Genomic DNA, 42281 nt, shown 5'->3' with positions numbered 1-42281 from the left:
TATGAGTAAAGTGGAAAATTAAGGTCTAAATGCTGATCATTATTTGAGCGCTTTCAGGTTGAGCTGGTTTTAGGAGAGCTAACCGGGCTATTCTCGGTCAGCCTCCTAGAGAATAAGAGAAATAGAGAATAAGAGAAATACTTACAAGACATATGTCCGATCTGACGACCGCACGACCACCAGGACGGGGGAAGTGCCATCAAGTGCCGGGAGCACGACTGGCGCGACTGTGGAAAAAGCCAAATCGGGTGAGCCTGGTTTCTCGGAATCCTTCGAGCAGTGGTGGAGTCAGTACCCAAAACGGGAAGGCGACAAGGGCAACAAAACCAAAACCTTTGGCCACTACAAAACCCGACTCCGGGAAGGGGATACCCCTGAATCCCTGTTGACCAACCTCCTGAAATACGCCCGTTACTGCGATGAGACCCAGACGACGGGAACCCAGTACGTGAAGACCACCACGGCCTACCTGAACAACCCCGACAACGTGACCAACCAGTGGACGGTGAACCATGCAGCACGGCAAAGACATTCTGGAAAACTCAGCCTGGTTGAGCAAGTCGAGCAGGCCAACGCCCATATCCTCCACCCCGGAGAATCACCAGCCTTCGCAGGGCAGGAAGCCTTCGGCGGAGGGAATATCTACGACGCTGAGCCAGAAGGATCTGGTGAAACTGTTTTCGACCATGACGGGACTGTTCGGGCAGAAGTGGACGAGTGCATACGGTCTGGCTGACCGCAACGGCGAATGGCTGAAAACCCTGAATGGTTTACACCCTGCTCAACTTGAAATCGGGCTAAATCGGGTTCGATTGGCCGGTAGCGAATGGCCTCCTGCAGCACCGGAATTTCGAAAGCTGTGCCTGCCAAAACCGGAAGAGTTGGGATTGCCAGCTCTGGCCAAAGCCTGGCAGGAAGCTAATGACGGGGCCGGTTCACCCAATCACCATCCATGGTCGCATAGGGCGGTTTATCTGGCAGGTCGGGTGGCAGGCTGGCATGAGTTACGAACAGCGGGAACGCCCCAGGAGTGTCGGGATGTGAAAGTGAAATTTGCCAATGCCTATCAGGCGCTGACCACCCGAGTGTTAAACGGCGAACCGTTGGAAGATCAGCTTGCCATCGAACACCAGTTTGATCCGGCTATCCACTCGAATCAGCGGGTCAGGGAGAGCATGGCTGAACAGGGTATTGACCCGTTGGACGGGCAGAGTGCCAGGGCAAGGTTGCGAGGGATGTTTGGATGAAAGGACTCAGGGACGGCGTCTGGCTGGCGGTGGTCTGGGTTGTGCTGGTGATGATGATTTGCTGGCACTTTGCGGAGGCGATCTGATGGCAGAGCTGGCGTTGCAGAAGGTGGCCTCAAACATGCTGGTACCGGTATCCGACGATGATCAGGTGTTTGTTCAGAAACTGAAAGTCGGGCAGGTGATTCGGGCTGAGTTTCGTAAACGACGGAATCGGCATTTCCACCGTAAGTTCTTTGCTCTGCTGCAGCTGGGGTTTGACCATTTTGAGCCAGAACCTTGTCGTATGTCTGGAACGGATCAGTGGTTTACGCCGGAGAAAAACTTCGATGAGTTTCGCCGGTGGGTCACCGTTAAATCCGGGTTTTATGACGTGATTGGCTATCCCGATGGTGGTGTTCGGGTTCGTGCCCAAAGCCTGAAGTTTGCTCACATGAGCCAAGAGTCGTTTGAGCAGTTGTACTCCACAGCAGTGGACGTGCTACTCCAGTTCGTACTGCATTCGTCAAGAGGTTGGAGTCGGCAACGGGTGGATGAACTGGTGGAAAGGATTATCAACTTTGCGTAGGGAGAAACAATCCATCGAATATCTATTGTTCTATTCAGAAGTTGAAGCGGCATTGCCTGACATTTACCAGAGTGCGGTGCTTGAAGACTTTGTTGAGCTTGCCCCATGGGTTGGTAGGCGTATTGAGACTGCATTGAGTTAGGAGAAAGCCATGTACTTAGCCCTTGAACCAGCGTTGATGCGGATATTCGGTACACCGGAACTGATGATGAAAACAGCGAGCTGGCAGCAAGAGATCAACGCTGATATCGCAAGACAGCGCTTGCACCTGAGTATCGTAGCACCCGGGATGAACGACTGGGTGACGACGGGATTCGCAAAGGGAGTCTGCGGGAAAAGATGCAGCCAGAACTCTTCGCCATTCTGACCATTCGCTATGACGATGATCAAGCCAATCGTTCACAGGCATGGTTACAGGTCAATCATCTGGTCAGGCACGATGAAAGGATACCCAAAGCTATCCGTAAGAATCTGGTGCTATTGCGCCTTTACCTGATGGCATCACTCCAGATTCCACAGCTTAAGAATAAGCGGGGTAAAATCACGATAACTGGTAAAAGCCGGACGACACTCTTTCGTTGGGATAAAGCATGTCAGCAGGTAGCAAGCCAATGGAGTAGAGAGGCAGAAGATCAGGCGTGTGAGCTACTTCTGCAGGAGGGGGCGCTGGTTTACTGAAGCTAGTCTCCCAACGTTTATGATGAACGGCTTAACGCTATTGGTCGGCAGCCATTATTCCAAGGGAGAGTTGCATCGATCATTTCCAGTATGGTGAGGTATCTAGCTCATCAGCAAGATAGTCTCTGATATCTTGAATCTCTGAACTGTCAAAGATCTCTAATGACTCCAGCATTTTCATGATTTCGCTGGATTCCTTATGATCAAATATTGATGGTTTGTAACCATGATCTTCCAGCCTGTTTTTAATGTCTTTGAAAAGTAAATCTTGATCTTCGCGTAAGTCAAAATCTTCATCCGAAACTTCGTTCTTATTAGTTCTTGCGGCTTTAAGGTCTTCATCCTTGTAAGAACTGTTAAGATCTATAAGATTAATTTCTAGCTTTGGCCTTGCTGAAAATAACTCAATATTTCTGGATTGGATTCTTTTTATTGTACGAAAACGTTTTAACATTTCAGGAGAATGATTTTTCGTTTTAGATTTTATTACTGAATACTCACCATCGGTGACAGTTCTACCCCTGAAAAATCCGACAAGCGCTTTTATAAGGCCGCCCCCTTCATTTCTAATAAATCGGGCTGCATCGAGTCCTCTTAACTGAAATGCCCCTTCGGAGTAATTTATTGACATATTAAACATCCATTTATGATATGAGTTCAGGCTTTTACCATGGGTGTAATTAAAAGTGTTCCCGATGTGGTGAAAATTCAAATTTCATCAGCTGTTACCCCGCATGAATACTCGGTATCAAAAATAGAAAATTCACAAAATTACAGACTGTTGAACACTTTTAATTACACCATTTTACCATCGCATTATGTAAGTCACTTTTAAATTGGACTTTAGTCATCTACGTGTAGTGGAAGGTCATATGAAACCGAATATCTCTATTTTAGGGGCTAGTCACTATACAAAATGGAGTGACATAGTCTTACCTCTTCGGCGGCACTGGGGCGGTTTAGGGGTGTCTGTTGCACTTATTGCTTGAATCCAGCAGTGACTCAGGGTTTATGATGAACGGTATAACGCTATCGATCGGGAGCTATTCATTATTCAGAACTGAGAACTACAGTTAAACATGCAATTACTCCTATGTTGCAATGAATATTCAACGGTCTTCGTGGCCGTTATTTTTTTGGTGCTTTTGGACGCTTGCAGAAAAATGAAACAAAAGATAGGATGTTTTTCTATGATGGAATAAAACTCGATTAAACGATTTCCATCGCAAGTATCCCTTCAAAAAGCCCGGCTCTGATGTCGGGCTTTTTAGTTTCTACCATTCCCAAACTGAACCACTAAAAAAAGGGCGTTCATGTTTCACTTTTCCGCTTCATCCAAACGGCATTTGTCGACTTGTGATGAGCGGCTTCAGCGTGTCTTCAATAACGTGATTCAGCACTACGACTGCACGATTATTTGCGGTCATCGTAATGAAGCGGAACAGATATTGGCGTTTGAAAGTGGCAAGTCAGAATTGCAATGGCCGGACAGTAACCACAATGAATTGCCAAGCAAGGCGGTGGATGTGATGGCTTATCCCATTAACTGGTTTGATGATCAGCGATCTGCACACTTCGCTGGGTATGTATTGGGTGTGGCGGAGGGGATGGGCATCAAACTGCGCTGGGGCGGTGACTGGGATCGGGATGGTGAGCTGAAGGATCACCGGTTCAAAGACTATCCACACTTCGAGCTGATGGATGATTAATCTGAACCCGATGGCAGGAATTGCCAAGGAGCTGATGGGCGGCCTTGATGGTTTGTTTACCTCCGATGATGAACGGGCCAAAGCTGAATTGTCACTGAATCATCAACTGCAGCAGCCGCATATCCTACAAGCACTGGCTAACATCGAAGAAGCCAAACACCCATCGACGTTTGTTTCCGGTTGGCGGCCTGCGCTCGGCTGGTTATGTGTTCTCATTCTGGCCTGGTCGTGGATTGTTCGTGATGTGGTCATCATTGGACTGATGTTTGTTGATAAGTCTGAAGTGGTTCAACAGTTACCCACAGCAGATACCAGCACGGTGATTACCCTCCTGCTGTGTTTGCTGGGATTAGGCGGTGCCCGAACTCTGGAAAAACTGAAGGGCGTTGCAAGGAGATAGCCATGGCTGATGAAGATCGCTTTAACCGCATCGAACAGAAGCTGGATGGTATTACTGAGATCCTGCAGACCCTGGCCAAGCACGACGAACGGATGGTTAATCTGGCCGTTCGGGAAAAACGCAGTGAAGAGCGGCTGGACAATATCGAAAAGGCCGTACTGAAAAACTCCACCATCAGCAGTGTTATTCAGTGGACTGCTGCCACCACCACAGCAGGCATTATCGCCTACGCCATCAAACAGTTTTTCTAATCATGGCCAATCACAGCAAATACAAACCGGAGATGTGCGACCAGGTGAAGGAGTTGATGGGCACCGGTTTGAGTCGTAAGGCAACAGCCACAGAAATGGGGATCAGCTATAACACGTTCCTGTCGTACATTGATAAGCATGAAGAATTTTCTGAAGCAGTTGCCCAGGCAGATGTGCTGGCAGAAGTGTTCTGGGAAGAAAAATACATGCAGGGAGCATTGGGTATTAACAAGGATGTTTCCCCCGCCATGCTGATTATGTATATGAAAAACCGTTACCACTGGCGGGATCGGCAAGAACAGACCGTGGTTTCTGAAAAAATACAGACACTGGACGAATGGCTGGAAGAACAGGACGGGTAAAGCAGGCTTCCAAACGGGAACAGCTGCTGACGGAGTTTCAGTTCTATGCCCGCAGGTGCCTGAAGATTCGCACCAAAGCCGCCAAAGTCATCCCCTTTGAATTAAACAAAGCCCAACTTTATCTGGACAGCCGGATCGAAGATCAACGACAGCGGACTGGCAAAGTCAGAATTGTTGTGTTGAAAGGACGACAACAGGGCTGCTCCACCTATACTGAGGGACGCTTTTATTGGCTGGTGAGCAATCGCAAGGGGTTACGGGCTTATATCCTGACCCACGAAGCGGATGCCACTGCTAATTTGTTCGACATGGTTCAGCGGTATCACGAAAATCAGCCACCGTTTACCCAGAGGGAACTGAAGAATAAAAGCTCCAAACTCTTGGAGTTCTACCACGATTCCGGGTATCGGGTGGGCACCGCTGGCAATAAAGGAGCAGGTCGTTCATCCACAGCGCAACTGTTTCACGGGTCGGAAGTGGCGTTCTGGCCCAATGCGGATGAGCACCTGGCCGGTGTATTACAGGCAGTACCTAATGAAAAAAATACTGAGGTCATTCTGGAGAGCACAGCTAACGGCGTTGGTGGTGTGTTTTATGATTATGTTATGGACGCTGATGCTGGGCGCGGTGATTTTGAACTGGTGTTTATACCTTGGTTCTGGCAGGACGAGTACCGTACGGAAGTCTCCGCCGACTTCACGACAGACGCTGAAGAACAGTACCTGAAGCAGCAGTATGGATTAAACGACGAACAGATCCAGTGGCGTCGCCAGAAAATCTACGAGCTGAAATCCGAAGACAAATTCAAACAGGAATACCCCTGCAATATTCAGGAGGCGTTCCTGTTTTCTGGTCGCCCTGTTTTTGATCCAAAGCATACGGAAGCGGCTAAGCAGGAATGTTATTCATCCAAGTGGCAGTGTGAGTTAACGCCCAATAGTTTGAATCGCAAGAAACCCGGATTACTTCACATCTGGTACCCACCGGAAAGCAGTCAGCAATACGTTATTGGTTGCGATGTTGCCGAAGGACTGGCTCCGATAAACGACAAACACAAGCATGGCGATTATTCATCCATCGACGTATTGGATCGTTCCGGTTATCAGGTGGCGCACTGGTCGGGTCATGTGGCACCGGATGACCTGGGCAAGATGCTCAATCACCTCGGTCGTTACTACAACAATGCCCTGGTCGGTGTGGAAAGAAACAACCACGGTTTGACCACCATCACCAAACTGAAAGATCTGAAGTATCCCAATCTCTATATGGAAACCACTGTGGATCAGCGCACCCAGAAACGCACCAAGCGGATTGGCTGGCTGACCACCACCAAATCAAAACCGTTAATGATCGATCATCTGGCGGCATTGCTCAGGGATGGCGATGCGGGTATCTGCAACGTAGAGACGGTAAAGGAATGCCAGACCTACGTAATAGAAGACAACGGTTCTACGAATGCCCAGGAAGGTTGCTTTGATGATCGGGTCGTCAGTTATGCCATTGCTCAACAGATGGTGCTGAAGTTACCAAGGAATAGTCCCTGAATAACTTCCCGATTTCAGCAGGTACAGGGCATGGCGACATAGTTCCATTTTGGCAAGAATTTATCGAACTGAATGGCCATGTTCTTTTTGAAGTCAGTGGCATATTTACGCCCGGTTTCGAACACTTTGTCGATAATTCTTACAACCACTTTCAGCCCTTTGGTCGTTTCTGTTTTTTCTATGTAGTGCTTTGCCATATCAACGGATTCCAGAGGAACACCTTTGCAGGCACGGGTGATATGCGGGAATACGCGATGCTCAATAGGGTTGTATTTCGAACAATACGACGGGTAATGAGCGATACGAATTCTCAAGTTCAGCCTGTTTGAAAGTGCCTGCAAATCCTCTTTGAAAAGATACGACGAAGCACTGTTACTGCCACCTCCATCACACAACATCAGCAGGTCGCCAACATTGTTATAGTCCACTTGACCTTGTTCTCGCCACCACAATTCGATGCTTTCGCAAGCAAACTCACTAGTATCGCAACTGGTATTCAGGYGTACTGATGCTTCGTTTTTCCGCACATCATAGATGCCGTGAGGGGTGACTTTTCCGTCACTACTGCTGGGGAAATCATGATCATTCACGATAGTTGGCTCTATCGCATCAGTCACGCCATCACGATAGAATTTACMCAGCAGTTCTTTCTTTTTCGTGTCGATGCTTATCACTGGACATCCGGCATCCAAGTATTCTTGTTTCAGTCTGGCAATATTTTCAAACTGGGCGTTGCGATCGGCGTGCTGCCCCATTGTTCGCTTTTTTTGCGGCTTGCGTCGTCGGTAACCATGATCATGAAGCAGTCGAGAAACGATATTCTTATTGGCTGGAGTTCCCAAATCGGAGAGCTTGCGAGCAATCTGCCGACGAGACAGGTTCGTCCATTTTACGTCGTGCCGCATCGGGTCCCCAGCAGTATGGTTACGGAGTATGGTGAGAAAGTTTTCAGTCAGCTGGGGACTTTTCTCAATCAGCGGTGTGCGTCCGCCCCTTTTTTTCGCTGATGATCAGCGKTCAGATGTTCTGATTCCAGCTCAGCGATACCTCGACGAATCGTTTTCGGGTCACAAGCCAGTAACTGAGAAATGAATTCGATGCCACCATGCCCAAGCTTTATCGCTTCAATCGCAGCATAGCGACGACGATCCCTCTCGTTGAGTGACTGATAAAACCGAACCATTTGAACCTCTACTGTCGTCGAATAACTGCCCAAGATGACCTCCTGCACTCATGCGGAGCAATTATCGACGATTCCTGATCTCTTGAAAATAGGGAAGTTAATTGGGGACTATTCCCAAGGCGAAAGATCAATATCAATGAGCTGAAATATCGCTCGCCAGGGAAGTCGGCTTACTGATGGAACGAACTCTTATTCTTATCACCCAGAAAATCGTGGGTAACGGGCCAGCCATTATGGCGGCTCATCGTCTTGAGTGGCAGCGTCGCAGGGGCAAGAAGGTCAGATAATGGACAACGGACTGGTTCAGATTGCCACCCCTGATCAAGTGACGCAGGCAGAGCTGGATGAAGCGCAAGACAATGAACGTCGGGAACAGGCGGTACGTGATGCCTTCGCTTCGGATCTCTACAGTCGCTGGCAGGGTTACCGTGAAGCTCGAAGAGAAGTCCAGGAGGAATGGCTGGAAGCGTTGCGGGCAGTGAAAGGTGAATACGGTCCCGAACAAGAAAAAGTGATGGAAGAACAGCAAGCCTTGAGCCGGGTGTTTATCAAAATCACGGCCACCAAAGTGAATGCCGCTTATTCCCGACTGGTGGATCTGCTGTTTCAGAATGTGGATAGTTTCTGGGATATTGTCCCCAGCCCCATGGCAGATATTCCTGCGTCCATTAAACGACAGATTCGGATGATGGCTATTCGGGAGCTGTTGCCCTACCGACTTGACCCACAAACCCGCAACCAACTCATTCAGGAACGCAATGATGAGATGGAGCGCGCGCTATTAGCGGAGGCGTTGGAACGGGCCAATGAAGCGGCCATGAAAATGAAGCGGCTGATCAAAGATTACATGATCAGTGCCAACGCTCTGACCGAAATCAAAAAGATGGTTCGGGAGCAGGTCACGCTGGGTACTGGCTGCATTAAAGTAGCAACTTTGAATATTCGTAACCATGAAAAGTGGGAAAGCGAAGGCGACGAATGGAAACTCAAAGAACAGCAAAGCATCGAGCCGGATATTGAATGGGCCAGTGTTTTCGACTTATTTCCCGATCCCTATTCCCACGACCCGGGCAAGCCAAATGATCTATTCCGCCGCCATGTGCTCACCAAGCATGAACTCAGAGAACTGGCAGGCAGTCCGGGTTTTGAGACAGACACCATTCACGCCATTCTGATGGAATCTCCCCAGGGTAATCATACTCCCGAGGATTACGAGCGGGAGCTGCGAAACATAAACGACAATGATGAACAATTCGTAAGGCCAAACCGGTTTGATGTCCTCGAATACTGGGGGCCGGTGGATGGTCACCAGTTAATGGAATACGGCGTTACGGATATTGATGAACAGGTGGAGTATCAGGCCAATATCTGGATCTGCGATGGTCGTATGATTATGGCCAGACTCAACCCGCTGAAGCCTGAAGCGATTCCCTACAAGTTTGTTCCTTATGAAAGTGTGCTGCATCGGTTCTGGGGGATCGGCATTCCCTACATGATGAACGATTCACAGGATGTCATGAACTCCACTGGTAGAGCTCTACTGGATAATGCGGCGCTTACTGCGGGGCCTATGTTTCAAATGGATGTGAGTAAACTGCCGGAGGGGATGAGTCTGGAAGATGCCAAGAAGATCTATCCCTATCGACTCTGGTTCTACGATGGTGAAGCCGGTGATGGCCCGATGATTGATGCCATTAATATCCAGAGTAATCAGGGTGACCTGTCGGGCATTTTTGAAATGTTCAGGCGCTTTGCGGATGAAGAAACTTCTCTCCCCAGTTACACCCATGGAGAGCAAACCCAGAACATCAATAAAACCGCCAGCGGTATGAGCATGCTGATGACGGCGGCCAATGTCGCCCTGAAAAGCGTGGTGAAAAATATAGACGACTACGCAACGGTGCCTTTGATCGACAGCCTGTTTAATTTTGCCATGCGCTGGAGTGATAACGATGACGCCAAACGCGGCGATCTGGATGTGGTGGCCATGGGCAGTGCTGCACTGGTGGCCAAAGAGTTGCAATCCGAGCGGATGATGAATGCTTTGAATGTCAGCATGAATCCGGTGCTTGGCCCCATGACCAACCACCGCTACCTCTATGACGAATACCTGAAATCACTGGATATCGACTCCGACAAAGCAATACGACCCGAAGAGGAAATGTATGCCCAATCCACTGCACCTGACCAGCCAGGAGGCGGAAGCGATCCTGCGGCTGGAGGCCAGTCCGGATTACCAGACGCTGGTAGAGCATCTGCAGCGCCGTCGAACGGAACTGCTGGAGAAAATGGTCAACGTCCGGGATTCAACGGAATTGCGCACCCTGCAGGGTAGGGCACAGGAACTGGAAGAAGTGATAGGACTCAGAAACAGGGTAGCCATTAAAAAGAAGCTATCACGCCAGTAGAGTTTAGAATGAACTTGTTGACAGTTAAGCTGTCCAACTAAAATTGCTATGCTTCGACAGAATTGTGAACTTGTATCCGACATCGACTAATCCAGCTAATGTGATTCCTGTTATTCAACAGAATGAAGTGGAAGGAGCCGGCGGGCTATCATCTGATGACTCAGATGAAAAGCAGATTCCACCTAATTATCATCCTGTGGAATGTGTAAATAAGTCTCTGAGTGAATTCCGAATCACGTCTTTGGATTCCTCTGAAAAACGGCAGATGGTAAATCAGTCATTATCGGAGGCCTGCGAAAACGGGGAGTATGAGAAGGTCAGGAATTACCTAAACCAAAATGCTAACCCAAATCATGCATTTCACAATATGACTCCTATGATCTGGGCGGCTCATCATGGCAATGTGCGTATGGTTAAACTCCTCCTTCAGTTCAATGCGGATCCGAATGTAATCAATGCGAATGGGCTATCGCCACTGCATAAAGCAATTGATTGTGGGCATTATGAGGTAGCCGAATTACTTCTTGACCATAAAGCGGATCCAAACATAGGGGGGACTCTTTTTTCTACCCTTACTTTCCCAAATAAAAATTATCGGTCTATATTTTATCGGCTTATTGAGAACGGGGCTGATGTTAATTCATCTCAAAATAATTCAAGTATGCCATTGCTCTACAGTGCATTAGGTGATGAACAACTTCGCTCTACTTTATTGAGTAACCAGTATGATGTTAATCAAGTCGATCGAGGTGGTTCTACATCTCTGCACTGGGCATGTATGAGTGAATCTGTCGATGCCATTCGATGGCTTTTAGAGCAGGGTGCTGATGTTAATCTTAGAAATGACTCCAATCTTGCTCCTCTGGATTATGCTCTGGCGACAGTGCGGTATGAGGTAGTGGAGTGTTTGCTTTCAGCTGGAACGCCTGTGAATACTGGTATGTATGGTGACGGTTCGGCGCTCCGGAAAGTCATTCATGATGTTATTAAAGAAACAGTACCTCAACCTGGTGATCGTACAGACAAGGTTCGTGAAACACTCATCCATATAGCAAAGCTGCTAATGCTGTTCGGTGCGAACACTGATTCTGTTCCAGAAGAGGATATGCAGCGGTTTATGAAAAAAATAGGTTTGCCACGACACCCCTTATTTTCGCTTAAAACCTTGGTCTTTAGACAAATTCTGGCGCAGGTGCATGGTAAGCCTGCCGGAGAAATTGAACGAATGATATATCCAAAAATATTAAAAGATGTGATTAAAGATCACAAAAGTGAAGAGTACTGGAAATGTTGAGGGCTGCCTCAACGACATAACATGATGTCAATTGAACCGCCAGTTTGGCGGTTTTTTTATGCCAGTCAATTTTAGGGGTAGTGCCTGGTGACTACCTGATGGAAGTGGACAAGCGAGCGAGCCCCATAATCTCAGGTCAATAAAGTTGGACAAGCCAGAACCCTCAGCGGTTCAAAGTGCCCCACAGGGAGAGAGAAAATGGCAATTGATGCCGACCAGTTGGATCAGGACACGGATGCCGAACTGGCAGCCTTAATGGGTATGGAATCGGAAGCCCCTGCGTCTTTTGACGGGCAGGACAAGCAGACCGACCCGAACCCGCCCGCCGATGAGTTACCCCCGCCACCTGCACCGGAGCCGGATGCTGCTGATGAACAGTCAGAGCCGCCTGCACCAGTATCTCATAAAGAGCCCGGTGAAGACTGGCAGGACAAGTACACCAAAGCGGAAGAGTCTCGCAAAAATGCCCATGCACTGATGACTCAGTCGACGCAGAAAGCGGCTGATCTGGAGCGCGGTAATCAGGAGCTCCAGCAACAGATTGCTTTACTAAAGGCCAAGGTGGATTTGCTTGGCCAGCAGCCTGCCGGTCAGCCGGATCAATCCAATAGTCAACCAGCGCCGTCTGATCAGTTTCAGGATCTCCGTCAGGATTATCAGGAACTGAGTCCGGTGTTCAACAAGCTGGATGAGTCGACGCAGCTGAACCGACAGTTGGAGCAGCGGTTGGCAGCGATTGAGCAGGCAAGGCAGGAGCAGGAAGCGGAGCGAGCTAAAGAGGCGTTCTGGGCAAAAGTGAAAAGCTTGCATCCCGATGTGGAGCAGGTCTCGGCCAGTGAAGACTTTCAGGGATGGTTTGCACGACAAGGTGTAGATGTTCAGGAGTTAAGCCGTGTCAGCCCATTGGGAGCTGCCCAGGTGATGACACTCTATAAGGACGCCGCCGGGCTGAGCCATCCAGCCAAAAGCCCAGCGCCAAAACCCACCCCTGATCCCGCACAAAAAATGCAGCAGGCAAAACAACTGAGCGAGCCGCCGGTGCGGTCCCGTTCAACCCCAACCACACAGGGTCGCCAACCCGCCATGACACTGGAACAGATTGCGGCCATGCCGCAGAAAGAGTTCGATGCTAAACCAAAACTCATTTGAAACATACGGTTCTAAATGAGCAGATAAATTGATCCAAAGCATGAAACGAAAAACGATTCAAGACGTATAATTACAGATCATTTTTTGCCATAACTATTCGATTCATGCTTAAAGTCCTACACGATAAATGGAATCAATCCCCAGAATGCCTCTATCAATCTGGATTATCAGAACCTCACCATAGGACGCGCGAACGCTTTATGGCCCTTTATCAAGTCTGTTGTGAGCAATCCGCTTCACAGGTGGCCTTCAGCACCAAACGCGCAACACACACCTTGTGGAAATGGATCAAAGCTTATAATGAATTCGGCCCAAAAGCTCTCCAGTATAAGCGTACAGGCGGGCACCCCCCTTTTGTCTAACCGTTACCTCAATCATCACTCAAGCCATCCACCGCTCGGCTGAAGCCGCTGCAAATGCTGAAAAGTCGTCACTCCCTCGCTGGACTCTTAAAAGGTTAGTAAACTGGTGCAAGGTGAAATGGAGCTTTACTTGCTCCCAGGAAACTATTCGCCGTGTTTTGAAAAGGAATAATATCTCCTGGAAAAAGGCGAAGAAGCTCCTGAATCGTGCCGATCCTGAAAAAAGAGCAGACTATCTGAAGCAGCTTGAGCCGTTACTTCAGCAGGCAACCAGGCAAGAAAAACTGATCGTTTATATTGACGAAGCGCACATTCATCAGGATACGGATATCGGTAGTGGGTGGTCAGCTAAAGGCGGTAGACTCTTTGTGTCTTCTTGCTCTCCAGGGCTATCCAAAGTCACGTTTTACGGGATTTATTACTACAACGAGGGCCAGGTTAGGATTTGGCCATACCCCAAAGGCAATTCACAACATACTGTGAATGTTCTGGAGCGTATTCGACAGGAGAATCTTGAACGACAAATTACTGTTATTTGGGATGGTGCGTCCTATCATCGGTCATTTGACGTCTGCGAGGCTGCAAAAAATCTAAAAATAGAGCTAGTCTGGCTACCTCCGTACAGTCCTGATTTTATGCCAGTTGAGGCTCTTTGGCGTTGGTTGAGAGAGGAGGTAACTTATCATTATTGTCATAGCACCCAAGATGAACTGGTGAAGAATGTCAAAGCCTTCTGCGTGCAGATTAACCAAAAACCAGTCGAGTTAGCCGACAGACTCCATACCAAGACGTCTCTTGACGAGGAGGAAGAGGTGCTCAGAAAACCGGTTAAGCCAAAACCAAAATAAAACCGATGGTTTCAAGTGAGTTTTGGTTTAGCATTATTTCGTCTTCTCGATTTACCCCGCCAACCTTCCTGTATCCTGTATACTGATTAATCTTCATAACTATAAAAATAAATAAATGCTCTATATCTCTAACAGTCATGGCAAAGGTCGCGGCGTTTATACAGATAGCCGCATTGAAAGAGAAACGATCATCGAACGCACTCCTATTCTGGAAATACCACAAGAAGAAGTTGAAGTACTTCAGCTAACCATGTTGAACAACTATTACTTTGCCTGGGGATTTGATCAACAACAGGCAGCCCTCGCTCTCGGGCTGGGCTCAATATATAACCATTCATACACACCCAATGCCGTTTATATTCCGCGGGAAGATGAGCAGCTGATTGAATTCGTCGCTATCCGAAAAATACTGGCTACGAAGAAATCACTATAAACTACAATGGTTCTCCTAATGACCAGACCCCTTTATGGGGATCGAACGAAATCCCCTGGCTGAAATAGCCTGTGAAAGCACTCTGTAATAAACAAAAATATCTATCGCCAGAAAATTAAATCTCAGGATAGAATATGCATCCCTTGTTCACATCTGGAGCCCTACGTGGTTACGCTTGTTGCGTATGTAGTTATCGCTATCGCGGTATCTTTTATCTGTTCGGTATTTGAAGCCGTTCTTCTCAGTATTTCACCCGCCTATGTGGTCAGCCTTGAGCAAAAAAACAGCAAATGGGCCAGCTTGGTTCGTGAGCTTCACGACCATATTGATCGCCCTCTGGCCGCTATCCTGACCCTGAATACCATTGCTCACACCATTGGTGCTGCCAGTGCTGGTGCGCAGGTCGCCAAAGTATTCGGTGATGCATACATTGGTGTTTTCTCTGGCGTGCTGACTCTGCTGATTCTGGTGCTGTCTGAAATTATTCCAAAAACCATTGGTGCTTCCTGGTGGCAAACACTGGTTCCGGTCATGGCCGTTGGTGTTCGTTTTATGGTTAGACTGCTGCTGCCTATTATCTGGCTGACAGAAATTATAACCAGCAAACTGTCGCCTAAAGACAAAACCAACCCTTACCTGCGTGATGAAATTCACGCCATGGCAGACCTCGGTTTGCAATTAGGTGCACTGCAAGGTGTTGAATCTGAATTGATGAAGAACATGCTCAAGTTTCGTGATCTGCAAATTGTCGAAATCATGACGCCACGTTCCGTACTTTTTTCATTGCCAGAGTCAACGACGACCGAAGGCTATATGCAAGCATTCTCGGATTCCAGCTTCTCCCGTATCCCGGTGTACGGTGAAGACCCTGATGACATCAATGGCTTTGTTATCCGTAACGATATCTTGATGGCTCATCTGCGAGAAGGTGGCAATACCAACCTGCAAAGCCTCAAGCGCCCAATCATTGCGGTCTTGGAGAAAGAACCATTACCAAAATTAATGGCGACCTTTCTGGAGCAACGCAGTCACATCGCCATGGTGGTCACTGAATACGGTGATATACGCGGTATTGTCACTCTGGAAGATATGATCGAAACCCTGCTGGGTCGTGAGATTGTCGATGAAAGTGATCAGGTAGTGGATATGCAGCAAGCTGCAAAAACTAAATGGGCTCACCGCCTGACAGCCACCGCTTCCTAATTATCTCTTCAAATGTGGGATGGCTCTTTCGAGCCATCCTGCAATCTCCTGCGTCTTCCCACCTCCCCCAATCTGTAATTAACCACTCGTTATAAGCGACAAATGTTTACAATAAATTGTAATAAGAATAATTCTCATTATAATTCTCTTCCAGATTAACAATGCACAATAAAAATCATGGAGCTCAACCAGGATGAAGCCAAACTTTTCGCTTTCCACCATCGGTACATTGATGGTCGCATCTGCCCTATTGACGGGCTGTAACCAGTCTGAAGAAACCGTCAGTGTTGCACCAGAAACTCAGGAAACCATTGTCGTCGAAGCGGCCAGAGAAGCCGCGAGCACGTCAATTTCTGCTAATGATGTGGTTGCCCATTATGCAGACGTGGCACTCGCTACCTTTGAAGATGCGCTGATCACCGCAAAAAGCCTAAAAAAAGCCAGTCATAATCTGGTTGAAAACCCAACCGAAGAAAATCTTGAGCTGGCAAAGGCAGCATGGAAAGCGGCACGTGTCCCTTATCAGCAGAGTGAAGTATTCCGTTTTGGTAATGCCATTGTTGATGATTGGGAAGGTCAGTTGAATGCATGGCCTCTGGATGAAGGTCTGATCGACTACGTTCAGCCTTCAAGCTACGACTTTGAAATGGGTAACGATGGCGCTCTGGCCAATATCGTCAACAACACTGAACTAAACGTCAGCGGTGAACTACTGAACCTTGAAACACTGACACCAGAACTGCTGGCAAACCTGAATGAGCTCGGCGGCAGTGAAGCCAACGTAGCTACCGGTTACCACGCCGTTGAATTTCTGCTCTGGGGCCAGGATCTGAATGGTACCGGCAGTGGTGCTGGCAATCGTCCGGCTACCGATTTTGCTAAAGGCGAAGCCTGCACCGGTGGTAACTGTGAGCGTCGTGGCCAATACCTGATCACCGCTATGGACTTGCTGATTGCTGACCTTGAATACATGGTTGGCCAGTGGCAGCCAGAAGTCGGCGACAACTATCGTGCAGAATTACTGGCAGACTCTACCGACCAAGGCTTTCGCAAAATGCTGTTTGGCATGGGCAGTTTGTCCCTCGGCGAACTGGCCGGTGAGCGTATGAAGGTCGCTCTCGAAGCCAACTCCAGTGAAGATGAGCACGATTGCTTCAGCGACAACACGCACTATTCTCACTTTTATAACAACAAAGGCATTCGCAACGTATATACCGGTGAATATCAGCGTGTGAATGGCGACGTGCTTTCCGGGCCAAGCCTTGCGGATTTGGTTGCTGCCAAAGATGAAGCGCAAGCCGCCACTATTCTGAACAGCTTTGATCAGAGTGAAAGCGCCCTGCAATCTCTGGTGGATTCTGCCGAGAAAGACGGCATTTTCTTCGATCAGCTGATTGCTGCCGGTGACGAAAAAGGCAATGCGCTGGTACAATCTGCAATTACGACACTGGTCGTACAAACCAGTGCCATTGAAGAAGCAGCCGGCCTTGTTGGCATTAAGCAACTGAACCCGGATACTGCGGATCATCAGTTCTAAGGGAAACTACAAGTAAAAACTAACGTTGCTAGTGCAGCCAAGCGTTATAAGACATACATCCCCGTTCATCCTGAGCGGAGTCGAAGGATCAAAGCACCACACTTCGACTCCGCTCAGTGCGAACGGTATGGGTATTAACGCTTCCTTGCACTAGCGCCAAGGAACTTTTCAGTCTCGTTACTATGCTCCTGAGGCTGTCGTGAACCCCGTAGGTCGGTAATTCTGTAAGAATTGCCGACATCGCTCAGGACTGTAGGTGCTGATCGTCGGCAACCCTTTGGGTTACCGACCTACGAATCTCCCATGCCTTGCGGCACCCTCAAAGCATGGGAACGAAATAACTGCCTTGCCCCTAAATACAAGAAGTAGAAAAATGGATCTTCGAACCTTACGGTTCGCCTTTATAGCCCCGGCCGCTCTTATAGTAGTGGCGTCGGGGCTTTTAGGCTGCAATAAAACCGAAAAAATAGCCTACGAAGTTGGCGAAGAACGTCCTGGTGGCGAGTCTTCGGTGAACGCCAAAGGTCGCAATGCCTTCTCGCTTCCTTCCGGCAATATGGCCATCACCCGTCGTCTTGATTTCAGCGTCGGCAATAGCTTTTTCCGTAACCCTTGGGTTGCAGCACCAGCCAGCACTGATGCTCGAGATGGGCTTGGGCCACTTTTCAACACCAACGGTTGCCAGAACTGTCATATCAAAGATGGCCGAGGTCATGCACCGAATGATGGTGAATTGAACCGCGTATCCATGCTGGTTCGCCTGAGCATTCCAACACCGGAAGGTAAGACGTTACGTCCAGATCAGAGCGTTATGCCACACCCTATTTATGGTGGGCAGTTACAGGATTTCACGTTACCGGGCGGTATTGCTGAAGGTCGTGTTCGTGTGAATTACACCTATCATGACGTGCAGTTCTCTGATGGTGAAACCGTAGCACTGAGAAAGCCGGTCATTACGATTGAAGACCCGGGCTATGGGCCACTGTCATCCGATGAATACGGTGACATTATGATGTCTGCCCGCATTGCACCACCGATGATAGGACTTGGTTTACTGGAAGCCATTTCAGAAAACGACATTCTCGCCAATGCAGATGTTGATGATGAAAACGACGATGGTATATCCGGTAAACCCAATCAGGTATGGGATGTAGAGCAGAAGAAAACGACACTGGGTCGCTTTGGCTGGAAAGCAGGCCAACCAACGTTGAAACAACAAAATGCCGGCGCATTTAATGGCGATATGGGCTTAACCACCCGCCTCTTTATGGAAGAAAACTGTACGCCTGATCAGACTCGCTGCCACGAATTAATGTCCGGTGAGCATCCGGAAGTCTCTGATAACATCCTTGATAAAGTCACGTTCTATACCCGCAACCTTGCCGTGCCGGTTCGTCCGGATGCTAAAGACGCTACCGTTCTTAAAGGCAAGCAACTGTTTTACGACGCAGGTTGTGCATCTTGTCATACACCTTCTTTCACGGTGAGTGCTGATGCGGATGTGGAGCAGGCAAACCAGAAAATCTGGCCCTACACCGACATGTTGCTTCACGATATGGGAGAAGGCCTTGCAGACCATCGACCAGAATACCTTGCCGATGGCCGTGAATGGCGCACGCCTCCGCTTTGGGGAATTGGGCATACCCATGAAGTGGATGAAACAGCAGGCTTTTTACACGATGGCCGGGCTCGAACCTTGATGGAAGCTATTCTCTGGCACGATGGCGAAGCTGCCAGCGCCAAAGAGCAGGTTCTGGCGATGGACGCCGGTGATCGCACCGCCATCATTCGTTTTGTTGAGTCCTTATGAAGAGATCACTTTCTCTCTTGCTTCTTTCTCTTGGTTTGATGGGTTGTAACCCATCAGACTCAGTGATGACAGAGCCAACACGCTCTCCCATCACTCTATTGATTGAAGAACAAATTCAGCCGGCCTGGCAGCAGTTAGTCGCTGAGTCAACGGCTTACAACCAGCTGACCACTGACTTCTGCAAGCCTGACATTACAAACGACATTGGTTTATTACAGGCACAGTGGAAGAAAACCATGTTGCGCTGGCAAACCGCAGAAACCCTTAGCCAGCTGATGCTGGAAGAGAATATGGAAGGCTGGCGCTTTCAATTCTGGCCCGATAAAAAGAACCTGACGGGAAGAAAGGTCGAAGCCAGAGTTGCAGCAGAAAGTCCGATTCCCATTCTGTCGGACAGCGTTATTCTGCAAGGATTGTCCGCTGCCGAATATCTGTTGTTTGATCAACAGGTGTTAGAAGCACTTAATCAGAAACCTTCTGCTTACTGTCAATTTCTCGTAGAAAACTCAGAAGCGATACTGGCCAACGGCATGGAGCTGCAACAGCATTGGCAACCAGATGGTTCTTTCTTCACCAAAGCGGTTGCGCTAGAAAGTGCCACTAAAAATCCGCTTGGATTGGATGGTTGGGTGCTTAACACGCTGGATTCTCAAACGGCTCGCTTGAAGAAAGAACTTTCTCTGCCTTTTAGCGAAAAGCGAACCAACCTCTATCTCGCAGAATCCTGGCGCAGCGGTCAGTCTCTGGAACATATTCGACAGGTGATTGCTACTTTTCACGCCATGGCGGCGTTGGCATCGCAACAATCTGGTACCCCCCATCCTGAAAAATGGCTGGAAATCAGCAATCGCCTGACTTCGTTAAGCCAATCAGTTAATGCACTTCCCCATCGCTTTTCCGAAGTGATTGAGCAGGATAGAATTGAAGATCTGAAGCAGTTCAAAATCCAAGTAGACAACCTGCATGCTTCGGTTGTGGCTGTTTCCAAAGATCTTCACGTACCCCTCGGGTTTAACTCCAGCGATGGTGATTAATGTATCGTCGTACATTTATAATAAGTACTATAAAAAGTGCAGCCGTACTGGCAGGCATCAGTCTGATTGGCACGGGCTGCTCACCACAGAGTGACCGCAGGGTATTGGTCAGCGCTGCCAGAGACACTCAGGGAAAATTCAGCATTCGCTTGAATGATCCACTGTCTGATCATTCAACGATAATACCGGTTCCAAGCCGCCTTCATGATGCCTGCCATCGACCGGGTTATTCAGAAATCGTCGCCTTTGAGCGCCGCCCGGGTTATCAGTTTCATGTCGTCGATCTTCGCGAAGAGAAGTTAGCATCAACGGTGCCGGTAGCTAATCAACGACACCTTTATGGCCACGGTGTTTTTAGCCACGACGGGCGGTTTCTCTATACCACTGAGAATGACACCACGACATTAAATGGTGTTATTGGTATCTACGATGCTGAACAACATTATCAAAGAGTCGGTGAATGGCCACTATTACTTCCCGGGCCTCACGAGCTGAAGTTGATGCCTGATGGTGAGACTCTGATCATCGCTGTTGGCGGTATTCAAACCCACCCGGACACCGGCAGAACCACACTGAACCCTCAAACACTTCAGCCTGCTCTGGTTTATCTGGATAGACGCTCTGGAAAGGTGATCAATCAACAGCACTTTATTGATCCACGACTGAGTATCAGACACCTTGATGTCGCCCCCGATGGATTGGTTGCCATTGGTATGCAATATCAGGGGACGAATGATGAAGCGCTGCCATTGGTGGCGACTCACCGGGTTGGGCAACCCATCAGGGCAGTTGAAGCGCTTCCGGAACAATGGATGGCGCTGAACGGATATATTGCCAGTGTAGAGGTATTACCGGATATGGATACCTTAGCAGTCACTTCTCCTCGCGGTAATCGTATCGCTTTTATCCAACAATCTACCGGGCGTCTTCAGACGTTTATCTACCAACGGGATTGTGCGGGTATCGCTGCTATCAGTAAAAGCCAACTGGCCGTCAGCGATGGTCAAGGTCAGGTACAGATTCTGGAATGTTTTGAAGGAAGGGCAACAACAATAAAGAAGGTAATTCACTCCCAATGCCAGTGGGATAATCATATGCTGATGGTATAACAACAGCTCCCGCAACGCAGGAGCTGTTAATAAACAGTTATGCTGGTTGAGCGCTAGCAGCTCTTTTACCAGCGGCTCTCAAGAACCATACCAGAGAAGCAATTGCCGCAACGACACCCACCGGATAAGCAATGCTGGTAGACAGGCTTAAACCTTCTGGTGCCATCATAATATAAGTAGTACACACTGCAGTCATAAAGGTTGCTGGTAGAGAAGCCAACCAATGACTTTTACTTTCATGAACCATGTACATGGCAGAAGCCCACAACACGATAGTTGCCAGCGCCTGATTAGAAAATGCAAAGTAGCGCCAGATGATATTGAAGTCGATAAAGGTCAGGGCAAAGCCAATAGCGAATACTGGCACCGCGAGCATCAAACGATTCTTAGTACTGGTTTGACTGATATTCAGAGCGTCTGCAAAAATCAAACGCACACTGCGGAAAGCAGTATCACCAGAAGTGATTGGGCAGGCAATAACACCCAGAATCGCCAGCATACCGCCAATAGACCCCATCAGGCCTACAGATACTTCATTCACCACAAGACCAGCACCGCCTTTTGCCAGCACTTCGTTCAAGCCTTCCAGCCCATTCGGGAAGAACGACATAGCAGCTGCCGCCCAGATCAGAGCAACCACACCTTCAGCAACCATTGCACCGAAGAATACACGACGACCATACGCTTCTGTTGGCAAACAACGAGACATCATAGGAGATTGTGTTGCATGGAAACCACTGATAGCACCGCAGGCAATGGTAATAAACAACATTGGCCAGATTGGCAGATCTTTCGGATGAGACAGAGAATCTGTCAGTTCAGGAATAGGAAGACCTTTCACCAGCATCATGCCGCCAACACCGACCGCCATAATCAGCAGGGTTAAACCGAACAGCGGGTAGATTTTAGAAATCAGTTTATCCACTGGCAAAACGGTAGCGATGAAGTAATAAGCCAGAATGATCGCCAGCCAGAAGTTGGTGTTGGCAAAAACGCCTTCCATGCCCAAGTTGGCGAGCAGCCCTGCAGGCCCCATCATAAAGACAACACCCACCAGAATCAGCAGGATAACCGAGAAAGCACGCATGATTTTGCGTGAACCTTCGCCCAGATAATGACCCACAATCTCCGGAATCGATTGACCATTGTGACGAACAGACAGCATGCCGGAAAAATAGTCGTGTACCGCGCCACCCAATATGCAACCAAAAGCAATCCACAGAAATGCAGCTGGACCATAAAGCGCACCCATGATGGCGCCAAAGATTGGGCCAAGGCCAGCAATGTTCAAAAACTGAATCAGGAAAATTTTATGCCATGGGAGGGGAACGAAATCGACACCGTCTTTTGATGTGTGAGCCGGCGTCTCACGATTGGGGTCTGCTCCGAAATGGCGGTCTACCCATTTTCCGTAGACCAGATAGCCTACGATCAGAATTGCTAATGCGCTAAGAAAGCTGTACACGTAAATTACCTCGCTCAAGACGAGCCAGATTTAATTGTTATCTACTGCTCATAAAATCAACAGTAGTACTGGACGCGCGCAATATAGCAATTTACTGACTTATTATTTTGATTTGAAACAAGGAAAACGGTGTTGGCTGTGAATTTTACCCACAGCACTTCTTGAATTTTTTCCCGCTGCCGCAAAGGCAAGGATCATTTCTGCCAACCTTATCGCCATTACGAACCAGTGGTTCTTTTGATGGTGTCATGGGCGGTTTGAACAGCGCCTGCTTTTGACCAATAGGTCTTTTACTTTTCACCGGTTTTTTGGCGGGCCAAGGTCGGTTAACGTGTTGGATCTCACCAGAACGGGTGGTCACAGAAGCGGCTACCTGCGATTGAGCAGCCTTTTCCGGAGTACTCATGAAGGCAGCCCAATTTTCCAGCTCGGATACACAGTCATCAATATAAGTAATGTTCTTATACGACGGTGCTTTGATTTCACCGGGGTGAGCCTGCAGCATGATTTTTATGCCGTTTTCATCTAGCATGGTTTCAACCATTAAACCTTCCTGATGAACACTCAACACATCTGCTTCCAATTCCACCAAACCCGCTACCGTTGTATTGAAAACCAACCCATCCCAGACTGCATTCTGTTTTCTTTCCAGCTTGCCTTGATACAGTGACTGGAAGTAGTCCATCAATGCGACATCAGTGATCTGTCCATAGGCAGCATGAATCACCAATGCGCCCAGAGCTGCATTTCGAACTTGAGGGTGAGCTTTATCATTCTCTATTAATGGCTGCAGTGTCTCAAAAGCATCAACTTCGGCGTTCGACAGGATTGACGCCAACATCCGACCAAGGCTTTCACTAATCACATAGCCCAATAACCGGCTTACTGTCTTTGGGCTGGCAGACACCAATTGCACCATTAATGGCAGTGCCTTGGGCTCCCGAAATTGAGCCAACAGGTAAACGGAAAAGAACAACAAGGTGGTGTTGTGATGTTTTGGCAGATCATCTCCGAGAGCAATCGTCTCTTTAAGATGGTCTAACAGTTTCGGTGTAACGGCTTCTTGATTGGCGACGGCGGCCTGCAATGCGGCTTTTGGAAGTTTGCCCACTTCAAAAGAGGACAATGCGCTGATGATGTCTTCGGTATTCACCCTATCCAGTCCTTTCTATGTCATTTGTTGGAATTGTGTAGATAAGGATAGTATTTTCTGGAAATATGGCGAACCAGGCCAATAACAACAATAAGAGAGCATCATGAAAGCATTAGTCACCGGCGGCAGTGGTTTTTTGGGTATCAACCTGATCAAACAGCTTCTGGATAAACACTGGGAAGTGATCGCCACTCACCGGGCAAGCTCCAACATCAAAGATCTGCAGGCGCTGAACGTTACCCTGCTGGAAGTGGATCTCGAAAGCCCATCGGACCTCTCCGCTAAAATACCCGAAGGTCTTGATGCCATCTTCCATGTGGCCGGCGATACCAGCCTGTGGGCAGCCAATAACGAGCGGCAGCATCGGATGAATGTCACGGTGACAGAAAACCTGATCACCGCGGCGCTTGAGAAGCGGGTAAAGCGGTTTATCCACACCTCATCCATTTCTGCTTACGGTTTTCATCAACAAACCATCAATGAATCATCGCCATCCAGCGCCATAACCAGCGGTGTGAACTACCTTCGCACGAAATACCTTGGGGAGATGGTAGTAAAGAAAGCCGTTAAGGAGCACCAGCTGGATGCGGTTATTCTCAACCCCTGTGCGATTATTGGCCCCCACGATCGGCAGAGCTGGGCGCAGCTGTTTTCCATGATCAGCAACGACACCTTGCCCGGCGTGCCACCCGGCGAAGGTTCTTACTGCCATGTTCGGGAAGTGGCTGCAGCTCATATTGCGGCATTTGAACAGGGGAAAACCGGGGAGAACTACATTCTGGGCGGTGTGGATTGCAAGTTTCTGGAAGTGGTTAACACCATCTCACGGCTCATGGGCAAACCAGAACGAAAGAGAACCATTCCGGCATGGGCCTTAAGACTGCTCGGCAAGGTTTCTGACTTAGGTGCCAATATCACTGGCAAAGAGCCCGAGATCACCACCGAAAAGGCCAAACTGGTGTCTAAACGAGTGGTTGCCAGCAGCAGTAAGGCCGTTTCAGAGCTGGGCTACCGAAATGACGTACCGATTAATGAGATGCTGGAAGACTGCTTTGACTGGCTAAAACAAGAGCAGCTGGTTTAAAGCTCATAGGCCAGAGAATCCACTGAACCCTGCCCGCTGTGCACACCGCCCTCCGCCACGGAGGAAGGTTTGCTGCGGATCAGGTAACCGGCATAACCCAGCTCGCTGGTCAGGGAGTGTCCGTCCAAGTGCAGAGTGAACATGCCAATCTCACTGATTAAATCATCCACTGGCGCCGCTTCGCCGTTTCGAACCACCAGCGCTGGGCTGGAGCGATGCCTTGGATGCAATCGCCGCATCAAAGACCAGGCAGAAAATTCTTCAGGCTTGAGGCTTTTCAATCGAGGCAGGATATCGTCATCAAACACACAGTGGCCACCGCCTTCTCCCTGATTTTTCAGTACCCAGTTATGGGCATTCTCTGATTCAAACCAGTCAGCAGAACCTTCATCAACCGGGCGCATTTCTCCAAGAAACGGTTTGATTCTGGCGGCTTCATCCAACGTCAGGCCAAACGCAGTAAGCGCTGTTTCATCCATAGAAGACAATAACATTTGCACCCGTTTACTGGTTGCCAGCTGCTGACTCACTGTCGCATTTATAGCCACCCGATGACGCTCCATCATCACACGCACCTTGCCCAGTTTTGAGCAACAACGGTCACCGTCCAGATCTTCCGCGTGATAATCGCAATGCTGATAACCAGCGCGAAGGTAAATGGCATCCACACCACCCAGACCTTCTAGCATCAAGCGATGGTTTTCTCCAGACGACAGTTGATCGTACAGTTGCCGGAACGTTCGGCGTACCGTCTTCACGCCTTCTTTCTGAATCGCTTCTTCCAAAAGATGCTGGTCGTATACATTATCTTCATCGGGCTGCACCACCATGATAAACAACGGCTGACCACTTTCGCCGGACTGCGCTCTCACTGTCGTCGCTGCACCGGCAATGCCTTTGGCAAGGTTTTCAATGCCCTGATTAGGCACCAGTTCAAGGTTTTCTGTCTCGGACCAGTGTTTAAATTGTTGAGGCCACTGATATTGAAGATAACTGTGCAGTTCATGAGCTCGCTGACCAAAAGGTCCCATACCCGCAGCAATACCATTGAACTCAATCAGCTTTGGACCATGCTCAGCATCGTCCATAAAATCCGTGCGCATGAGTAGCATGGGAATACGTTCAGCCGCTTCTGAGCCTCGATGAATTTCCTGATGCAACGACATCAAACTGGCAAAAAACGCATCGCCACTGCACAAGGGCTTAATCGCATCTTCAAGAAATTCATTATTCTCAGAAACACCATGAATCAATTTTCCCATCAGAGGCACAACCGATTTTAATAATTCAAATCGATCACGCTGAATTAACGTAGGTGCAAAACTGAATGCACAATGCCGTGCTGAATCGATAGACGACTTCAGCGCCATACCATGCATCAACGACCATTCAATGGCATCCTGAATAGCCAGACTTCGCTGTACTTCATTCATCCGATACGCCTCATCATTTGAGCATTGATTGTATACGTTGTGGAGGCACGCAACCGGAAAATCAACCTTTTTTCATAGTGGTAACCGCGGCTATGAAATATCAGAGATCTCTTATTCGACTGAATTTTGTACACTTTATCGCAACCCAAAAAATCTAATTTATTGACCGATTGTTGAACTTTATAAATTTATAAAACTCTATCCAATAGCGTGAACCAAGAAAAACTGTACTGAAGACGATTCGGTAGGATTGGTATTATAAGAGGTCTATAAATGAATTTTGGAGTAAACACCCGAAGGGCTGCATTTGAAAACTATTCGAATGCCTCGCAGTCAATCTCAACTCGCACCGTCGGCACAAAAGTTGGTGTTGCTGAGTTGGCAGAACTTGGTGAAAAAGATGAGAACGTAAAAAAAGCAATGGACCTTTATGGCTGGCACCAGGGTCATAAAGTGTTTGCTACACAGGATCTTTCCGGCCTGAAATTAATTGCTAACGCGGGCTCCCTGACATTCAGCAGCCTCGAATGGCGAACCTGTACGGTGACCGACAGTAGCAATACTGCACAGGTTATGACGACGCCTTTTCCTATTAGTTCGGACAACTTTGAAGCCAGTTTGCACGTACCTGACTATGGTGCATGGCTTTATGGGAGTTTAATGTGTCCAAAACAGTATGGCAGTAACTATACGCTGGGTAATAAGGTAATTAAAGAACCGCCTGTTTATAAGGTTTCTCAGTACCTAACCATTCTGGATAACCTGGCAACGGAAATGCTAATAACCCATAACCCCCCGGTTGAGCCGATAGCGAAAACTTACCACCAGGTAAAACACTCACTGAACAATCTGATCAACAGCCCTGATTATCGTGGTTATTCCCTGCCGTCTGGTCAGACGGTTGATGACGTCGCACATAAACTGGCAACGTTGCTGCGTGATCGTGATGGTGATACCTCTGCTGCCAGAGAATGTGTCGACTATGTGAACCACTTACCTCCCGAAATATTCTTTCAGGCAATGCGGTCTATTGCTACAGATCAGGTGAATTTGACGGGTAAAGAAAATGAAGCACTGCCCTCGTCTAATCTTTTCCATCACTCAGTATTTTTTAATGGTGATCTGATCTTTGCCAGTCGGCTTCTGACCGCCAAAAAAGACGACGAAAATTTTACATCTTTCTGGGTTAAACGAAAATTACAGGAAGTTTTGAAGAAAGTCCCAACTCTTCATCTTGGTAACATCACCTCAATGGAGGAGGCCATTGAAACGATCCACCGTCAAGCCGGATCACAGGTGGAGAACAAGTTGAGACACGCCTACTTTCAAAAGCTGGTACAGGATGAGATTCTGTCACAGCCTCAACTCTCTCAGAAATCTGTTGAAATCCTTTTGCCTGAGCTGCTCAAACTCGCCAGAGAAACCAGAGGCATCACTTCCCTGTTGATCGCAATTTTGCCAGAAATGGCCAAAATACCTGACCTTAACCAATCTCTGGCAGAATTATTGCTGCGAGCATCTCAGGAAAACAATAAAAATAAACTGATCATTCCCATAGAGAGTCTCCAAAATCCCCTCCCCCCAACACAACTGACGTCTCTTGTGCAGAGCAATATTGACAGACTCAATAAACAACAGGAATCCATTCTTTCCAGTTTCTTAAATGTCAGCAACAGTGAAGCTGGTCATCGAGGTTCACCGCTGGATCAGGTCATTGACAATTTCCGCAAGAGTATAGTTTCACTGCAACAAGGTGAGGCAGAAACAATGGAGACTGATGACGCCCCTGTGGGCATGACTGAGGTCATTGATCCGTCTGCCAAAAGGAGTGGTGAATTAGAATTAAAGACTTTAAACCTACAACGAGATAGCTCAGGAAATCATCTATTGATCCAGCAGCTCTATAATCACATTGCCGGTTTAACCATGAATGGCCAGTGGGAAGAATTAACCAGTCTGGTCAAAGAGCTACAGGAGAGAGAAACAGATAATAAGCGGCGACTTATTTCATCAAAGAATGCTTGTCGACTTATTGGTCGGTTGATACAACATCAACTGGCACGCGGGGAAATTGATAAAAAAACCGCTCAACAGGTATTTTCAGAGTTTAAGCCAATGCTGCCGACTATTGATGCCTACCTATCTGTTGATACTATAAAACGCAACCACGTAGGCCGGGGCTATATCTCGCAGATCCTACAGGCATTGTTCAAAATCCGTACGGCAGTGGATAGCTATAATACTGATAATCAGCCATCAGAACCCATAGATTTTTTTACATTGCCAGACTGTATCGCAAGACAGGCATCCCGAGCGAATAAGTTAAACGGTATTCGAGCCATTCGACAGTATGACTGTTCGGTATGCCTAGAGTCACAGGTTATACCTAAACTTCGCAACCATAATACTGCACCATCAGGCGAGCCTGAAAATAATGGACACCCGAGTATGCCGATTTGCGATAGGTGTGTTGATCGTATATTGATTACTGATCCTCGTTGTCCTGCATGCAGGGCTCCTACGACAAAGAAAGATTATGTAGCGTTCAAACCAAACAATAATCAATGAAAACATGATCCAGCCAGTCCGAACAATGTTTGGGCTTGGGGTCTGTACTTCAATCATCATTGCTGTAATCATTTACTGAATAAAAATAATAACGACGAGTTTCTCTGTAATGTTCGATTACATCATCATCGGCGCCGGCTCTGCCGGATGCGTGCTGGCCAACCGCCTCTCTGGCAATCCTGATAACAAGGTCTGCCTTATCGAAGCCGGCGGTTCCGACAAGAACTATTGGGTGCGTGACTGCAATCCATTCAACATGCTGAAGCTGATGAACAGCAAAAAGTACAATTGGCTTTATAAAACTGAACCCGATGCAGAAAACGGTGGTCGTTCATTCTTCTGGCCCCGAGGCAAAGTCATGGGTGGCTCCAGTTCCATCAATGCCATGATATACACCCGTGGTCATCCATGGGATTTTGATCACTGGGCTGAACTGGGTAATGAAGGTTGGGATTACCAAAGCATCTTCCCCTTCTTCAAAAAGTCGGAGCGTCAGGCGCGTGGTGAGTCCGAACACCATGGCGCACATGGTGAAATGGATGTTTCCGACACCAACTATCACTTTCCTGTCTGCGATGCTTTTATCGAATCCTGCGGAAATGCAGGCTTCAAATTAAATAACGATTTCAACCAGCCAGATCAGGAAGGCTGTGGATATTTTCAGGTCACACAAACCCCAGAAGGAAAACGGTGTAATGCGGCCAAAGCCTTTTTAGACCCTATTGAAGACCGTTCAAATCTGACCATTATCCAGAATGCACACGTCAGCCGTATTCTATTTAATACTGATGGTGAAAAACCCGTAGCCAACGGTGTGGAATTTTTCGATGGAAACTTTCCGGCACAGCAGGTACTGGCAAAAAAAGAAGTTATCCTTTCCGCCGGTGTGATCAATTCTCCCCAGATTCTTAAACTCTCCGGCATTGGTCCTGAAGCTGAATTAAAACACCACGATATTCCTGTGGTACACAACCTGAACGGCGTCGGCGAAAACCTTCAGGATCATCCAGACATCCTGCTCCGCTTTCAGGATAAAAGTAACACTTCCTTCGCTACCGCTCCCTGGAGTCCGCCACTGTTTAAGTTCTTCAAGCGGTACTTCATCGGCGCTGAGCCACTGATTTTTACACCAACGGATTGCGGTGGCTTTATCAAATCCGACCCATCTCAACCCATACCGGATTTGCAGCTACAGTTTGCCGCTATTCGCATGAACCCTCACGGCGAAGGTTTGAACACCTCCATGAAAGCAGGCTATGTCCTCCACGTCTGCCATATGAGACCAAAAAGCCGCGGTCGTGTACTGCTTCGAGACAACAATCCGTTCAGCAAAGCCAAAATTGAAGCCAACTATTTTCAGGATGAAACAGAACTAAATGCGCTAATCAATGGCGTAAAAATCGGGCGGGATATTCTTAATCAAACGACCATGAACGATTTTCGTGGCGAAGAAGAGCTACCCGGCACCCACATTGAAACCGATGATGACATTCGCCAATACCTGAGAGATCACGTCGAAACGGTGTATCACACCGCTGGCTCCTGCAAAATGGGCCGACTGGAAGACGATGCTGTCGTCGACCACCAGCTAAAAGTGCATGGTGTGGATAACTTAAGAGTCATCGACTCCTCCATTATGCCAACCATCACCGGTAGCAACATTCATGCGCCAACGGTAATGATTGCAGAGAAAGGAGCAGCGATGATTTTAAACGAGGCAGGTGTTACAACAAGTGAATCCCGTCGTCTTCAATCCGAATCAGACGCTCTTTGTACAAGCCCCCAATAGCCATCTTGAAGACCCGTTTGCTGACAGAAAACTCTCTTTTCACAGTCACCGGGTCGGAACGATCATTAAACGGCAGAAAACCACCTTCTGCCTTTAACCGTTGCATGATCTCACCACCCAGGCCTTTCATTTCCTGCTTATCAAAGCCAGGCTTTTTCAGGCATACATCCAACTTCTGATCGGGGCGAACCCGCTTGATATAACCGTCAAACTTCATCCCCATGCGGATGGGCTGATCAATGTCCTGATCAAACAACACGGCAAGGTATTTGTTATCCACAAGCACCGTATGACCGATATCGGTACGATCACAAATCATCAACGGCACCTGTTGTCCGTTGGTGTAATTGTGTGGCTCATTGCTGAAGAATTTACTGATTTTTGAAGAAGCAACAATACGGTAGCTCTGCTGCTCCTGATACACATAGACGACATAAAACTGGTCTTTAACCATGCGCTCTTTCTGCTCACTGAACGGTACGAGCAGCTCTTTGGGCATATTCCAGTCAAGAAACGCACCCACCCGGTTAGTATCCATCACTTTAAGACAGGCAAACTCGCCCACCTGAGCCTTAGGGCGCAAGGTTGTGGCAATGGGCACATCGTCGGAATCCAGATAGACAAAGACTTTCAGCTCATCACCCACCTTACAGTCTTCTGGCACAAAGCGTTTCGGCATCAGGATATCTTCCAGCCTGCCACCATCCAGAAACGCACCAAAATCCAGAATATTCACCACCTTCAGGTGATTCACTCGACCAATCTTCGCCATGAGCTTATCCAAATAAAACAGAGGTGAAGTATAACACCACGCCCTTTCGAAAGGTGATTAAGGATATATTCCGGGGATGCCGGGCTTCAAACGCGACTGTTTAGAGCGCACTCTCACGTTGTCGCAGCAAAAATGAACCAACTCCCGATTTAGCGGTGCGGGACAACGTTTTCATCACCCCAAAGGAAACATCAGACACCTGATGCTTATATTTCAGGTCATCCAGCATTTTCAGCCACAAATGGCCAGTCATCTCTGCATCTGCCAACGCACGGTGGAACACACCTTCTGTTGGCAACCGGTTGTATTTTACCAGCGTACCCAGCTGATGATTCGGGGCATCCTGATACAGCCGTCGTGCAATCAACATTGAGCAGGCAAAAGAGCCATCATAGCGGGCTCTGGCTGCCGACATTTCAGCATCCAGAAACTTCTGATCAAATGCGGCATTATGTGCCACGAGATTATGGCCCCGGATAAACTCGGCAAAACCTTTCATCACCAATGCACCAGACTCTGCACCGGACACCATGGCATTGGTGATACCGGTATAGCTCTCAATAAAACCACTGATACGAAATCCGGGATTCATCAACTGCTGGAAGCGATCGGTTATACGACCATTCTCCACCAAAACCGCACCAATCTCGATCGCGCGGTCGCCCATATTGGGGGATAGCCCGGTGGTTTCAAAATCCAGAACCACGAGGGTATTTGCACTGCGTTTATCTAAAGAACCTAAAGCCACTTATATCCCCATACTACGGTCAAATATTATTGGTTAATACGATAAAGACTGAACATACCAAATCCCACAACCTTTCTTAATAAGAAGAACAACTCAATATTCATTGAGAACACTCAAGCAATATCGATACCTATGCTTTCCTCTCTGGCGGTATGTGGTCAGGTTTACGTTTACAGTTGTTAGCTACCCTAACCGCCCTGTTATGCCATCAGAACCCTGCATGTAGTAGCATCCTTATAAATCTGGGTTACAAGCCCTCAGGCCTCATATTGGCAAAAGGAACTTATCTTTCAGGGAAGTGTGATGAGAACGGAATCTTCGTATAACTTTCACAGGCATCTGGCGACCAGCGATTACGGCTCTGGAAGCAACTCATCGGGCAGTAGCTCGTCGGGCAGTAGCCCTACGGACAGAAGCTCCTCAGATGAAGGTATTACTCATCGTGGCAGAGGAGTCAGCCCATCGGACTGTGAAAGCCGTCGAACCCGCTTTGCATACAGCAATAGACGTGGAAGAAAGCGGGACTGGTACAACTCTGTCAGAGAATTTTCACCCGCCAGAAAAAGAACCGCGCCTTCGCCAACACCGGAGCTGGACTCCCTTCTAGGCAATGAAGAATACATAAGAGCAAGAAGGCTTCGAACACAAGGCAACTTCAACCTGATCGAGCAGAAACAACTTATCCATTCATTATTGGCAGGTATGATCAACCTGGAGCCACGGGAAACACCGTCTGAGCCCAAATACTTGAGAACTCATTACGAAGCAAGCATCGTAAAACTACAAAATGAGCACTATAACGACCCATCAAAAAACTTGGCGCGCATGCTATCAGGGCTCACATCCGTGAGAAACCTGACCAGTAAAAACATTAATAAAAAAGATACCAGTCACCTGAAATCTTATGCTCTCATGCTTATTCGTGAGGCCGATTTGCGCCTTGCCATTGGTAAATCTTCTGAATGCCGGGATCATAGCTCAGTGGACAATGACAATGATGTCATCAGCAATATTGAGAGAGATACAACATTTCGCATCGAATCCGATGCGCTTTTATCGCAGGCAGAAGCCCATCTGAAAACATGCCTCAAGGTTGGCTTAAAAAAACCATCAACAGTCTTCAGCATATTAGCTAAATGTTATGAGTCAAAAGCCGCACTGGAAGAATCGAAAGCAAAAGACTTAGATGAGCTGATTAAGTTATATGATGATCGTCAAAGGATAATGCAAGAGATCATGGGCAATGGTTGGAAAGATACTGATGAGCAGGACTATCAAAAGCAGCGATCTTCTCGAGAGGAAAGTCGTTTCAAGGCATCTAAGAACCGGGCGCTAAAAACAGAATGTTACGAAGTGGCTGGTTTTCTGGACCCGGAAAGGAAATTCCAGCCCAAAGACCAAAAATGGAGGTCGAAACGAAGAAGGCTTTTGCACGAATACCCCATTCCCACGAATAGATGGTGAAAATAGCCAGATCGATCCATTTTTGCTCCTTTTTCACCGCTGCTCATTCTTCATATGGGATGGTACTGTGATTAAATACTGCGAACCCAAAACCCCATGCTTTGCTATGACCCGTTTTCCAGAACCAAGTTCATAATTGTCCGAGTTAAGACGAGCAAACCACGTATAATGATGCCTCTGTGCCAACCAGAAAAAGCGCCTTTTGACCTTGATGCTTCGAGCATGCTATTCATGCCTGATCCATAGTCCGTCATTGCAAAATAGCCACCGAACCCTATGATACTTGATTTACTCAGGTTCCCGGAGATCGACCATGGCAATACAACCGTTCAGGCTTGGCAAGATTGATCAATTTGAAGATCCGGATGCGGCCAACAACAAGTTGGAGCAGTGGCTGGATTCTACCCGCCTCGTTTATCTGGAATCACCGGAATACGGCAAACTTTCCAAAGCCAACAAAAAAGGGGAAGGAACCTGGTTCGACATGTTCATGAACTTTTACCTGAACTACATAAATCAGGACTTAAAAGATCTGGACGTGGAGGCGGCTGAAGAAATCATGCTGGATCTTTTCCCCCGCAAAATGATCTGTCCCGACAGTCAGGCAAAAACCATTGTCCCTGAATTAATTGCCTATTGGCAGATGCTTCATCGAACGCTAAATGGCGACCAAAAGCGCCAGCTCAAACATGCAGAGAGCGTAATTACATTTCTGGAGCGCATTCGTAAAGACTATCTGACTATTTATAACGGCGATGGTCATCATCACAACAACCCGTTGGCTGGTCTGGATTTCGATACGATGATGAAAGCGGTTCTTAACCCGGAAGCCCTTGATGACGATGATTGGGTCAGCGATCTGATTGCTGACGCCGCCCACCATTTACCAGAATATAAACAGCAACCTTCACCACCGGATCACTGGCTCCCGCTTCTTGATCTCACCAATACGTCACAGTTGCTGGATGATATTTGCTTCAAAGGCTTTGATCTCAACCTGCCCCATGCTGAAGAGGCGGTCTTTGAACTTCTGAACTGCGCCTGCCAGAACCTTTTCATGCAGATACGTCAGGGTAATCAGGACGCGAAACGACTCTGGAATACCATTGAACAAAAGCTCATTATCAACAATGAGAACGATGTGCTGAATCCTGATGGCATCAGTGTGGTTTTTGCGGTGTTAACGCCTTATAAGCAATATTTGTCTGAAGAGTTTATTGGCTTTATTCATCAGTGGCACATGGACAATGTCACGGAAATGGCCCCGGAAGATTTGTCTCCTGAAGCGGTGGAACAATCCATTCAGAAGATGGTCAGCGAAGTACCCGATGAATTTGTCTTGGTCTCTGCCCTGCAGGAACAGCTGGCCTTTGTTCCAAGGGAAGCACTGGAACTGATTGCCGGGGCACTCATCACCTCCGAAAAAGGCATGAATGGTACGGCTCTGATGATTCTGGATGATAACCAGGAACGAGCCATGAGTATTATCAACGTCCTCAGCCAAAACCCGGCAGCGATAACTCCGGTCACTCTTGCCCGCCTGATTCGAATTCGTAACTGGCTGGCAGCGCCCATTCAGGCTGGCGTGGATAAATTGATTCAGGCTGCCCGAAAAAAAGGCATCGTCCCCCAATCACCAGAGGCGCTACCGGCTAGCGATATTATCGAAACCTATATGTCGGCAGTCGATGGCAGCGGCGCTCAGGGTGTCATGCTGACTCTGAAAGCAGGTAAACAGCAGCGATTGATTTCATTTATTCTGAAAGAGTCGGTGGGCGTGTTAGATGTGCTGGTCACACCACCCGCCCCAAAAAGTCAGGTGCAACCCTACCTCTCAATGCTAAAGCAACAGGTTGTCGCCGAGAAAGTTTCTCCGGAACTTATCCACAAACAGCTGTCGTTTTTTCTGGCTCTGAACCTGAAAAGCGGCATCGCTATCGATCATGAACTGGTTCAGGTCATGGAGCTTTTGGGCGTAGAAAACTGGAATCCGGATAGCACCGGTTTTGCTGCGTTGTTTGATGCCCTTCTACCAGAAGCGCCTTCTCCCGAAGATATTGCTGCAGTGCAAAAACGATCCTCAAAATGGACGCAAAGTGCCGTAGGTCAGTCCTGGTTTGAAGAGCCGGAGAGCGTTGGACCTTTCAAGAAACTGAACACCTTAAGCTATGAAGCATTCTTTACCGAGGTGATTGAACCGGCGCGGGGCAAATGGGCAGAGCGCATAGGTCGTATGGCGTTGTGGTCCCACTACTGCACCAGTAAAAACCGTCAGAAACAGAGCCGGGATTTTGCCTTAGTCAACTGGCTGCTGGCACACTCAGATATGCCAGCTCACGACATCAGTCTTTTGAATGCCATTGCCCGGCAATCGATGTAGTGGTTAATAAACATTGCCCGATCTTGGGTTAAAAGATCGGGCAATCACAAATCATCTACGCCTTATGGCCTGCCAATGCTGACCTTTTTCTTATAACGCTTCTTCAAGTCATCCAGTTTGCGATCATAGCCGGCTTGCTTTTCAAACACCGTTGCCATGAGCTGCAGATCCCCAAGTTTTGCCGACAGTTCTGAATACACAGCAGAGCTGCCACGTTCACCAAGAAGCTCTTCCACCCGACGTCAGTACAGATCTTCATTTTTTGCGACGGTTTCTGCAGTTTCCTGTTGCTGCTTTCGTTTTTGTTCCAGCACCCTTTCGCGGGCGTTTTTCTTCAGCTCCCGCGCTGAAGCCAGCAGATGCCCAACAGAGCTTCATCCAGCAGATTTCGAGGTACTTTAATTGCGAAGACTTTGCAGCCAAAGTTCGACACATAAACATACGCATCAAAGAACTTCGCCAACAACTGCCTGGGATCGGCTTTCAAATCACCGTAGTTATAGGTGTTACAGAACCGGGTCGAGGAGATCTGTGCCCGGCTGGATATCCCCCGGAGATAACCCATTTCTTCTCTGGACAGCTGCCGGTCAACCGCCACCAACTCATAATACTGATATTCACTCATGAGAATTCTTGAAGTAATTAATGGTAATGAACTATTAAATGATTGTCTGGACAATATTGAAGCTGTTTACTCAAGTAACGTCCCCTGAATATCCTCATCGTGCTGGTCGGCCCGTTCGCCTTCAATCAACAACTCACCTTCCTGATCACCTTGCCCCTCAAGAACACGGTAGAGAAACATATACCCAACCCGCCACTGCACCTCTTCTACCTTCAGAGTGACTGTCTGTGTATTTAGACGCAACACATGGCCAAAATGTTCCCGTCCATGCTTGTCTTTAAAGCCCAGTACATCGCCAACAGAAATGGCATGGCGGCTCAGGCCCTCTTCCGCTTCATGATGAATACGAGCATCAGCACCTTCGAGATTGAGCATGTAATAGGGAACTTTCCAACGTTTGCCATCGCTAAAATCCAGCACCAGTACCCGTTTCTGATTTAGCTGCAGCACTTCACAGTCATGGAGTGAATTACTGTTGCTGTCAAAATAACTCAGTTTCTGCCCTATGGTCAGTGCGGCTTTGATTCGATCAATCCGTTCAGACGAATCCAGTTCACGATTGATCATGGAGTTCAACCGAAACAGATCAAACGTACTGGCCTGGTTCAGTGCTTCGAGGAGCTGGGCGTAGTCCATGGACTGTTTAGCGGGCGGATTGCTTTTATTCATCATAATGCGAAAAACTCTGCTCAGTAGTTAAGAGCTGTCTCTGAATCACCTGGCTGGCGGCGGGGAAGAAATAAGGACAGTCAAACACGGCTTTTCCGTTTGCGCGCCTCATCAAGACTAATCACATTATCGGGCACAGGATAAGACTCAACCTTTTTCACAACCGCCCTCTTCTCATCAGTGCCGGTGGATATTGGAAAAGGATTAGGGAAATCACCATCCGGTGTTTGTGGATAATCCCATTGAGAAAGCCCCCTGGCAAACCGGAAAAGCCAGTCATCCACCATTCGGGACATGGGAATAAACGACTCCTGATGTTTGGCTCCCGGAAACGGTTTCGCTTTTTTATGAACACAGTTAATGCGCTCCATCCCCAGCCAGATCTCTTCAGGCTCCGCCAGAATATTATGCCCATAATTCTCATAACTACCGCTCAACCACCAATCCGCATCAGAAACGTGGCCATTCACGCTAAGATCGGTATTCCGGCAGAAGAACATCTCTTTCTCCATAGCCAGAAACTGATCAAACATAGTTTGAACCTGCTCTTCTACCGTAGCACCGCTCTCCACAGCCATATCCACACCCTCATTTGCCCAGCGCCTGCCAAACCGCTTCACAAAATCCTCCAAACTGCTGAACTGCGGATGAGAAAACAGAATGGCATAGCGGCTGCGGGCTTCTACCGCAATCACATCCGTATAGTTTCTCCGTCGTCCAACACCCTTAATGGCATGCACTTGCCAGGAAATGGTATTTGCATCGGTGGTGATGGGCTGGGTACCAATTCGTTTACCGTCCGGACTGGGTAAACGAGCCAGATCTTCCTTTATATATTTACAAAAGGCGTTGGTCGCAGAAAAAATCACTTGTAACATCGGGCTTTCCTTACGTAATTCTACTTGGGCGCACATTGACTACAGCGACTGTGCCCTATAGGCTAAATACATGCGCTCATTTAATCCCACTTGCAGGCGCTTAACAAATATCGCTAAACAGGAGATGCACTATGTCTACCCCAATATCTGTAATGACCAATCGTATCACCATTCACGGCTCGATCACCCACCGTTCCCACTCTGATCTCACCGTAACCATCACTGCCCCAATAGCAGGTTTGAGCTGCTCGGCACCTCACATCCCTTACTTTGCCAGAGCAACGAAAGACTACCGAACTTCTCTTGGGCATGATCTGGCCATAGAGCTATTAACCCATCTTTACCACGCAGCCTGTGAACTTCAGGCTCAACAAAATGCTCTGCAACATCAATTGTACAAGCCAGACGGCTTAAAAGCCGCTCTGCATAAAATCAGGGACGAGAAAACACGACTGAAACAACAAAAACAGACCGCCAAGCAACAACTCAAACAAGGAATACTTTCTCAAAAAGTGCATCAACAACAACTCAAAACACTGCGTCAGCAAGAAGAGCAACTGCAATCAGACGAGCACGAACTAAAAGAAAACTTCATGCAAAACCATCTCCCCCAATATTCAAGTACACTGGATGCCGATGAAGTTCTCAACTGGCTTGGTACCGCACACAGCTCATAACTCCAACCATCTCGTTCCCATGCTCCGCGTGGGAATGCATACTGAACAGGCCAGGCCATACAGGTTGCTTCATTAACGGATAGCTCGGTATGCATTCCCACGGAGAACCATGGGAACGAGCTCGAAGGGTTTCGCGACAACTTCTAACAATAAGAGAAAACCATGTACGACATCATCGGAGACATTCACGGTCAGGCTAATGAGCTTGAACAACTGCTGCAAACAATGGGCTATCAAAAGACCAACGGCGTTTACCGTCACCCCGAGAGACAAGCCATCTTTGTCGGAGACTTTATTGATGGAGGCAACCAGCAAAAGAAAACCATAGAAATCTGCAAAGCCATGGTGGAAAACCAAACCGCCCTGGCCGTGATGGGCAACCACGAATTCAACGCCATTTGCTTTGCTACACCCGGATCGGATGGTGACTACCTCCGCCCTCACGCAAAGATGAAGAACGTCAAAGATCATCAGGAATTTCTTGATGAATTTCCCTTTGACTCACCAGAACATCAACAAGTCATTGACTGGTTTCGCACGCTGCCACTGTTTCTCGACCTCGGAGAACTTCGCATCATCCACGCCGTATGGCACCACGCCAGCTTTACCACAGCGTCCCAATGGCTGGACGACGAAAACTGTTTATCGCCCGATGCCTACGCACCGGCATCGAACAAAACCCACCCACTCTACGACGCCATTGAATACCTGCTCAAAGGCATCGAAGTAGAACTTCCAGAAGGTTATGCCTTCAACGATAAAAAAGGCAACCGGCGTACAGCCGCCAGAATTCAATGGTGGAATGAAACCGCTACTACGTGGAAAGACGCCGTGATTGGCACAGGCAACGCCCCACTTCCAGAAACACCGCTGCCCGATAGCGTCTATCGCTACCGGGATAACACGCCACTGTTTGTCGGCCACTATTGGATGAACGGCACGCCAACGCCTCTTGCCCACAATGTCGCCTGTGTGGATTACAGCGTCGCACGACCCGGCGGTAAGCTGGCGGCGTATCGGTGGTCTGGGGAGAAGGTGTTGGAGAGTGGGAATTTTGTTTGGGTTGAGCGGGTGGAATGATTTCCCTATTTGAGTGGTGCGCAGAGTCTTTACTGCGCAGTTATTCTTTTGGTTAACTTTGTCGTTTATAGCCTGCCCATCACTTTGAAAATCACTATTGATCCGTCGTTTCTATTGTGTTCAACGAGATATCACGCTCGAAAAGAAGTCACTTTTCTGGCATCTCACATAGAATAAAATGAAATCACTTATTTTATTTTGATTCCATAAGTAATCTAATAGGAGGTTCTAACAAGGACTGACAACGAGGCAAGGATGTCAAAGTTCTACCAGATAGAGCCTTCGCTCGATAATTACTGGCGCAGTATTATTCTGTTTGGCAGCAATGTTGCTTCCTACAAATTTGCTCTTGCCCATGCTCTCTATGACCTTGCTGACTCTAAAGATGACTTCATCCGTCTTGATCAACTGGCAAAGCCCTTTGCTCATCACCTGTGTGAACATCTGAAAACTGCTCCAAAGCAAGCGACATCTGCCTCAAGTAAATATCTCAGCGCTTGTTCTGGCTTTCTGGATGGGCAGGTTGATGAAGACGCTCTTATCCAGCAAACAGTCAAATTGGGGTTCAATAATGTTCTGGATGCTTTCCATATTGTGAACCGACAAGAAGTCGATAAACGATTCTTTCTTGATGAGCGATATTCTTCGACTAAAGGCATTCGTCTTACTGACAACTTTTTCAAGCTCACTGAGTCGGATGCGTTTTCAAGCTTTACGGCTGAGACCGAATCTCGCTGGCGTTTAGTGGAAACAGCATGGCAGGCAGGAATATCCAGAAATCTGTTAAAGGTTGAGCACGATCACGAAAATAAGGCGTTGTTTACTCAGATTAAAGATCGCAGGGTGGATATTACCAGTTCACGAAACAGCCTGAACGGCTACCAGAAAGGGCGTTGTTTTTACTGTTTCGGACATATTTCCACAGAATCAGGCAGCTCCAATCTTGCTGATGTAGATCACGTTATTCCCTGGCTGGCTAGAGATCTTGTGGCAACCATTAATGGTATCTGGAATCTCGTTCTTGCCTGTCAGCATTGCAACCGCGTTGAAAAGTCGGCTTTACTGCCTGAGCTTTTCTTTCTGGAACGGCTACATGCCCGCAATGAGTATTTCATCAACAGTCATCTACCCATCAAAGAGACCCTCATTCAGCAAACTGGTGCGACGGAAGCAAAGAGGCGAGCTTTCCTGCAGGGTAACTACAATCAGGTACGATCAAAAATACTGCATATATGGCAGAAGCCTGAAGCCAGAGGTTCTGCAACCTTCTAAACAGACGGTTGCAGAATAGCATTCAGCCACTTTTCATCTTCACGCCCTGGGCGTAAGTCCGGAGTTATCCAGCATTGATAAACCCTTAAGTCACTAACTTTCGCAAGTTGCTCGATACCGGGCTCATCCATATAAGTGAAGTGTCGTTCGCCCACTTCTGCTTCACCCTGCCCATATTTAAAAGAACAGTAGAAGCAACCTCCAGCCTTCAGAAAAGAAGACAAGTGCCTCATAGTTTCAGAAAGCTCTTCAAGAGGAACATGAAGCAGAGAAGCACATGCCCAAATGCCATCAAAGAAGTCTTCTGAACTGAATTCTCTAAACAAGCATTTACTGACTTTCTGACCAAGTAACTCTGATGCTAAAGCTGCCAATGGTTCGCTGGCATCGAAAGCGGCAACCTGAAAGCCTCTTCTTAAGAATACGTTTGCATCCCGCCCAGAACCACAACCCGCATCCAGAATACGGCCACCAGCAGGAATGTGTGGTAAGAAATGACGATATAATTCTTCAGCATCAACGCTGACAGTTGAGTCAAAAAATGCCTGCGCATTTTTTGTGTAGAAATCTGAAGTTTTTTCCATAGGAAGTTCTGCAAGAAGTTGAATGACCATTTGTATGTCACAAGATCATGGCACATTCAATAGTCTTATCACATAGCCTATTCTGGCTATGTTTCCCTTAGGGTTGATGGATCTAAACTGTCGTCAGCCTTTACAGCGAGAGACTCTGTTATGCAGCTCCAACAGTTTCAATGTCTGCCAGGAAACGCGGTAATGATAAGAAGGTAGAGTGTCGGAAGTACCGGTCATGGTAGCAAGAGATCGTGATAATCAGACTGTTGATGGCATTCATGAGAATGAGAGTTATCGTAGTGGTCTGTTTTTTTATACCCTCATATCATTCCACTAAATTCACTTTTAAAAATCTGCAGCATCGAGTTAAAGGCAACATCGCCAATATGAGCCATAACAATCCAGCAGGATAGAAGAGTTTGCTAAAATTAATCCCTATCAGCTATTGTGAATCTTCACCTTGTTTTTCAGCAGTGGCTTTTCTTAAGCATCATTGTTTTCTTCCAAACCAGGCCTTTAA

Annotated in this window: 41 protein-coding genes and 3 pseudogenes; 29 read left to right on the top strand and 15 right to left on the bottom strand. The window is 47.8% G+C overall.

Annotated features, from left to right (window positions below):
- The first annotated feature begins 193 nt into the window (after nucleotides 1-193).
- The 5 genes from AKL11_RS24415 (at nucleotide 194) to AKL11_RS02675 (ending at nucleotide 2493) form a co-directional block, all read left to right on the top strand.
- On the top strand, nucleotides 194-736 hold the full coding sequence (locus tag AKL11_RS24415; RefSeq protein WP_157673377.1) for a hypothetical protein: 543 nt from the start codon (nucleotides 194-196) through the stop codon (nucleotides 734-736).
- Complete coding sequence (locus tag AKL11_RS24990; RefSeq protein WP_157673376.1) at nucleotides 687-1247, top strand: replication protein P; 561 nt, start codon at nucleotides 687-689, stop codon at nucleotides 1245-1247. The genes AKL11_RS24415 and AKL11_RS24990 overlap by 50 nt, the downstream gene beginning before the upstream one ends.
- Nucleotides 1240-1815, top strand: a complete 576-nt coding sequence (locus AKL11_RS24410; protein ID WP_157673375.1) for a DUF1367 family protein — start codon at nucleotides 1240-1242, stop codon at nucleotides 1813-1815. Before AKL11_RS24990 ends, AKL11_RS24410 begins: the two co-directional genes overlap by 8 nt.
- Complete coding sequence (locus AKL11_RS24985; RefSeq protein ID WP_157673374.1) at nucleotides 1808-1957, top strand: hypothetical protein; 150 nt, start codon at nucleotides 1808-1810, stop codon at nucleotides 1955-1957. Before AKL11_RS24410 ends, AKL11_RS24985 begins: the two co-directional genes overlap by 8 nt.
- A 197-nt stretch (nucleotides 1958-2154) precedes the next feature.
- Nucleotides 2155-2493: a hypothetical protein gene (locus AKL11_RS02675; RefSeq protein WP_067515063.1), complete on the top strand. Its 339-nt coding sequence runs from the start codon at nucleotides 2155-2157 to the stop codon at nucleotides 2491-2493.
- Nucleotides 2494-2572: 79 nt separating this feature from the next.
- Here the strand turns inward: AKL11_RS02675 and AKL11_RS02670 are convergent, their stop codons facing one another.
- Nucleotides 2573-3124, bottom strand: a complete 552-nt coding sequence (locus tag AKL11_RS02670; protein ID WP_067515062.1) for a hypothetical protein — start codon at nucleotides 3122-3124, stop codon at nucleotides 2573-2575.
- A 682-nt stretch (nucleotides 3125-3806) separates the two neighbouring features.
- On the opposite strand from AKL11_RS02670, the gene AKL11_RS02665 reads away from it, so the two are divergent.
- The 5 genes from AKL11_RS02665 to AKL11_RS02645 are packed head-to-tail and all read left to right on the top strand — an operon-like array spanning nucleotide 3807 to nucleotide 6759.
- Nucleotides 3807-4202: a M15 family metallopeptidase domain-containing protein gene (locus AKL11_RS02665; RefSeq protein WP_067515061.1), complete on the top strand. Its 396-nt coding sequence runs from the start codon at nucleotides 3807-3809 to the stop codon at nucleotides 4200-4202.
- A complete protein-coding gene (locus tag AKL11_RS02660; RefSeq protein WP_067515060.1) occupies nucleotides 4195-4602 on the top strand; it encodes a 3TM-type holin in 408 nt (135 codons plus the stop codon). The genes AKL11_RS02665 and AKL11_RS02660 overlap by 8 nt, the downstream gene beginning before the upstream one ends.
- Nucleotides 4603-4604: 2 nt before the next feature.
- Nucleotides 4605-4853, top strand: a complete 249-nt coding sequence (locus AKL11_RS02655; RefSeq protein ID WP_067515059.1) for a hypothetical protein — start codon at nucleotides 4605-4607, stop codon at nucleotides 4851-4853.
- Between the two features lie 2 nt (nucleotides 4854-4855).
- Entirely contained in the window at nucleotides 4856-5215 is a 360-nt protein-coding gene (locus AKL11_RS02650; RefSeq protein WP_067515058.1) for a hypothetical protein, read from the top strand.
- The gene (locus tag AKL11_RS02645; RefSeq protein WP_067515057.1) at nucleotides 5191-6759 is read left to right on the top strand and encodes a terminase large subunit; all 1569 of its coding nucleotides are present in this window, start codon (nucleotides 5191-5193) and stop codon (nucleotides 6757-6759) included. Before AKL11_RS02650 ends, AKL11_RS02645 begins: the two co-directional genes overlap by 25 nt.
- 14 nt (nucleotides 6760-6773) lie before the next feature.
- Here AKL11_RS02645 and AKL11_RS02640 read toward each other — a convergent pair whose 3' ends face one another.
- Nucleotides 6774-7715: an ISAzo13 family transposase gene (locus AKL11_RS02640; RefSeq protein ID WP_253705171.1), complete on the bottom strand. Its 942-nt coding sequence runs from the start codon at nucleotides 7713-7715 to the stop codon at nucleotides 6774-6776.
- Nucleotides 7716-7732: 17 nt separating this feature from the next.
- Nucleotides 7733-7975, bottom strand: a complete 243-nt coding sequence (locus AKL11_RS25850) for a hypothetical protein (RefSeq protein ID WP_216636749.1) — start codon at nucleotides 7973-7975, stop codon at nucleotides 7733-7735.
- Between the two features lie 253 nt (nucleotides 7976-8228).
- Between AKL11_RS25850 and AKL11_RS02630 the strand changes: the two genes are divergently transcribed.
- From AKL11_RS02630 to AKL11_RS02585, 10 genes are all read left to right on the top strand, one after another.
- Nucleotides 8229-10277 carry a portal protein gene (locus tag AKL11_RS02630; RefSeq protein ID WP_067515056.1) on the top strand — a complete coding sequence of 683 codons (2049 nt, stop codon included), beginning with the start codon at nucleotides 8229-8231 and terminating at the stop codon, nucleotides 10275-10277.
- A gap of 143 nt (nucleotides 10278-10420) precedes the next feature.
- A complete protein-coding gene (locus AKL11_RS02625) occupies nucleotides 10421-11644 on the top strand; it encodes an ankyrin repeat domain-containing protein (protein WP_157673373.1) in 1224 nt (407 codons plus the stop codon).
- 198 nt (nucleotides 11645-11842) lie between these two features.
- Nucleotides 11843-12793 carry a hypothetical protein gene (locus AKL11_RS02620; protein ID WP_067515054.1) on the top strand — a complete coding sequence of 317 codons (951 nt, stop codon included), beginning with the start codon at nucleotides 11843-11845 and terminating at the stop codon, nucleotides 12791-12793.
- Between the two features lie 373 nt (nucleotides 12794-13166).
- Nucleotides 13167-14003, top strand: a complete 837-nt coding sequence (locus tag AKL11_RS02615) for an IS630 family transposase (protein ID WP_157673407.1) — start codon at nucleotides 13167-13169, stop codon at nucleotides 14001-14003.
- 115 nt (nucleotides 14004-14118) lie between these two features.
- Nucleotides 14119-14436: an SET domain-containing protein-lysine N-methyltransferase gene (locus AKL11_RS02610; RefSeq protein WP_095210107.1), complete on the top strand. Its 318-nt coding sequence runs from the start codon at nucleotides 14119-14121 to the stop codon at nucleotides 14434-14436.
- 165 nt (nucleotides 14437-14601) lie between these two features.
- Nucleotides 14602-15639: a CNNM domain-containing protein gene (locus AKL11_RS02605; RefSeq protein WP_067515053.1), complete on the top strand. Its 1038-nt coding sequence runs from the start codon at nucleotides 14602-14604 to the stop codon at nucleotides 15637-15639.
- A gap of 193 nt (nucleotides 15640-15832) precedes the next feature.
- On the top strand, nucleotides 15833-17176 hold the full coding sequence (locus AKL11_RS02600; protein WP_095210106.1) for an imelysin family protein: 1344 nt from the start codon (nucleotides 15833-15835) through the stop codon (nucleotides 17174-17176).
- Between the two features lie 373 nt (nucleotides 17177-17549).
- Nucleotides 17550-18986 carry a di-heme oxidoreductase family protein gene (locus tag AKL11_RS02595; protein WP_067515052.1) on the top strand — a complete coding sequence of 479 codons (1437 nt, stop codon included), beginning with the start codon at nucleotides 17550-17552 and terminating at the stop codon, nucleotides 18984-18986.
- Nucleotides 18983-20020 (top strand): imelysin family protein, encoded by a 1038-nt coding sequence (locus AKL11_RS02590; RefSeq protein ID WP_095210105.1) that lies wholly within the window; start codon nucleotides 18983-18985, stop codon nucleotides 20018-20020. Before AKL11_RS02595 ends, AKL11_RS02590 begins: the two co-directional genes overlap by 4 nt.
- On the top strand, nucleotides 20020-21129 hold the full coding sequence (locus AKL11_RS02585) for a DUF1513 domain-containing protein (protein WP_067515050.1): 1110 nt from the start codon (nucleotides 20020-20022) through the stop codon (nucleotides 21127-21129). The genes AKL11_RS02590 and AKL11_RS02585 overlap by 1 nt, the downstream gene beginning before the upstream one ends.
- A gap of 37 nt (nucleotides 21130-21166) precedes the next feature.
- On the opposite strand, the gene AKL11_RS02580 is transcribed toward AKL11_RS02585, so the two are convergent.
- The 3 genes and pseudogenes from AKL11_RS02580 to AKL11_RS24980 form a co-directional block, all read right to left on the bottom strand.
- Nucleotides 21167-22594 (bottom strand): carbon starvation CstA family protein, encoded by a 1428-nt coding sequence (locus AKL11_RS02580; protein WP_067515049.1) that lies wholly within the window; start codon nucleotides 22592-22594, stop codon nucleotides 21167-21169.
- 145 nt (nucleotides 22595-22739) lie between these two features.
- Nucleotides 22740-22826: pseudogene (locus AKL11_RS26765) on the bottom strand (SEC-C metal-binding domain-containing protein); the annotation flags it as partial.
- Nucleotides 22827-23012: 186 nt separating this feature from the next.
- Nucleotides 23013-23747 (bottom strand): annotated as a pseudogene (locus tag AKL11_RS24980) (DUF1186 domain-containing protein); the annotation flags it as partial.
- Nucleotides 23748-23850: 103 nt separating this feature from the next.
- Between AKL11_RS24980 and AKL11_RS02570 the strand changes: the two are divergent.
- Nucleotides 23851-24831 carry an NAD-dependent epimerase/dehydratase family protein gene (locus AKL11_RS02570; protein WP_067515047.1) on the top strand — a complete coding sequence of 327 codons (981 nt, stop codon included), beginning with the start codon at nucleotides 23851-23853 and terminating at the stop codon, nucleotides 24829-24831.
- Here the strand turns inward: AKL11_RS02570 and AKL11_RS02565 are convergent.
- Complete coding sequence (locus AKL11_RS02565; protein ID WP_067515046.1) at nucleotides 24828-26264, bottom strand: glutathione synthase; 1437 nt, start codon at nucleotides 26262-26264, stop codon at nucleotides 24828-24830. The two genes, AKL11_RS02570 and AKL11_RS02565, sit on opposite strands and share 4 nt — an antisense overlap.
- Nucleotides 26265-26537: 273 nt before the next feature.
- Here AKL11_RS02565 and AKL11_RS02560 point away from each other — a divergent pair, with 273 nt between their 5' ends.
- Entirely contained in the window at nucleotides 26538-28832 is a 2295-nt protein-coding gene (locus AKL11_RS02560) for an RING finger protein (protein ID WP_067515045.1), read from the top strand.
- A 109-nt stretch (nucleotides 28833-28941) separates the two neighbouring features.
- On the top strand, nucleotides 28942-30621 hold the full coding sequence (locus AKL11_RS02555; RefSeq protein ID WP_067515044.1) for a GMC family oxidoreductase: 1680 nt from the start codon (nucleotides 28942-28944) through the stop codon (nucleotides 30619-30621).
- Here AKL11_RS02555 and AKL11_RS02550 read toward each other — a convergent pair.
- Nucleotides 30557-31393, bottom strand: coding sequence for a CvfB family protein (locus tag AKL11_RS02550; protein ID WP_067515043.1), 837 nt, complete (start codon nucleotides 31391-31393; stop codon nucleotides 30557-30559). The two genes, AKL11_RS02555 and AKL11_RS02550, sit on opposite strands and share 65 nt — an antisense overlap.
- A gap of 100 nt (nucleotides 31394-31493) precedes the next feature.
- Nucleotides 31494-32141: a 3'-5' exonuclease gene (locus AKL11_RS02545; RefSeq protein ID WP_067515042.1), complete on the bottom strand. Its 648-nt coding sequence runs from the start codon at nucleotides 32139-32141 to the stop codon at nucleotides 31494-31496.
- 303 nt (nucleotides 32142-32444) lie between these two features.
- Here AKL11_RS02545 and AKL11_RS02540 point away from each other — a divergent pair, with 303 nt between their 5' ends.
- Nucleotides 32445-33605: a hypothetical protein gene (locus tag AKL11_RS02540; protein ID WP_067515041.1), complete on the top strand. Its 1161-nt coding sequence runs from the start codon at nucleotides 32445-32447 to the stop codon at nucleotides 33603-33605.
- A 33-nt stretch (nucleotides 33606-33638) separates the two neighbouring features.
- Here the strand turns inward: AKL11_RS02540 and AKL11_RS26565 are convergent, their stop codons facing one another.
- A complete protein-coding gene (locus tag AKL11_RS26565; RefSeq protein WP_095210104.1) occupies nucleotides 33639-33818 on the bottom strand; it encodes a type IV toxin-antitoxin system AbiEi family antitoxin domain-containing protein in 180 nt (59 codons plus the stop codon).
- Between the two features lie 100 nt (nucleotides 33819-33918).
- Between AKL11_RS26565 and AKL11_RS02535 the strand changes: the two genes are divergently transcribed.
- Complete coding sequence (locus AKL11_RS02535) at nucleotides 33919-35985, top strand: DUF7401 domain-containing protein (protein ID WP_067515040.1); 2067 nt, start codon at nucleotides 33919-33921, stop codon at nucleotides 35983-35985.
- Between the two features lie 62 nt (nucleotides 35986-36047).
- On the opposite strand, the gene AKL11_RS24975 is transcribed toward AKL11_RS02535, so the two are convergent.
- The 4 genes from AKL11_RS24975 to AKL11_RS02520 form a co-directional block, all read right to left on the bottom strand.
- Nucleotides 36048-36221, bottom strand: coding sequence for a hypothetical protein (locus AKL11_RS24975; RefSeq protein ID WP_157673372.1), 174 nt, complete (start codon nucleotides 36219-36221; stop codon nucleotides 36048-36050).
- A gap of 98 nt (nucleotides 36222-36319) precedes the next feature.
- Complete coding sequence (locus AKL11_RS02530) at nucleotides 36320-36610, bottom strand: hypothetical protein (RefSeq protein ID WP_067515039.1); 291 nt, start codon at nucleotides 36608-36610, stop codon at nucleotides 36320-36322.
- Between the two features lie 66 nt (nucleotides 36611-36676).
- A complete protein-coding gene (locus AKL11_RS02525) occupies nucleotides 36677-37282 on the bottom strand; it encodes a hypothetical protein (RefSeq protein ID WP_095210103.1) in 606 nt (201 codons plus the stop codon).
- A gap of 77 nt (nucleotides 37283-37359) precedes the next feature.
- Entirely contained in the window at nucleotides 37360-38157 is a 798-nt protein-coding gene (locus tag AKL11_RS02520; protein ID WP_067515038.1) for a hypothetical protein, read from the bottom strand.
- 131 nt (nucleotides 38158-38288) lie between these two features.
- On the opposite strand from AKL11_RS02520, the gene AKL11_RS02515 reads away from it, so the two are divergent.
- The 3 genes from AKL11_RS02515 to AKL11_RS02505 all read left to right on the top strand — a co-directional run bounded on the left by AKL11_RS02515 (nucleotide 38289) and on the right by AKL11_RS02505 (nucleotide 41186).
- Nucleotides 38289-38834 carry a hypothetical protein gene (locus tag AKL11_RS02515; protein WP_157673371.1) on the top strand — a complete coding sequence of 182 codons (546 nt, stop codon included), beginning with the start codon at nucleotides 38289-38291 and terminating at the stop codon, nucleotides 38832-38834.
- 162 nt (nucleotides 38835-38996) lie between these two features.
- Complete coding sequence (locus AKL11_RS02510; protein ID WP_067515036.1) at nucleotides 38997-39914, top strand: metallophosphoesterase; 918 nt, start codon at nucleotides 38997-38999, stop codon at nucleotides 39912-39914.
- Between the two features lie 255 nt (nucleotides 39915-40169).
- Nucleotides 40170-41186: an HNH endonuclease gene (locus tag AKL11_RS02505; RefSeq protein WP_067515035.1), complete on the top strand. Its 1017-nt coding sequence runs from the start codon at nucleotides 40170-40172 to the stop codon at nucleotides 41184-41186.
- Here the strand turns inward: AKL11_RS02505 and AKL11_RS02500 are convergent.
- A complete protein-coding gene (locus tag AKL11_RS02500; protein WP_067515357.1) occupies nucleotides 41183-41770 on the bottom strand; it encodes a class I SAM-dependent methyltransferase in 588 nt (195 codons plus the stop codon). The two genes, AKL11_RS02505 and AKL11_RS02500, sit on opposite strands and share 4 nt — an antisense overlap.
- A 176-nt stretch (nucleotides 41771-41946) precedes the next feature.
- On the opposite strand from AKL11_RS02500, the pseudogene AKL11_RS24970 reads away from it, so the two are divergent.
- A pseudogene (locus tag AKL11_RS24970) lies at nucleotides 41947-42053 on the top strand (IS1595-like element ISEnu2 family transposase); the annotation flags it as partial.
- Nucleotides 42054-42281: the final 228 nt, after the last annotated feature.

Source organism: Endozoicomonas ascidiicola (genome assembly GCF_001646945.1).
In the GTDB taxonomy this organism is placed as follows: Bacteria; Pseudomonadota; Gammaproteobacteria; order Pseudomonadales; family Endozoicomonadaceae; genus Endozoicomonas; species Endozoicomonas ascidiicola.
Note: the sequence above shows the minus strand (reverse complement) of the source record. Positions and strands in the feature narration are given on the sequence as shown.

Bases quoted from the DNA above. Each gene is read 5' to 3' on its own strand.
- AKL11_RS02515 (WP_157673371.1), top strand. From the start codon at position 38,289: ATGTCTACCCCAATATCTGTAATGACCAATCGTATCACCATTCACGGC.
- AKL11_RS02645 (WP_067515057.1), top strand. From the start codon at position 5,191: ATGGCTGGAAGAACAGGACGGGTAAAGCAGGCTTCCAAACGGGAACAG.
- AKL11_RS02665 (WP_067515061.1), top strand. From the start codon at position 3,807: ATGTTTCACTTTTCCGCTTCATCCAAACGGCATTTGTCGACTTGTGAT.
- AKL11_RS02650 (WP_067515058.1), top strand. From the start codon at position 4,856: ATGGCCAATCACAGCAAATACAAACCGGAGATGTGCGACCAGGTGAAG.
- AKL11_RS02590 (WP_095210105.1), top strand. From the start codon at position 18,983: ATGAAGAGATCACTTTCTCTCTTGCTTCTTTCTCTTGGTTTGATGGGT.
- AKL11_RS02595 (WP_067515052.1), top strand. From the start codon at position 17,550: ATGGATCTTCGAACCTTACGGTTCGCCTTTATAGCCCCGGCCGCTCTT.
- AKL11_RS02600 (WP_095210106.1), top strand. From the start codon at position 15,833: ATGAAGCCAAACTTTTCGCTTTCCACCATCGGTACATTGATGGTCGCA.
- AKL11_RS02565 (WP_067515046.1), bottom strand. From the start codon at position 26,264: ATGAATGAAGTACAGCGAAGTCTGGCTATTCAGGATGCCATTGAATGG.
- AKL11_RS02505 (WP_067515035.1), top strand. From the start codon at position 40,170: ATGTCAAAGTTCTACCAGATAGAGCCTTCGCTCGATAATTACTGGCGC.
- AKL11_RS02550 (WP_067515043.1), bottom strand. From the start codon at position 31,393: ATGGCGAAGATTGGTCGAGTGAATCACCTGAAGGTGGTGAATATTCTG.
- AKL11_RS02510 (WP_067515036.1), top strand. From the start codon at position 38,997: ATGTACGACATCATCGGAGACATTCACGGTCAGGCTAATGAGCTTGAA.
- AKL11_RS02520 (WP_067515038.1), bottom strand. From the start codon at position 38,157: ATGTTACAAGTGATTTTTTCTGCGACCAACGCCTTTTGTAAATATATA.
- AKL11_RS02555 (WP_067515044.1), top strand. From the start codon at position 28,942: ATGTTCGATTACATCATCATCGGCGCCGGCTCTGCCGGATGCGTGCTG.
- AKL11_RS02535 (WP_067515040.1), top strand. From the start codon at position 33,919: ATGGCAATACAACCGTTCAGGCTTGGCAAGATTGATCAATTTGAAGAT.
- AKL11_RS02675 (WP_067515063.1), top strand. From the start codon at position 2,155: ATGCAGCCAGAACTCTTCGCCATTCTGACCATTCGCTATGACGATGAT.
- AKL11_RS02670 (WP_067515062.1), bottom strand. From the start codon at position 3,124: ATGTCAATAAATTACTCCGAAGGGGCATTTCAGTTAAGAGGACTCGAT.
- AKL11_RS02500 (WP_067515357.1), bottom strand. From the start codon at position 41,770: ATGGAAAAAACTTCAGATTTCTACACAAAAAATGCGCAGGCATTTTTT.
- AKL11_RS02530 (WP_067515039.1), bottom strand. From the start codon at position 36,610: ATGAGTGAATATCAGTATTATGAGTTGGTGGCGGTTGACCGGCAGCTG.
- AKL11_RS02655 (WP_067515059.1), top strand. From the start codon at position 4,605: ATGGCTGATGAAGATCGCTTTAACCGCATCGAACAGAAGCTGGATGGT.
- AKL11_RS02570 (WP_067515047.1), top strand. From the start codon at position 23,851: ATGAAAGCATTAGTCACCGGCGGCAGTGGTTTTTTGGGTATCAACCTG.
- AKL11_RS24990 (WP_157673376.1), top strand. From the start codon at position 687: ATGACGGGACTGTTCGGGCAGAAGTGGACGAGTGCATACGGTCTGGCT.
- AKL11_RS02525 (WP_095210103.1), bottom strand. From the start codon at position 37,282: ATGATGAATAAAAGCAATCCGCCCGCTAAACAGTCCATGGACTACGCC.
- AKL11_RS02560 (WP_067515045.1), top strand. From the start codon at position 26,538: ATGAATTTTGGAGTAAACACCCGAAGGGCTGCATTTGAAAACTATTCG.
- AKL11_RS02610 (WP_095210107.1), top strand. From the start codon at position 14,119: ATGCTCTATATCTCTAACAGTCATGGCAAAGGTCGCGGCGTTTATACA.
- AKL11_RS02660 (WP_067515060.1), top strand. From the start codon at position 4,195: ATGATTAATCTGAACCCGATGGCAGGAATTGCCAAGGAGCTGATGGGC.
- AKL11_RS02540 (WP_067515041.1), top strand. From the start codon at position 32,445: ATGAGAACGGAATCTTCGTATAACTTTCACAGGCATCTGGCGACCAGC.
- AKL11_RS02620 (WP_067515054.1), top strand. From the start codon at position 11,843: ATGGCAATTGATGCCGACCAGTTGGATCAGGACACGGATGCCGAACTG.
- AKL11_RS02630 (WP_067515056.1), top strand. From the start codon at position 8,229: ATGGACAACGGACTGGTTCAGATTGCCACCCCTGATCAAGTGACGCAG.
- AKL11_RS02585 (WP_067515050.1), top strand. From the start codon at position 20,020: ATGTATCGTCGTACATTTATAATAAGTACTATAAAAAGTGCAGCCGTA.